We start from the raw sequence: 57,517 nt of genomic DNA, 5'->3' as shown, positions 1-57,517 counted from the left end.
TGTTCCAGGAATAGCGCATGCTGCAGTGGTGCAAATTGCGCCAGTTATTGCAAGTGCTTCATGAGGTCTTTGCATCGATAACATACGTAGATGGATATCCATATCGTGAGTGGAGTAAAGGTTCTTGTTTGTATCAGTATAGGCTTTTGCTTTTCCTATCAATGCAAGTTTTGGTACTGCGGGAGATAGCTTAGTAGCTTTATCTCTAGAGGTAAATCCACAAAGTTCAGCGGCAACTGAACGTATTTCCTCGCACCGTTGTAGGTCGGTTTCTGTGAAGGAATCTGGCAGAATGGTTTCTTCTATTCCAAGTTTTGCAGCTTCTACAAAAACTAAAGGGTTGGCAGCATCAACGATAGAACAGACGATGCTGCCAAAGCTCGTCTCAAGTACATCAGTAACATTTCCGGTAGGTAGTAACTCACCTGTTACGGATCCTTCGGCATGACAAAATGTCAAAGCTATTTCCGAGCCATAACCAGGTACTCCGGGTATGGCTGTCGAACCCGTTATTTGAACGTCACCATCTTTAACAGCTACTTCGGCAAGAATCAACTTTTGAGTATTCGTATTCCATATCCTAACAGTCGTGATTGGCTCGGTGGCAGAGACAAGTCCTTCCTGGATTGCAAAGGGACCAACGGCAGAAGAGATATTGCCGCAGTTTCCGTTCATATCCACCGTTTCATCTGTAATACTTACCTGAGCGAAAGTATAGTAGACATCAAAGTCTTTATCCGACTCTGCTTTTCTTATAATGGCAGCTTTGCTGGTTAGTGAATTGGCGCCTCCCAATCCATCAATTTGCCGTTTGTCGGGGCTGCCCATTAAATCGAGCAGAAAAGGTGTCCAGTTCTCCCTTTCAGCAGGCATGTCTGTTTCATGAAGAAAAACTCCTTTACTGGTGCCGCCGCGCATGTAAACAATACGAATCTTTTCCATCAGCTCACGTCCTTTTGGGGATGAAGTAGTTTATACTGACAGCATAGTCTGGATTGTTGATAAAATAAAATATAATTATTTTTCATAAAGTTAAAATTTATTTTATAACTATGAGAAAGTACCTAGGAGGGTGAGCAATGGATGAGAAAGATTGGATCTTATTAAAGCTATTAGGTGAAGAAAAGAGTGTAACGAAAGCCGCGGAACGGTTATTCACTTCTCAGCCTTCATTGACATACCGAATTCAAAAGATTGAGGAGAATTTTCATGTAAAGCTTTTTACCAAACGTAACAGAGGAATCATGTTGACCGCTGAGGGAGAGTATCTTTCTGAGTATGCAGTGGAAATGTTGCGAAAGCTTAAAGAAACGAAAGATGCATTAGCGAACTTAGGAGAAGAGGTTCAAGGCACGCTTCGGTTAGCAGTTTCTAGTAACTTTGCTCAATATAAGCTGCCAGGATTGCTGGCGAAATTCTCTTCTGTCTATCCGAATGTCCAATACAATGTACAGACTGGTTGGAGTACAAGAGTGATGAAATTACTGGATGAGGGGGATGTGCACTTAGGTATACTGCGCGGAAACCATCGTTGGCAAGGAGTGAAGGAAATTCTGACAAGAGAACAACTTTATGTGATTTCTAAACAGCAAATCAGTATTGGGCAGCTGCCTCTTCTTCCTTTCATTAAATACAATACTGATACGTCCTTGAAAACGATCATTGATGGATGGATACATGAGCATTTACAGCATGCACCGCTTACAGCAATGGAAGTGGATCGGCAGGAAACGTGTAAAGAGATGGTTAAACACGGTTTAGGTTATTCGATAGTTCCTGAAATCTGCCTCCGTGAATCCGATCAGCTATACCGTATCGGTCTGACAAATGAAAAGAAAGAGCCATTGCTTCGTGAAACATGGTTGATGTATGACCCTAAATCTCTCGATCTTCAAGTGGTGAAGGCGTTCATCGGTTTTCTGAAACAAGAACAGCATGTAACAATATAAAAAATACTTATGAGTTTTGCAAAAATAGTTATATTTAACTTATCTCCTGCTATGTAATATGCTATGTCAAATGCTTCTTCACAAAAGTAAATGAAAGCGTATTCAAAGAGAGGGGAATTAACATGCTGACGATATTAGGGTTTTCAATGATGATCGTATTTACTGTACTGATTATGTCTAAAAAGCTGTCTCCCATTGTAGCCTTGACGGTTACACCGATTTTCTTTGCTATAATTGGAGGTTTTGGAGGAAGTCTTGGGGATATGATTTTAGATGGACTCCAAACCGTTGCCAGTTCAGCGGCCTTACTGTTATTCGCTATTCTTTTTTTCGGAATCCTTATTGATGCTGGGCTATTCGATCCTTTGATTAAGAAGATTCTCGCAGTAGTAAAGGGAGACCCAGTCAAAATTGCGATTGGATCAGCTGTACTGGCAATGCTAATTGCATTGGACGGAGACGGGACGACCACTTATATGATTACTGTTTCTGCAATGCTGCCTTTGTATAAACGGATTGGTATGAATCCATTGGTTATGGCAACAGTTGCGATGCTTGCTTTGAGTATTATCAGCGGTATGACTCCTTGGGGAGGTCCAGCAACTAGAGCGATCGCGGTACTAGGATTGGATCCTTCTGAATTCTTTGTTCCGCTTCTACCAACGCTGCTGGGAGGTATCATTTTCGTTATCTTTACAGCCTTTATGCTAGGGATTAAAGAGCGGAAACGTATAGGTGTAACGCAAATCGGGACTAATTCCTATGAATCTGAACCATATATGGCGGCGGCATTAGAAGGAGATTTATTGAAACGGCCAAAGCTGCGCTGGATTAATTTGTTCCTTGTTATAGCTATTTTGGTATTGCTAGTTATGGGGATCATGCATCCTGCTGTACTTTTCCTCATAGGTTTTGTGTTGGCTCTATCAATCAATTACCCAAATATCCAGATACAAAAAGAACGTATTGCTGAACACGCTAGCAATGCAATCACAGTTGTATTACTTGTATTTGCAGCAGGCGTATTCGCCGGAATTCTCTCTGGAACAGAAATGGTCAATGCAATAGCAGGTTCTATTGTTGCAATCGTTCCTCCTTCCATGGGTGAACTTTTCCCGGTGGTTGTCGCTATCACAAGTCTTCCATTAACCTTTGTCCTTTCAAATGATGCTTATTATTTCGGGATGGTACCTATATTTGCTGAGGCTGCTTCTGCTTTTGGGGTTGATCCTATTGAAATTGCCAGGGCCTCCATCTTAGGGCAGCCGGTGCATCTTATGAGTCCGCTTGTAGCTTCTACAATACTTCTTGTCAGCATGTTGAAAATTGATCTTGGTGCATTTCAGCGATATGCAGTCAAGTGGGCTGTTTTAACTTCTTTATTTATTATCCTAGTGGCAATCGTAACAGGGGCAATCACATTTAAATAGATTTGTACGGGTCTTTATACTACTGTTTCATCATCACTCAAAAGTGGAACAAGTATCCATGACATAACTTCAGTAAAGGAGACTTGATCATGGAACCAAAAGATATGCAAACAGACGGTACGCCAAAACAGGAACAGGATCGGCAGCCTGGTATTGAAGCACGGATGGAGCCGCTGCCGCATCAGCCACATAATTACAAAGGAGCAGGTCGGCTGCAGGATAAGGCGGCTCTGATCACGGGTGGTGATTCCGGGATTGGTCGTGCGGTAGCGATTTTGTATGCGAAAGAAGGCGCAGATGTTGCTATCTCCTATTTTGATGAACAAGAGGACGCAGAAGAGACGAAGCGCTTGGTTGAAGCAGAAGGTAGAAAATGCTTGCTGCTGCCCGGTGATATCAAAGATGAAGCGCATTGTGTCGATTTAGTAGAGAAGACAGTTGCGGAGTTTGGCAAGCTTAATATCTTGGTGAGCAATGCTGCTATCCAATATGTAGTTGACGATGTGCTGGATATCTCAAGTGCACAATTTGATGAAGTGTTCCGCACAAACTTCTATCCTTTGTTCTATTTGACGAAGGCGAGTGTCAAACATATGAAGGAAGGTGATTCCATCATAGCGACTTCTTCCATCAATGCTTTTCAGGGCAATGCCATCTTCATGGATTACTCGGCAACGAAAGGTGCAATAACAGCTTGGATTCGCAGTATTGCGCAGAGCCTGGCAAGTAAAGGAATCCGTGCGAATTCTGTTGCACCTGGTCCAGTTTGGACACCGCTTATCCCAGTTTCCATTCCGGCAAATCATATTGAAAACTTCGGACAAAGCAACTTGATGGGACGACCAGGTCAACCTTCTGAACACGCATGGCCTTATGTGATGCTTGCTTCTGATGAGAGCTCCTATATGACAGGGCAGACGATTCATATCAATGGAGGACAGTGGACATCATCCTGATTGTATGAAGATAGCACCAGCTGTTTTGCTGGTGCTTCTTTTTTATGCATTTACTTGAGATCGTTCTGCTGGTGCATAAGCATCCAGATAGTTGGCACTCCAATCGTCAATATGCAGCTTCAGGATTTGGTCGATGGCAAGCAGATTTTCCTTGTTGAGAGTCAAGTCCTCAACACCTGTGACTTCATCCAGCTGATCTGGCGTATATGCACCCCAGATAGCTACATCCACCCCGTCCTGTTCAAGTACCCAGCGCATCGCTAATTGAGCGATTGTCTTATCACGGCTCGCGGCAAAGTTCTTCAATTGCTCGACCGCATCAAGGACTGCTTCGAATTTGCCACTTTCAAATAATGGGTGTGAAGAACGGAAGTCATCTTCTGAAAATGTAGTGGACTTCGTTAGTGCCCCTGCCAGCAAGCCATGTGCCATTGGTCCCCAGGCTAAACCGCCGATATTATGCTGTTTTGCGTAATCAAACCAATCCCATAGGCCGCGCTGCAGCATGTTGAACTGATTTTGCGTGACATGAAGTGGTGCTTCTTGCTGGAAGGCTTCCATTTCCTGTGGTGTAAAATTACTGACTCCGATAGCTCGAATTTTACCTTTTTTGTATAAGTTGTTCATAACGCTGGCGAGCTCTTCCATAGGAATTTCATGGTCAGACCAATGCACTTGATATAGATCCAGATAATCAGTTCCTAAGCGCTTCAGGGTCAGATCCAGTTCCTTTTCCACATTTTCTGGACGCATATCACGGAACAGTTGCTTGTCATCAGTCCAATTGACTCCAGGCTTTCCGGCCAGGACGAGCTTGTCACGAGGTATGCTTGATTCCTGCAGTGCTTTGCCGATAAATTCCTCTGATCTTCCGAGCCCATAATCAGGGGCAGTATCGATTAAATTGATGCCTTGGTCGAGTGCAGCATGGACGGTATGTTTGGCACTGTCCTCATCTGGTTCACGCTGCCACAAATATCCTCCCATGGCCCATGTTCCTAAAGCAATTTGTGTTACTTCCAAATCACTTGTTCCAAGTGTCACTTTCTTCAAGTTAAGTCATTCCTTTCTCATGTGCTTTTGGAAATTGTGTTCCCGTCTTTTGGAAAACAAAACACATGAGCAAGGTTATCATTTAGGGCCAAAACGCCGGAATAGTGAGCGGATACCGAAATAGATAGTACTGCCAATTGCTAAGATTATAATCAAGAGCATGATGGTATTTTCCATAGATTTTCTCCTTTTTAAGGTCCGATTTGGAATAAACGCAAAATGCCGCGGCCGATCCATAGAAGTAAGCGAAAAGGCAAAAATAGTAGCTCTGGTATCCAAAGCAGAATATCGAGAATATCCCATTTGTGATTCGGATCAGCTTCCCTTTTTCGTTTTCTCCGTCGTTCCCGCAGTGTCAACAGTCATCTCTCCCTTTTGGAAAAAATAGGTTATATTCATCTTATCATAATTTACTAACAAAACGTGTTATTCAGAGCATGTTCAAGCTATCTCACCTTGACAAATGTTAAGATCCGGAACACTATAAAAGAAAGCGCTTTCCAACAAGGGTCAAGCAGAGACTTGATAAAGGGGTGTCATGCATTTTGGATACAAAGGGATTGTGCAGGACATTAATTGTCGATGATGAAATTCTTATCCGACAAGGTATCAAACATTATCTGAATTGGGAGAAGGAAGGGTTCACAATAGTAGGGGAGGCTTCAAACGGAAAAGAAGCTTTGGAACTGATCGAATCGCTGAACCCGCACATTGTTATTACAGATGTCGTCATGCCGATTATGGACGGAGAAGCTTTGACGAGGATTGTAAATGAAAAATATCCGCATATCGGACTGATCGTATTGAGCAGCTTCAGTGAATTCGATTATGTAAGAAGTGCTTTTCAGAACGGAGTTATCGACTATATTCTTAAACCAAAGCTGAATGCAGAAGTGTTGCTAAAGGCTCTGCGCCTTGCGGCAGGACAATTGGAAGGGTTTCATCTCAGCAGTGAGGGAGAGCATGAGCAAACATTAAAGGATAAATTAAGATGTCTTTATGAGGGAACAGATGTCTCTTTTGAGGAAGAAGAAACATCTTATTTTCCATATAAGTATTTTCAAGTACTAAGCTATAGTCTTGAAGCTGATAAAACAGGTAACCCGTTCCATGAATATATAGCTAATCAAGATGGAAACCTGACATCAATTTTAACAACTTCAAATCTGCATATTTACTTGTGGAATGGCAACCAAATGTTTAGTGAAGATGTATTTTCACGATTACCTAAATCAAGTTCTGTATGCAGTACGGGAGCTTTCGATGACCTTTTAGAACTGAAAGGAAAGCAAAAGGAAATTGAAAAGTTGGAGAGTTATCGGTTCTTCTTTCCGGAGAAGTTGTATCTGTCTGAAGATATCTTGCCGCTTCCGCCTGGTGAGAGAAAGGTGTTTCAATTAGATCGCTTTATTGAAGAGTGCAAGAGGGACAATTTTCAAGAGGCTTTTTCTTATTTAGAAGAACATATCGGGCAGATGGTGCTTGATTATCAACAAGATATCGTCGAATATAAAGCATTTCTCAATAATATTATGTTCAATTTAATTGTACTGCTTGGCAATATGAATTATCAGACTGAGGAGCTGGAGAAAAAGAAGTATACGTATTTCCAACAAGTCGGCCAGTCAACTGATGTTTATGCAGCCAATCAGACGGTTGAATCATTCTTGAAGGAAGTAAAGCGGATTGTGGAAACAGAAGAAGGACAGGGACATATGCGGAAACTAACAGACTATATCAAGGCGCATTATCATGAATCGTTATCATTATCTGATATTGCGAACCATTTCCATTTCAGCCCTTCTTATTTATCTAATTATTTTTCCGCGAATAGTAAGGAGGGGTTCAGCGAGTATCTTAATCGTGTCCGGATTGAGGCAGCTATTACCTTGCTTAGACAAAACGATATCCCTATCTCAAAGATCAGTGAGCAGGTCGGTTTCTCAGATCATAGTTATTTTTGTCGTGTTTTTAAAAAGCAAACGAGCTATTCTCCTTCGCAATACCGGCGAAAACGGATAATGAGCTGAGGAGGAATAGCTGATGAAGATTAAAGACCAGCTTCAGCCTAATGGCCTGTTTATGAAGATGTTCCTTATAACAGTTGCACTTATTATTTTAGTAGCTATCACCGTAATACTTACGACGATTCGAATGGCTGAACAATTCTTCGTTGAGAAGTTCAGCATCACCAATTCGCAAATAATCGATCAAATTCAATATGATTTCGAGGAGTTGAATTACAGCATTGTAATGGCTGCTACTGATATCGGTCAGAGCAGCACAATTGAGGCTTATTTATCAGAGAAGGAGCCGGATAATGAGCGTATCATGAGTCTTTACCTCGTGATGAGCCAAATTGATCATCTACGGGAACAGCTAGGTGATCAAAACGTAGAAATTGCAATCGCTGATCAGGATGCAATCTCATACAGGACGAACTTTACGTATTGGCCTACTAATCCAACAGATATTCGTAACCATGACATTACGGAAACGATTATCAAGGAGCCGAACAAGCTGCTTTATTTTCAGGATTCACGAGAAGCATCTGATAATTACGTGATCGCGGCGAAGGCTCTACTTGATCGGGAAACAGATCAATCCTATGGTGCGGTGTACTTTCCGATTAAAGAGGGGCAGTTGCGTTCCTTTTACACAGACTATGTAAAGCCGGGGAATGATTTTTATGTGCTGGATCAAAACGGCAAAGTGGTCTCAAGCAGTTTAACGAATGTAATTGGACAATCGCTTCCAGAGCTTAGTCAGGAAGCGGAGAATATGCAAACTGACGGAGAAACATACCGGGAGGTCAAGTTTCAGGATACAAATCAAATTATACTGGCAGAATATCTGCCTTATTTTGATATGTACCTTATAAATATGGTGGATAAGCAGACCGCTGTAGGCAATCTGATTGATACAAAGCAAATTGCATTATTGCTTATAGGTGTTGTTGTTCTTGCGCTAATCATTGTTTTCCTTGTTACGAAGCGGCTGACCAACTCCCTATCGAAACTTGTTAAAGACATTGAAGCAGTACCACAGAAAGGACTCAAGCGGCGCCTCGTATATGAAGGTACATACGAAACAAACCAAATTGGTCTTGCTTTCAACAGCATGATGGATGAACTACAAGTGTATGTAGAAAAACTCATCGAAGCGCAAAAACAGCAGCGCCATGCTGAGCTGGCTGCATTGCAGCAGCAAATTAATCCGCATTTCCTCTATAATACAATGGCTTCCATCAAGTTCCTGGTCATGATGGGGGAAAGAGAAGAAGCTGAAAAAACGATTGATGCATTCATTACGCTTTTGCAAAATACAATCGGCAACGTTGATGAATCAGTTACCGTAGAGTTGGAACTACAGAATTTAAAAAACTATGTGCTAATCAATCAAAAAAGATACGGGGAGAGGATTCAGGTACAGTTCATGGTGTCTCCGGATTGTTTGGACTATCTTATTCCGAAGCTGATATTGCAGCCTTTTATCGAGAACTCATTTTTCCATGCTTTCAATAAAAAGGCTAAAGGTACAATTTCGGTGCTTGTATGGAAAGAAGCAGACGATCTTGTATGTGAAATAGCCGATGATGGCGATGGGATGGCAGCTTGTAAAGATCTGCCCAATACGAACCGCAATCGACAACTGTTTTCCGGTATCGGAGTTAAAAATGTGCATGAACGAATGCAGCTTCTATATGGGACAGATTATGGTGTGTCCATCACCAGTGAGACAGGGCAGGGTACGAAAGTGAGCTTAAGACTGCCTGCAGTAAAAGAAGATGAAAGAGATGTAATTTAATACCATAGCTGGCCGTCTACACTGTCGACTTTAGGGAGCGGTATAAGAAAAAACAAGAGAGAAAATACAAATAACAAAAAATAATCCTAATCCATCATAATGAAAGCGTTATCAATATAGAGATTAAATCCTAGTATGACTCAATAAATTCCTAACAGAAGATAGCGGACGCATGCTAAGATTTAATCAGAAAGACAGCGCTTACAAAAATAAGGGGGTAAACACGATGAAGAAGTTTTTAGCACTTTTATTTATTAGTTTGCTCGTTCTGTCTGCGTGTTCTTCGGGTTCCGGCTCGGAAGCAGATGCAGATACGAACGATATCAAAGTTTGGGCATGGGATCCAAACTTCAATATAAAAGCAGCGGAGCTCGCGAAAACAGCTTATCAAGAAGAAAACAGTGAGCTGAATGTGGAAATTATCGAGTACGCACAGGATGATATCATCCAAAAGCTGAACACAAGTCTCAGCTCTGGGACAACGAAAGGTCTTCCGAACGTCGTTTTGATTGAGGACTATCGTGCACAAAGCTTCTTGCAGTCTTATCCGGATATGTTTTACGCGGTAGACGATGCAATCTCAATCGATGACTTTGCAAAGTACAAACAGCCGCCAACTAGCTTCGAAGGCAAGCAGTATGGAGTTCCTTTCGATTCTGGTGTAGCTGGTTTGTATGTACGAACTGACTACTTGGAAGAAGCAGGCTACAGCATCGATGATCTACAGGATGCTGATTGGGAGAAAGTGATTGAAATTGGTACAGCAGTCAAGGATGCTACAGGCAAGCAAATGATCACGCAGGATCCAAAAGATCTTGGTCTATTGCGTATGATGATCCAGACAAGTGGTGCGTGGTATTTGGAGGAAGATGGTGTAACACCGAATATCGCTAATAATGATGCGCTGAAAGAAGCATTCCGTCTATATAAGGAAATGATCGATGCAGACTTGGTAAAACCGCATGCAGACTGGAGTCAGTATATTGCCACGATTAATAATGGAGACATTTCCATGCTGCCAAGCGGAAACTGGATCACACCTTCCGTTAAAGCGGAAGCATCCCAATCAGGTAAATGGGCCGTAGCACCGTTTCCTAAGCTCCCTGGCATGGAATCAGTAAATGCATCAAACTTGGGCGGTAGCTCCTGGTATGTACTGAACATCCCAGGTAAAGAAAAAGCAGCTGAATTCTTAGGGCAGACATTCGGTGCCGATGGTGATTTCCATCAGCAGTTTGTTGAAGAAGTAGGCGGTGTCGGAACCTATCAGCCTGCAGCAGAAGGAGATGCTTACCAAGCAGAAGATGAATTCTTTGGCGGTCAGAAGATAATGTCTGATTTCGCAGCTTGGACAGAAGAAATTCCACAGGTCAATTACGGTCTTCATACGTATGTGATCGAGGATATCCTTGCGAATGAAATCCAGAAATATTTGCAGGGCGAAGATTTAGATACGGTGATGGAAAACGCACAATCGCTGGCAGAACAGCAAGCGAAGTAATCCAAGTGCCCTGGGATGCCGCGAACACATGCTGCCTCCCGGGGCTTCTTTAGAAAGGAGTCCAAATTTATGAACATCCCTGAAAAACTCGGACCGGAAAAACTTGCAAAAAAACCAGCACCGCGTCCAGCTCGTTCTCTCCGACTAAAAAATACATTGATCGGCTGGTCATTCGTTGCCGTAGCCTCACTGTTAATTGGAATCTTCTATTTCTACCCGATGGTGCAAGCATTGATAATGTCGTTCCAATCTGGAACAGGCGTAAATCTGTCATTCGTCGGATTCGAGAATTATATCCGACTATTCCAGGATCCTGTGTTTCTTACAACGGTAAAGAATACGGTCATCTATTTGATCATTCAAGTACCAGTCATGATTCTACTGGCATTATTCCTCTCTGTTGTGCTGAACAATAAGACACTGAAATGGAAAGGGTTTTTTCGTACCGCCATTTTCTTACCTTGTGTAACGTCTCTTGTTGCTTACTCAGTTGTGTTCAAGTACTTGTTTGCACCAGATGGCATCGTGAATATGACGCTGATGAAAATCAATCTTGTCTCTGAGCCTGTCCAGTGGCTGACCGATCCGTTTTGGGCGAAAATCACTATTATATTGGCAATCACATGGAGATGGACTGGCTACAATATGATCTTTTATCTATCTGCTCTTCAAAACGTGGATCAATCCATTTATGAAGCAGCAAAAATTGATGGAGCTTCCGCTATTCAGCAGTTCTTCAAAATAACCATTCCGATGCTAAAACCAATCATATTATTTACATCCATCACATCGACTATCGGAACCCTGCAATTGTTCGATGAGGTCATGAACATAACAGCCGGCGGACCAGGGAATTCGACTATGACCATTTCCCAATATATTTATAACTTGTCCTTTAAATATACGCCTGACTTTGGTTACGCTGCTACTGTATCTTATGCCATCGTAATCCTGATCGTTATCTTCTCGATCATCCAATTTAAAGCGGGAGGCGAAAAGAAATGAAACTATCCAACAAAGTAATTGGTTATCTGTTCCTTAGCATCTGTGCGATCATTTCTATCTTCCCGTTTTACTGGATGGTTGTCAGCATGACAAACACATCTTCTGACGTAACAAGGGGGAAATTGCTGCCGGGTGGACATTTTATTGAGAACCTTAAGAACCTGCTCCAAACAGTTGATTTGGTACCCGCATTAACGAACTCTGCCATTATTGCAGTTGCTACAACAGTTCTTAGCTTGTTGATTGCGTCTTTGGCGGGGTACGGATTTGAAATTTACCGCAGCAAAGCAAAAGATATCGTATTCAATATCTTGCTGCTGTCCATGATGATTCCATTTGCTGCCTTGATGGTGCCCTTGTTCCGTATGTTCGGTAGCATCACACCGGTATTGCCGTTTATCGGAATTGATACTTTATCGGCGGTTGTTTTGCCGACTATCACCACGGCATTTCTGATTTTCTTCTTCCGACAAAGTACAAAGATGTTTCCAAAAGAAATTTTGGAAGCGGGCCGGATTGATGGATTGAAGGAGATTGGCATCTTTTTCCGAATATATGTACCGACGATGAAGACGACATATGCAGCTGCAGCCATTATTACATTTATGGCTAGCTGGAATAACTACCTCTGGCCACTAGTTGTCTTGCAATCTCCTGAAAACCAAACGATACCATTGCTCATTTCTAATCTTGGTTCCAGCTACTCGCCGGATTACGGCATGATCATGATGGCAATCGTTATTGCTACAATGCCGACAGCGATTATATTCTTCTTTATGCAGAAGCATTTCGTAGCAGGAATGATGGGTTCCGTGAAGTAACAGATAAAGAGGGAGGAAGAGAATATGACAATCAATACAAATGTAACTCCAAGTTTGGATTGGCTTTCGGATACGAGTGTGTTCGCGGTGAATCGTGTGCCTGCTCATTCCGATCATGTGTATTTTGAATCGTTGGAACAGGCTAAGGTAAAGAAGGATATGCCTTGGCGCCAGAGCTTGAATGGGAAATGGAAATTCCATTACGCTCAGAATCCTAGTGCTCGGCCTGCGGATTTCTACAATGCATCATACGACTGCAGCCGTTGGGATTCCATTACGGTCCCAGCTCATATCCAATTGGAGGGCTATGGAACACCGCAATATGTGAACACAATGTATCCATGGGATGGAATTCATGATATCCGGCCGCCTCAAGTGCCGATGGAGGATAATGCTGTCGGCAGCTATGTGAAACAATTTACCGTACCGAAGCATATGGAGAACATGCCACTGTATATCTCGTTCCAAGGTGTGGAGTCTGCATTCTACGTTTGGCTGAATGGTCAATTTGTCGGCTATAGCGAGGATAGTTTTACACCGGCTGCGTTCGACCTGACAGCTTATCTCCAGTCTGGCGAGAACAAATTGGCGGTAGAAGTGTATCAGCGCAGCACAGGCAGCTGGCTAGAAGACCAGGATTTCTGGCGATTTTCTGGTATTTTCCGTGATGTGTATCTTTATACAACACCAGAGCTTCATGTTTTTGATCTGTCTGTACAAGCGAGGTTGGATGATACGTATTCAAATGGATCCCTAAAGGCAGCTATGCTATTCCAGGATACGATCCCTGCGGGTGCGAGGATAACAGGAAGTCTATATGACAAACATGGCAGCTTGGTGCAGGAAGCAGAAGGATTGTTCCAAGACCAGACGGCTGTCGTTGCGTTCAATGTTGAAACACCGCAACTATGGAGTGCGGAAGATCCTAATTTATATTCTCTTTACCTGCAAGTTTTCAATGAGGAAGAACAGCTTGTCGAAGTCATTCCGCAGACCGTCGGCTTCCGCCGTTTCGAGATGATTGACAAAGTAATGTGCTTGAACGGTAAGCGCGTTGTTTTCAAAGGTGTCAATCGACATGAATTCAATGCACGATCAGGAAGGGTCGTTACCGAAGAGGATATGCTGTGGGATATCAAAACGATGAAGCAGCACAATATCAATGCTGTTCGGACTTCTCATTATCCAAACCAGACTAGATGGTATGAGTTATGTGATGAGTATGGTCTATACGTTATTGATGAAATGAACCTGGAATCGCACGGTTCTTGGCAGAAGCTTGGACAGGTGGAGCCTTCCTGGAACGTCCCAGGCAATTTGCCTGAGTGGCAAGATATCGTTATGGACCGTGCTGTATCTATGTTGGAACGGGATAAAAACCACCCATCAATTCTAATCTGGTCCTGCGGTAATGAATCATATGCTGGAGAAGTCATCGTCAATGTGGCGAACTACTTCAGAGAAAAGGATCCGAGCAGGCTTGTACATTATGAGGGTGTGTTCCACGCGCGGGAGTATGACGAAGCAAGTGACATGGAAAGCCGGATGTATGCCAAAGTTGATGACATTATAGAGTATCTGGAAAATGATCCGGAGAAACCATTTATCAGCTGTGAATATTCCCATGCCATGAACAACTCGTTAGGCGGGATGTACAAATATACGAATTTGGAAAATGTCTATCCGATGTACCAAGGCGGTTTTATCTGGGATTACATGGATCAGGCATTACTGAAAAAGAATCGTTACGGGCAGGAATTCTTAGCTTACGGCGGTGACTTCCATGACCGACCGTCGGATTATATTTTCTGTACAAATGGCATTGTCTTTGCCGATCGTAAACTTTCTCCGAAAATGCAGGAAGTGAAATATCTTTATCAGAATATCAAGCTGGATATAGATGATAAGAAAATAGTGTTGCACAATGAAAATCTCTTTGCTGATACAAGTGCTTATGAGTTGGTATTAACAGTGCGAAGAGAAGGGGAAAGCTCTTATGAACAGAGCATTGAACAGAGTGTTCCGGCTGGTCAACAAGCAGAATACGAGATAGATATTCCAGCGAGCGTTCTAGCAGAACCTGGGACATATACAATCGATGCCAGCATGAGACTGCGTGAAGCAGCATTATGGGCAGATGCAGGATACGAGATTGCATTCGGGCAATATGTTTGGGAAAGTAAAACAAAAACCCCTAAAGTTACGGGTAAACTCCGCGTCGTCGAAGGTGATGTGAACATCGGTGTACATGCTGATGACTTCAGCGTTCAGTTCTCTAAAGCTGCTGGCAGTTTGACGTCGCTTCGTTATGACGGAGAGGAACTAATTGAGACACCACCTCATCCGACATTCTGGCGTGCAAGCACGGATAATGATAATGGATATCAGCAGAGCTATACAGCCGGAATCTGGCTGGCAGCCAGTGTAGCAAGGAAGTGTACGGATGTAGCTTTGGATATCGGAACAGAACAAGTGGATGTGACATTCACCTATACTTTTTCAATAGCAGAAAAGCTGCAAGTACAGACTATCTATTCTGTGTTCCCAGATGGCGCTATCCGTGTGAAAGCAGTGTACCAAGGGGCAGAAGGTCTACCAGATCTGCCGACATTTGCCCTCACTTTCCGTACGTCTGCAGCATATAGCAATCTGGACTGGTTTGCACAGGGTCCGGAAGAGAACTATGCAGATAGAAATCACGGAGCGAGGCTCAGCCGCTTTCAGAATACTGTTCAAACGAATGGTACTGCATATGTCCGACCACAGGAATCGGGCACAAGGACGGGAGTTCGCTGGCTTAAGCTTACGAATGAAAAAGGCAGCGGGATAGAACTGGATGCTGATAATATGCCGATTACATGCAATGCATCTCCTCATACAGCATTGGAGATTGAGCAAGCGAACCATGCTTATGAACTTCCGCCGGTACACTATACTGTGCTGACTGTTTCCGGTAAACAGATGGGTGTAGGGGGAGACGATAGCTGGGGAGCTCCGGTACATCCTGAACATACGCTAACCTCTGATGGAGATCACAGCTTCACTTTTACCATCAAAAGAGCATAAAGAAACCCCCTCTGCTCAGGCAGAGGGGGTTTTGTATTATGCGAAGCTTGCTTCTTCATATTGCAGTAATGTTTTCGTCATGACTGGTGCTGGATCTTTGTCTTGTTTCTCTTTACGCATAGCACGGTGCTCTGCGACATGAGACTCACGAGAAATCCATGCTACGAAATCAGCTTTTTTATCCCATTTCGTAACGATAGCATAAGCGACTGTATCACTTTTTTTTGTATCTTTGTTCCAGCATTCGGCTGAATACAAGCCAGCTACATCAGTCAGCTCCTCCATCGTATGCTTTACTTTATTTATAATTTTATCTTGGGCGTCGACTGCACCTTCGAAAATAACTTGATTGACAAACATAGGAATTCCTCCTCATTAAAACTCGTTCTTCTTTAAAGTTACCAGAAAGCAAGGTGACAGTCAATGAGAATGATTATCAGTAATGGGGAGGGCTCTGTTTGCATGGAATTGAGATTATATAGAAGCTGAAGCATTGGCTCAGAAAGCTGATTGACGCGTCAACTGTATGGCCCCATGAAATGAAAAAGGGCTGTCGGATTAACTCGACAGCCCACATTATCAATATACTTTATCACCATTGAAGATGCTATTTTTTACAACAACATAATCAACGTTACGAATTGCTTCTAATTTCGTACCGCCAGCATAAGAGATGGAAGACTGAAGATCCTGTTCCATTTCTGTCAAGGTATCCTGAAGAGATCCTTTGTGCTCAACGAACATTTTCTTGCCTTCGACGTTGCGCTTTTCACCTTTTTGGAATTCAGATGCAGAACCGAAGTATTCTTTGTAAAGCTTGCCGTCTTTTTCAACCGTCTCACCAGGAGATTCCTCATGGCCGGCGAACAAGGAGCCGATCATGACCATAGATGCTCCGAACCGTACTGATTTTGCAATGTCACCGTGTGTACGGATACCGCCATCAGCGATGATTGGTTTGCTTGCTGCTTTCGCACACCAGCGCAGTGCTGCCAGCTGCCAGCCGCCAGTTCCAAAGCCTGTTTTGATTTTTGTAATACAAACTTTACCTGGCCCGATTCCTACTTTTGTTGCGTCCGCACCAGCGTTCTCAAGCTCTCGAACGGCTTCTGGTGTACCGACGTTTCCAGCAATAACAAAGCTCTCAGGCAAATGCTTCTTAATATGTTGAATCATACGGATAACAGCATTGGAATGACCGTGTGCGATATCAATCGTAATAAATTCAGGTATCAAAGCTTTGCTTGCAAGTCCTTCAACGAAAGCATATTCTTCTTCTTTAACGCCGACACTAATGGAGGCAATCAGATTCTGTTCCTGCATCTTTTTGATGAATGCTTCTCTTGTCTCAGGTTCAAATCGATGCATTACATAGAAGTAATTATTTTCAGCCAAATAAGTGGCAATATTTTCGTCAATGATAGTCTGCATATTTGCCGGTACGACTGGCAGACGGAATGTATGGTTTCCAAGTGTAGCAGTCGTATCACATTCTGAACGGCTGTCTACTACGCATTTTGCGGGAATTAATTGAATATCTTCGTAATCAAATACATTTTCCATGTTTATACCCCTCTAAAGACGAATTATTTTTGGTGGTTACTTTTATTTCGTTCGCCCTTTGGTACTATACAATAATTCAGAAAACAAAGCAAAGGTTTTTATTCAAAAAATAAAAATATAAAGAAATGGGGTAGAATAGAAGAGAGGGGTGACAAAGTGAAACTACGTATGAAGATGACATATCGCACACCTAAAGGGACGGAAGCGGAATTCTTATCTGATTATTTGCCACCAGGTGCTGCGCTGTTACTGATGGAAGATATGCAGCAAAGCGGGAGAGTACCTCAAATAGAACTCTTAGATCAATATGAGACAGAATGGACTATAAAAGAATTACGCAGCTATATGAAAGAACTGGAAACGGAGCCGCATAATGTCCGCATGTATGTGGATGGCGGTTTTGATAAAGAAACGGGCAGAGGTGGTCTTGGCTGTGTTATTCATTACGAACAAAATCAGAAGAAGTACCGTTTGCGTCGCAATCAAGAGATGGAACAACTTATCTCAAATAACGAAGCAGAATATGCAGCACTGCATTTTGCTATAGGTGTTTTGTCGGAACTAGGAGTGAAAGCCCAGGATATCGAGGTATATACAGATTCCCGCACCGTCGTCAATCAGATGTCGGATGAGTGGCCTGTTTATGAAAAAGAACTAAAATATTGGGCAGACAAAGTGGACGATGTGGTGAAGAAAATTGGATTAACGGTGCAATATGTCCATGTGGATAGAAAGCAAAACAAGGAAGCGGATCAGCTCGCGAGCCAGGCTTTGAAAAGTATTCAAATAGACAGCACAATACAAAAATAACCGCCCAAGCAAAAGCTTGAGCGGTCATTTTTATTTGGAAGTCTGTTGATCTAGAGCTTCAATCAAACTAGTCTTGGTTGAACCAGATGCTGCTTCCACTAATGTCTGGAAACGTTCTGTCAGCAATTCTTTGTTTTTATACTCCTCAGGATGGTTCTGATTGTAATAGAAACGGAAGATAGCTTCCTCAGAGAAATGCTGTTTTCCGATCTTAATCATGAATCCTACAGGAAGCTTATCATAAGCATATGCTGCTTTTGTCTCGACTAGCGGCGTTTCCGCTACAGCTGTTTCGTTTTCAGTTGCCAGCTGTTGAATTGCCTGCTTGATGAATTTCTTACGAGCACGCTTCTTCTTAGAACGCATGTTCATCTCAGCAAGAACTTTATCCAGACTTTCGGTTTTCGTAAGTACTGTCACGACTAAAAACTCCTCTATTATTGTCTGCAACCTCTATCATATGATATTTTCGCAGATTTTAGAAGTCTAGCAGTAGAATTGTTAACATTCTGACAAGTTCTCAATAATAGTATGTGTCGGAATACGTTGGATCTGATTCAAATAGTGCAACACCGAGAATCATGAAAATCATGAAGACAATGAAATAAATTACGATAACTGCGGCCATTACGATAAATGTGGCAATGGCAAAGTTCCTTCTTGGATTGGCACGATCAGCTGCCCAGATGATCAGCATGATGATGTTGACAATCGGAATACCTGTCAATACTAATGTCCATACCCATTGCATGATTCTCATTTGACCATTGCTTTGATGGTCTCTTTGTTGTGGTTCCATTAAAAAATCGCTCCTGACTAAGGTAAAATAATGTCAGAAATAACTATAATGGATAGTTTCTGTTAATTCAACCAGTGTCAGTAAGTCCTTAAAAGCTGGTTTAGAGCCGTTTTAGGGACTTTTCTCCTGATTTATTGCTCGTTCCAGCCTTTGTTTGGTTTCCAGCATTTCTTGTCGTGACATCGGGTCAAAAAGACCTTCCGCAAGGACTTTATCAATATATTGAATAGCTTTGTCCAATTGGGAATCCATTTTGTCCATACTCCTTCTCCATAGGTTTTCTCTACTACCTTGTATTGTTAACACTTCCAGTATAATGGCACATAATCACATCCTTTATACTAGGTAAATTGCTGCCTGTTTTTCCGGAACTAATATCTTTCTAGAGGTTGTCCGCCAACTCCTCTTTCGATATGCTTAATTTATTTAAAAGATGAGGTGATAAGCATGCTATATGACATCATCATTCTCGGAGCTGGATCAATGGGGATGAGTGCAGGTTACCAGCTGGCAAAGCAAGGTCAGAAAGTATTGATGGTGGACAGCTACCATCCTCCTCATATCCACGGGAGCCACCATGGGGAAACAAGGATTATCCGTCATGCATATGGCGAAGGCGAGGCTTATGTGCCATTTGCTCTCCGATCTAGAGAATTATGGAAGGATTTAGAGCAGGAGCTCGGAAAGGACATATTTTTTGAAACAGGAGTTTTGAATTGCGGTCCGGAATCGAGCCCATTTATACAAAATGTTCTTAAGAGCGGGGAAAGATATGATCTTCACGTGGAAGAACTTAGTTCAGATTTAATGAAAAAACGTTGGTCAGGTTTGACTATACCTGCCGATTATATTGGGGCTTATGAAAAAAATGCTGGTTATTTGCGTACGTATCCAATTTTGGCTGGATACGCAGAGCTCGCTGCTTCATATGGAGCCGTTCTTGCAGGAGGTCAGCGAGTGGAAGAGTTACAAATAAAAGAAGGCAGTATTGAAGTGAAGACTAAGAATGAGATACATAGAGGAAAGAAGCTGATTGTAACAGCTGGAGCATGGGGGGGAGATGTATTGTCGCAGCTCGGGCTGCAGCTGCCGATTACAGTAACTCGGAAAACATTCGCTTGGCTACATGCCGATGCTCCTTTTCAAGAAGACAAATTCCCTTGTTTTAGCTTTGATACGGATATGGGTACTTATTATGGATTTCCGGATATCAGCGGGACAGGATTAAAAATCGGTCGCCATGACACTGGCTTGGCGATACATCCAGATCAGAAGGGACCGGATTTCCATGATGGCGACGCAGAAGAACTGCTGGGCTTCTTAACTCGATTTATGGGTGGCGGTTCATTTCAGCTGAGAGAGGGCAAAACATGCATGTACAGCATCACACCTGACGAAGATTTTATTATTGATTATCATCCGGACTACCCTGAAGTCATGTTCGCACTCGGTTTTTCCGGCCATGGATTCAAATTCGCCAGTGCAGTAGGTGAGGTTCTGAGTGAGATGGCAATGGAGAAAGAACTAACGGTGGATATGGGGCCTTTTCGTTTAAATAGATTCATATAGATATAAGATAGAAGGAGTTATTCTTACTATTATAGGGTCACATTTGTTAAAGAATGGACATAAATCAAAGCAGTGTGCCTTTCTAGCATGTTATAATAAAGGAATATATTTTATTTTTTTGTAAGGAGATGCTGTATCATGCCACCAAGCGTGCGTTTGATTCTGATCTTGGCGGTGGCCTTGCTTACTGTCGGTCTCTTGATATATGGGGCTGTAAAGAGTAAGCAGATGAGGGTGCCTTTCTTGATTTTGGGGTTATTATTAGCATTCATTTATATCGTGTCATTTATCGTATTATTTGTTTTATGACAGAGCATGCACAATTATCGTGCATGCTTTTTTACTTTCTGCAGGAAAGCGTACCAATTAGCGGTGAAAATTTGAAATAATATTGTAATGTTTTGTCACACTTTCGTATAGTATACTATTTCCGGAGATTACTTTATTTTCTATTTCATGACAGATTAATCATACTAGGCGATGAAAAACCAATAAATAGATTCACAGGGGGAAAGGATTTGAAAAAAAAATGGCTGCATATCGGTTTGGCTGCAGTGATCGGAACTGCTGCACTAGTCTTGCCGGTATCTAGTAATGTTGCTTATGCCTATGAAGATTTAGATGAACAAAGAGATGAAGTCGAACGGAAAAAATCGGAGAATGAAGAGCAGCAATCAGAAAAGACAGAGAAGCAGGATGACCTGCAAGCAGCTGCTGAAAAACTCCGTACTGAGTTGGAGAAAATCGATGGCAAAATCGGTGAAACAAATACAAAGCTAGTAGATACAGAGTCTGAAATTTCCAGTTTGGAAACAGATATCGATACATTGAAAAAAGAAATTGCTGACCTGGAGGTTCGGATTGAAGAGCGTCACGGTTTGCTGAAGGATCGGATTCATTCTTTACAGAAAAGCGGCGGTCAGGTGAAATACTTGGATGTTATTATGGAATCCAAGAGTTTTTCAGATTTCCTTAACCGTGTCGATGCGGTAAGCACTATCATGGGAGCCGATCAGGAATTGATGGAAGCCCAGCAGCAGGATCTGAAAGATGTTGAATCTAAGAAATCAGAACGTCAAACAAAGCTTGTTCGTGTGGAGAAACAGGCGGATGTCTTAGAAGAGACAAAGCAAACTTTGACGGACCAGCAAGAAGAGAAGGACAAGCTTATTGCAGATGTAATGAAGGAATATGAGCTGACTTCTGAGGAGCTTGTTAGTCTTAGTGAGGAATCTGCATTGCTTGCAGCCCAGGAAGATGCTATTGCTGCAGAGGTTGCTTACCGTGATAAGCAGAAGGCAGAGGAAGAAGCACGTAAGGAAGAAGAGCGTCAGCGTGCTGAGCAAGCGAAACAGGAAGAAGCTGCTAGAGTAGCAGCGGCTGAGAAAGAAGCGGCTGCCAAAGCGGAACAAGAAAAAGCTTCTGCGTCTGCTGATAGCGAGCCGACAGTAAAACAAGAGCCAAAGAAAGAAATAGCTGAGAAAAAGCAAACAGTTGAAACGGAGTCAACGTCTTCTAAGTCTGCATCATCAGCTAAGCCAAAACAGCAGGCAAATCCTGCACCAAAACAGAAGCAGCAAACAACCAAAGCGCCTGTGTCCAGTGGTGATTTCATCACTCCAGCACCAGGCAGCATTACTTCTGGTTTTGGACCAAGATGGGGTACATTCCATTACGGAATCGATATTGCTAAACGCGGATCAAATGTGCCGATTTGGGCAGCTGCTTCTGGTACGGTGTCACAAGCCTACTATTCTTCTAGCTACGGAAATGTAATCTTTGTGAGCCATTCTATTGATGGAAAAACATACACGACTGTATATGCTCACTTGACGTCTATGCAAGTAAGTGCAGGTCAACGTGTGTCCCAAGGACAGCAGATCGGAACAATGGGGAATACAGGCATGTCTCAAGGACAGCATCTACACTTCGAGTTGCATACAGGTACATGGAATGGCAGTAAATCAAATGCAGTGAACCCAATACCATATTTGAACTAAAAAGAAACTCCAACACTCCTAAAGGGTGTTGGAGTTTCTTTTAGTTTAGTGTAAAGTGGGAGGAATAAATGGTAAAAGGAGGGATCTGATGCACGAAGCAGCACTTAATAGACTAGTAGATATTCTTGCAAATCAAAAGGAAGTTAAAGCAGTATTTGTGAAGGGATCTTTTGGGAGAGGGGAACAGGACGCATATTCTGATATAGATTTATATTGTCTCGTAGAAGAGTATGATTTGGATAACTTCATGAAAAAAAGATTGGCCTTGCTGTCCAAATACAAAGATGTTCTTTATAACGAAGATATATTTATTATCGCGCCACAGTTAATTGTTGTTTATGATGACTTCCTTCATGTGGATTTGTTCACCGTAACGGAAAAGACGTTCAAACAAAGCGATCATTTTAGAGTTCTTTATGATCCAGATCACTTGCTGGATCAATTCAAAGGAACACAAAAACTTACGATGTCAGATGAAGAATACGGAAACCAGGTAATAGATCTGATATGGTTCCTATTCCAGTATCGGAAAGCTGCTCTGAGAGAAAATGGTACATGGGCAGCAGCCATGCTTCAGCAAGTTACTGATCCGCTGTCCAGGATGCTTTTGCATCATTATGCGCCTGATCGTGCACAACTTGGTCTTAAACGAGCAGAGCAGCTGCTGCCTTCCTCTATATTCAGCGAGTTTAAAATAATCCTGGAAAATGTCACTCCAGCAAATCATCAGAAAGCGGCAGCAGCTATCCTTCAGCTGCTCGCAAAAGAACAATCCTTTATAAAAAATCATTTAAAAGGAAAAGAAAGGCAGATAATTGATCCTCTTTTTCAAAAAATAGTTACAGAAGGATTTAGTGTAAATACATAAAAGAAAAAGCCATATCCACTTAGGATATGGCTTTTAATCTATACTAGCTTGAACCGACCACCGGACATCGCTATTTGTCTGTGAATTAAGCTTCAGCATCAGATCTTTTGCGTCCGTTTCACTGCGGAACAGCATTTCTGAAGTTGAACTGGAATGTTTTAGGTAGGTTTTCGTTCCGTTCGCTTCTCGGACAATTTTGTAGAGCATCGAACCCACTTCCTAACCTAGCATATTTATGTTTCTAAATATATTGTCTCATAGGAAATAGTGAAAGTATATGAATTAAATAGAATATACCGTTAAAATTTTGTGGCAATTTAGTATAATCTGCATTTTATTAGCTGACATCTAAGGGGAATTAGGTAAAAAGTAGTTGCTTTAAGGACTCGTTAAAATGAATTTCATTTTTATAACCTAACTTCAATTTGTGTATAAATTGTAAATTATTTACGTTTAACTTAGCGATGTACTCGATAAACGTTGTTCTGATAGAGATTAAGCCTTCCGAAACAATTTTCTATCTTTTACAACAATTAAACATATCTTCACAATACTTTAAACACTAGCTTCACAATCAGCTTGTACAGTTAACAATATAGGCACAAATGAAAGGAGTAATGCTGTGAAAGATATTTATTTTTCGTTAATGCTTTCCTGGAATGAACCTTTTAAAAAGGTTGTGCATGATACAGCTGACAGTTATTTGGTTGGCTATGGGGAAGTAAAGGAGGGAGTCACATGAAAATAATGGTTACCAATGACGATGGTATTTTCTCTCCTGGTGTAGAGGCAATGGTTGAGACACTGCAGCATTTTGGTGAGGTGTATGTTGTTTGTCCGGATCAGGAGTTTAACACTGTCAGTCAATCTATTACCTTGCGTCAGCCTGTTCGAGTCAAAGAGATGTACCATTTTCCAGGAGTTGCTGGCGCCTGGAGCCTGAACGGGACACCAGCTGATTGTGTGAAGCTTGGTGTGGAAGTGCTGCTGCCTGAAAAACCGGATTTCCTTTTTTCGGGGATTAATATCGGTCCTAATTTAGGGCGCGACATCTATTATTCAGGCACGATGGCAGCAGCGATTGAAGCTTCCCTCTATGATATACCGTCCGCTTCTGTCAGCTTGAACAGTAGTTCGCCTCGTCTTGTAAACTATTCTAAGGTCAAGACACTGTTTTATCAGGTTGCCGAAGTACTGCTTCAGCATAGATCGAAATCCGTCGGTTTACTGAATGTCAATCTGCCAAATATTGATAAGCGGGAATTCAAAGGGATACAAGTTATCCCTATGGACATGAGTGTATCGAGGTATCGCTTTGTTGGCCTGCATGATCCACATGGAGAAGTATATTATTGGCTGAAGGATCAGCTGCTAGAGCTTACGGATTTCCATCCGGCAAGCGATTATCTTTTGCTGAAAGAAGGATACATAACCGTCTCACCAATTGAATTGCGTACGCACTATAAACGAAAACAAGAGCAAGTAGAACGCTGGTTCAAATCTATGGAGACAAATACATCAGAGTAAAGGGAGAGATTGGGATGAAAAGAAAATGGATGGCAGGTATCGTAGGTACTGCATTGTTTGCACTTACAGCATGCGGACAAGAGGACACTGAAACCAGTGCAAGTGCTTCAGACGGAGAAATCGCCGGTACGCTCAGCTTCTATACATCCCAGCCGGATGCTGATGCTCAGAAATTGGTAGAGGGCTTTGAAAAGCGCTACCCGGAAGTGGAAGTGGAAACCTACCGTTCCGGTACTGAAGAAGTAATATCCAAGCTAAATGCGGAGAAAATGGCGGGTGATGTGCAAGCAGACGTCCTGCTCGTGGCGGACAGTGTTACATTTGAGGATCTGAAAGAACAGGATATGCTGCAGGCCTATGAGTCGGGGGAATTGGATGCCGTCCCGGATGAATTTCAAGATACGGATCATTATTATACAGGTACGAAAATCATGGCGACAGGAATCGTTGCCAATAGCGATTCAGGTGATGTACCAACTAGTTGGAGTACATTGACAGAAGCTGATGCAAAGGCTCAGACAGTCATGCCTAGTCCGCTGTACTCTGGTGCTGCAGCATATAATCTTGGGGTATTGACCAGACAAGATGATTTTGGGTGGGAATTCTATGAAAAGCTCAAGAATCAGGAAACTGCAGTCGTAAAAGGAAATGGTGATGTACTGAAATCTGTTGCTTCAGGTGACAAGCAGTATGGTGTAATTGTCGACTATCTTGCTGCCAGGGCAAAAGCGGATGGGTCTCCAGTTGAACTCGTTTATCCAGAGGAAGGTGTACCAGTCATCACTGAGCCGATAGGCATCACGAAGGATACCGATAATACGGCAGCTGCAGAAGCATTCGTAGATTATGTTTTATCTGACGAGGGACAAAAGCTTGCAGCAGAGCTGGGATATACTCCAATCCGAGATGGAATAGATGCGCCAGAAGGGCTTAAGACATACGATGAGATGAAGGTATTACAGGCCGATACAGAAGCATTGTATACATCTCGTAATAAAGACAAACAGCAGTTCGAGGACTTGTTCGGTAAATAAACAAAAGGAGGGCAACCCATGCAACTAACCATGAAATCAAGGCAGCTGAATAAAGGCAGACATACCGCCCTCCGTAAGCTTCCTATTTTAATCGGGATGCTGATCCTTTTCTTCTTTTTCTTATTGCCGATTGTCAGACTGATAGTAATGAGTTTCACCTCTGGAGAGAACATCTCTTTTGGCGCTTATTCAGAGGTGCTCATGGAGTCTGTTACGTGGAAAACACTTTGGAATACAATTTATATCGTCCTCGGCAGTACTGTCTTGTCCATGATTCTTGGCATAACGATGGCTGCCATTATGGCTTACACGGATGTTCGCGGTAAGGCTGTAATGCAGCTGTTCATTTATTTGCCTTTTATCATCCCGTCGTATATTACGACACTCGCTTGGGTGCAGTTCTTCAGCAGTTCAGGGCCGCTGGGAGGGTTGCCTGATTGGCTCATTCCTAATTTATATAGTGTTGGCGGTATTATATTCGTACTCGGTATCTCGCATTACCCGCTTGTTTATTTGATGTCAGTACAAGTATTCCGCAGGATTCCTCGTGATGCAGAACTTGCTGCTTTTGTTTCGGGAGCATCACGGTTCACCTGCTGGAGAAAAGTTATTCTGCCGATGGCTTTGCCGGGTATATGCAGCGGTGGTCTGCTTGCGTTCTTATCCAATCTGGATAATTTCGGTGTGCCAGCTTTTCTAGGGATACCGGCAAATATCCGTGTATTGAGTACATACATCTACGAACAAGTTATTGGATATGGGCCGAGTGCTTTCAGTCGGGCAGCAGTTCTTTCTGTATTGCTTGGTATCGTTGCTATAGCCGCTACGCTGATACAAGTATGGCTTTTAAGAAGAAGCAAGGTTACAGAAACGACTGTCCCAGATAATGAGCCACGCATCCAACTGCCATCAAGCAAGCGGAGAATTCTGCAGACAGTTCTTTGGATTTTTCTGCTTGGTACAAGTCTTGTGCCTTTCTTGGCAATGGGTACAGTCAGTCTCGTTCAAGCATATGGCATCGATTTAACATGGGAGAATTTTTCCCTTGAAAATTATCGCTATCTATTATTTGAGGATGAAAAAGTGATTAGATCCTTAAGTAACAGCCTATTACTAGGGCTTATCACTGCGATTGTATGTCTTATATTCGGCACTTTATTTGCTTATTACTGTTCTCATAAGCAAGGAAAATTGCCGAAGGTATTGGAAGCGATAATTACAATGCCTTACGCACTTCCGGGAACAGTACTGGCTCTTTGCATCATTTTGATGTGGATGCAGCCATTACCGGGCTGGTATCCAGGTGTATACGGCACACCAGCTATTCTTTTAATTGCTTATATCACGCGGTTCTTTGTTCTGCAATTTCGGGGCAGTTATACTGCTTTCTCGCAGCTGGACGTTCGAATGGAGGAGGCTGCACGGACAAATGGTGCTAATCTGTTTACGAGATGGAGACAAATTCTCCTGCCGCTTATTCTGCCGGGAGTTCTAAGTGGTGCGTTACTTGTTTTTCTAACTTCGCTGACAGAGTTGACTGTCTCCAGCATGCTTTGGTCCAGCGGTGCTGAGACAGTCGGTGTAATCATTTTCAGTTTCGAACAAGCTGGTTACAGCACATACTCGACAGCTTTCTCATCACTAATTGTCCTGGCAATTCTTCTCGGAGGCATTGCATATCTCATTGTGCAGCGTAAATGGAGACGAAGGGGGAGAAAAGCATGATCACACTGCAGGGATTGAAAAAACATTATGGGAAAACTGCTGCATTGAGTCAGGTAGATTTAACGATCCAAGAAGGGGAATTCCTTGCTATTCTTGGTCCGTCTGGCTGCGGAAAAACAACATTGCTGCGTTTGATGGCTGGTTTCATGAAGCCTACGGCTGGAACAATACGATTTGGTGATACGGAAGTAGCCAATTCTAAACATAGCAACAAGCCGGAAAATCGAAATATAGGCATGGTTTTTCAATCTTTCGCCCTTTGGCCTCACATGACGGTAGAGGAACATATCCTCTTTGCATTGAAAAATCATCGTTTTTCACAAAAACGAACGGCTGAAGAACAAGCAGCAAGAGTAACGGAGGTGCTACAGCTTGTCGGAATGGAACCTTTCCGGAAGAGGTATCCCGCAGCACTATCAGGCGGGCAGCAGCAGCGTGTTGCATTAGCTAGGGCAATAGCTCCTGAACCGGATATTCTGCTCATGGATGAACCTCTAAGTGCTTTAGATGCAGAATTACGTATCAGTATGCGAAAGGAAATCAAGCAGATCCACAAGAAGCTGGGTGCTACTATCATTTATGTCACACATGATCAAGGAGAGGCGCTGGCAATGGCTGATCGAGTGCTGGTCATGCAGCATGGTCAGATTGAACAAGCAGATACTCCAGAAACAATCTATCAGAGTCCGGAAACCCCTTTTGTGGCGACATTTGTCGGGAAGGCAAATTTAGTAGAAGGCACGTGGAATGGCAGTCATTTTACTCCTGCAGGCACTCAGTTAAGCTGGCTGGATAATGGTGTGTCAGAACAGCTGAAACAAAAGCAGCTCTTCCCTGTAAGACCGGAGGAATGGCAGCTGTTACCGGCAGAGGCTGATGGGTTGAAAGGAGAAGTCATCATAAGCCAGTTCCAGGGGACAGAAAGGCATTATGTGATTCGGACGGACGGCCATGATTATCAAGTGTCTCTTCCAATTGCTGCTCCAGCATGGCATGAAGGGGAGTTAGTAAGATTGCAGGTAAGGAGAAGAAAGACACAATATGCAACTGAAGAAGTACTTTTAGAGCTAAGGTAATAGTGAAACTGGACTCCCGCGTAAAGGGAGTCTTTTTTTCTTGAAGGAAAATGGACTTAAAGACAGAAATAATGGATGGAGGTGATGCGGTTGAAACGGGATATGTCTCTTATAAGAAGTCTCTTATTGGATATTGAAGCAGAATTCACAGAAGGAGGTTTCGCGCTGGAAGTAACGGAGGAAGATGAGTATTCCGAGGAAGAAATGAATTATCACCTGCAGCTGATGAAAGAAGCAAAGTTAATCAAGCTGGACATTGTTCTGGATGAGGAAGAGGAAGAAGAGGAACTGCTCATTTATGGCCTGACATGGGAAGGACATGAACTGCTGGACAGTATCAGGGAAGAAGAAGTATGGCAGCAGTTACTCGTAAAACTGAAGAGGGAGAAAGGCAGTATGCCGTTTTCTGTATTACGTAAACAGGCAGCGAAAGCAGCAGAAGCATTTTATTCCTCTGAATAATTTACTCAAACAAGTGGGAGCCAAAGATAAAGTGAAAGCTAGCAGCTCTTCTGGCACAACGTTGAATTTGTAATAGCTATCATTGCAACAAGGCTGGCAAATAAAAAAACAGTCTTTATAAGAAATTTTTGTAAAAAAGAAGTTTTAAAGTGCAGCCAACTTGGCAAAACAGAAGTATCAAGAATATGGGAGGGTTGGGTATGCTCTGCATCTTTTCCGCTGCAAGGGACAAGTTCCGGGAAGACTACCAAAAACAGCAGCAGACGGCTAAGCAAGGCGCTAAGACTGATACTGTCGCTAAGAAATAAGAAAGAACTGCGCACTTATAAAAAGCGGATGCTAAGTAAAGACTATTGGTAAAAAGCAAAAGAGGTGCAGGCAGGTGCGCAGTCGGTCTACCTTTATCAAAGGGTTCATGCTAGGTATTGTTATTGCTCTGGCAGTATGGTTCGTCGTGACTTATATAGCTTCCAAATTTATCTGATTTAGAAAAACACAGCTTTTAAAGCTGTGTTTTCTTTTGCTTGTGGGCGTTGTTTTCATATTCTGTTTCCGGATGACCGTAATCACCATTCATTACTTGCTCATCTTGATCCAAACCAATCGCTTCTGCTGATTCATCACGCTGATTCGATTTATTCTGTTTCTGCTGCATCTATCCCACCTCCTGCCGATAGTGTGGCACTCCTGGCGGTAATTATGTAAGGACAGTCAAGCTGTCCCTCTATTTCAACGCTGTGGAGCGGAATAGTAATAGTTGTTGTAAGGATAAGGTGTCGGATATGGATAAGGAACAGGATAAGGCACCGGGTAAGGAGCGTTATATCCATATTTATAACCATAACCTGGTCCGCTTATTAAAGCACTGCCAAGAAGGCCTCCGGCAAGCCCGCCGATGAATGGTATAAAAGCGAAACCGAAGCGCTGATCCTCTTGATTCGTTCTATAGTCTGTCGTATACGTTGTTTGTCCATATGGATGTGAATAGTGTGTATAGCTCATAAACATTCCTCCTGTCCCTTTACTGTATGCACAGCAGTCTAGGGAAGGGTGGGCAAGTATCCTGGCGAAAGAGAAAAGATTTCCAAGCTAGAAACTCATTGGCAGGACTAGTTTGCAGACAGGAACATACACTAGTAGAGACATCTTCATGTTTGTTAAACAAGGTGACTGGGTAATAAGCGTTATGGACTGATTATGAACATACATAACGAAGAAAAGGACTTGATTATGCAGAAACTTCTTACGCTTTTTTTATTGACTTTCTTTTTTGTCAGTAACCTATGTCTGGTTTTATACCTGCCAATAAAGGATCTGAAACAGAATGTCTATCCTGCAAGAGTTTATGCGGATGAAAGAACCCAGCCTATGTTATCAGATAAGGATACACATTCCGTAAACGGACCAGCCGCTATAGTTTTAACCGATAGAGATGACCAAACAATAGAGTTGGCAGAAACAACGATTGAACAAAAACAATATACAACAAAAGAAATAGAGCTGCTCCAAAGATTGGTACAAGCTGAGACGAGCGGAGAAGACTATCTAGGCAAGGTGGCAGTGGCTACTGTTGTACTTAACCGTATCGAAAGTGATGAGTTCCCTGATTCTATCCATGATGTAATCATGCAGAAGGGCCAGTTTCAGCCAGTAGGCTCAGGTGTCATCTGGAAAAGTGAACCAACAGATGAAACGGTACAAGCAGTGGCGGACGCATTGGTTCAAAAAGACGATATGCAGAATATCGTATGGTTTATGAATCCGGAAACAGCTACTACAAACTGGATAGCGGAAACACAAGAGCAAGTGGAGCAGATTGGCAATCATGTATTTTACCGTTAATAGGGACAAATAGATTAATTAATACTGATAAATTTAATCGTGATTTTAACTGTGCGTGACCTAGCGTCTTTAAGCAATAAGCACTAATAGAAAATTTGAACCTGAAGATTATCAAAACTCACAATGGTGGCACTAAAAGTATGTTTTATCTCTCCTATGACCGGTAAAACAGTAGGGAAGCATACTTGAAGGAGTTGTTAGCATTGGGGAAATTAGATAATCGTATTGCAGTCGTAACTGGAGGCGCTACTGGTATTGGACGAGCGACTGCTTCTTTATTTGCAGAAGAAGGAGCTACAGTACTAGTAGCGGATATCAAAAAAGATGCGATGACAGATTTGATAGAATCCATTCAATCAGCTGGAGGAAAAGCAGAAGCTTATGAGATAGATGTTTCTGATGAAAATAGTGTGAAGCTATTTGCTGATCAGGTGAAGGATTCATATGGAAAATTAGATGTACTCTTTAATAACGCCGGAATCGATCAGGAAGGCGGTAAAGTACATGAATATCCAATTGAATTGTTCGATAGCATTCAAAAGACGGATTTGCGGGGAACCTTCTTGATGAGCAAATTCCTTATCCCGCTTATGCTGGAAAATGGGAAGGGCACTATCGTGAATAATGCTTCTATGAGCGGCAGTTTCGCAGATCTTGATAGATCCGGGTATAATGCAGCTAAAGGCGGTATCATTAACTTTACAAAAGCAACTGCCATTGATTATGGCAGACAAGGAATCCGGGCAAACTCTGTTTCGCCAGGTACAATAGAAACACCCCTAATTGATGAGTTGTCAGGTTCGAAAGAGGAAGAACAGGGGAAAGCATTCCGTGAATCAAATAAATGGCTTGCTCCGATGGGCAGGCTTGGTGCGCCAGATGAAATTGCCAAGGCTGTTTTGTTCCTCGTGTCAGATGATAGCTCCTATATCACTGGCCAGGACTTGATTGTTGATGGAGGACTAACAGCTTATACATGGCCGGGTAAAATGGTAATGGACGACAGCTGGAAACAAACGACGCAATAAGAGTGGGGAAAGCACCCGCTCTTTTTTTATTTGAGCAATAGGATTGACATAGATATTAGTTCGAGATATGATTGACCCATCAACTATTGATGCATCAACTATTTAGAAAGAGGTTATGCCGATGACTGCTTGTTCCGTCCACCTGCAGATTTTCTTGCAGCTGCAAGCTGTAAATAAGGAGCTATGCTCAAAGTATGAGGCTTGCTTAGGAGCCAGTCCTTCACGTGTGGAAATTCTTCATTATTTGCTGCAGCACGAGGATGTAACCCAATCAGCATTGCAAAGGGAAGTCAATATCGATGCCGCTGCTGTTACCAGGCATTTGAAGCAGCTTGAGGCTGCCGGCACTATCGTACGCTTCAAGAAAGCCGATGACCAGCGTGCTACATGGGTGAAGCTGGAGGAGGAAGCGAAGCGTCATATCGAGCAATCCTATCAGGAAAAAAGCCAGTTCGTGAATGAGACTCTGGCTGGCTTTTCCGAAGCAGAGCTAGAACAATTCCTGCAAATGCTGAGTAAAGTCAGTGAAAATGTTTCCCGTGTCACGAAGGATCAGCTAGGAGGAGAAAATAAATGAACGAAACACCAATATACAACAAAGAGGCTTTCCTGCAAATCGTGCAGGAGCGCCGTTCCATCCGTACGTACGATGAAAACGTGAAAATCACCAAGGAAGAAATGTCCGAAATCCTTACTGTTGCAACGAAGGCGCCATCTTCCGTTAACCTGCAGCCTTGGCGTTTTGTAGTCATTGAGAGTCCGGAAGCAAAAGCGAAGCTTGCACCGCTTGCCAGATTCAATCAACAGCAAGTGAAAACTTCATCTGCAGTAATCGCCGTTTTTGCTGATATGAATAATCTTGACTACTTGGAAGAAATCTATGGAAAAGCAGTAGAGAATGGTCTGATGCCCCTAGAAGTTAAAGATCAGCAAGTTGTTTCGATCCGTAATCTGCTTTCTGGTATTACGGAAAAGCAAAATAGGGAAACAATCCTTATCGATAGCGGTTTAGTATCTATGCAGCTAATGTTGACTGCAAAGGCATATGGATACGATACAAATCCGATTGGCGGGTTTGAGAAAGATCAAATCGCTGAAGCATTCGATTTGGATAAGGATCGTTATGTTCCTGTCATGCTGCTTTCTATCGGGAAAGCAGCAGATGCAGGCTACAAATCCTACCGCATGCCGGTAGAACAAATTACAGAATGGAAATAAGGAGAGAGAAACTATGATAATCATCCACGCTAGAATGTCAGTTAAACCAGAGAAAAAAGAAGAATTCCTTCAAGAAATCGAAGCAGTTATGGAAGAAAGCCGTGCCGAAGCTGGCAATAACAGCTACGACCTATTCCAAGATCCAAAAGATGCTAACAGCTTTGTTATGGTGGAAAATTGGAAGGACATGGAGGCTGTTCAAGCACATAATACGAGCAGCCACTTCCAGAAATTCAGTGCAGCTGCCAAAGAAATGCTTAGTGCACCATTGGCAGCAGATGTTTATCAAGGTGAGAAATTGAATTAATTGAAAGGGATGACCGTCATGGTCATCCCTTTTCTTTTGTGTGCAGTTTTAGTGGAAGTACTCGTTCATAGAATTCAATTGGTCCTGCTTCGGAAATGAGAAGTTCACGGAAACCGTTTTCGGTTGCATCATGAAGAGCAGCTAGAACGAGTGAACGTCCATAACCAAAAATTCTGTAGTCCTTGCTTACACCCACAAAAAAAAGACCGCATTTATTGCAGCCCTTTCATTTCAAATTTAGTTTGTAGAAACATTCTATATTCTTCTTCGCCAATTGTTTGTTTCACAGGGACACCGTTGTGCCACTGTGTAAAAGAAGAGGGCGTTAAAATGTAAAGACCATCTGTCGTCCTTTTTGTAAGCAACGGTGATTTATTGAATGGGGAAGCAGGATGTGTCTCGATAATCTGCTGCATTTGTTCCAGTTCGGTCATGTCAGTTATCCGGTTATCTTCTATAAAGCTATATCCTACACGCCAATCGTTGTCTCGACCTTCTAATTTTAAATCCAGTGTATAACCTTCGACAGTGGGCTTAATACGGAATTGGCCATTAGCAGTTGTCATAACTTCTCCTGTTAAAGGTAGTGGGGCAAGTGGTATATTAGCTCCAAATCCGGCATCGACAATATATTTTTCACTATTATGCTTCAAAAGGATAGTAACATGGGTATTGCCAGTAGTACTCCAGTCATTCGATTTCTGGTCGTAAATACAGGCAGATACTAAGGTGACATCGAATCCACATTCTTCTAAATAATAATAAAGGAGCGTATTTAATTCATAACAGACGCCGCCTTCTTTACGGATTAGGATTTTTTTCTGCAGACCTTCTTTTGATAGAAGGCTTTTATTATTATTGATAATTCGCAAGTTCTCAAATGGAAGGGCCTGAGCGAAATGTTGTAATAGAATTGGCAGAGTTTCGAAGGTCACTTCGACATTCATATTAGTCCGCTGCTGAAATAGGGTTTTAAATGTTTGCATCGTAATTCCTCCTGACATATTTAGTATAAATACTTCGTAACATAATTGCTTGCATCGTGCTTTTGTATCCCTTATAATGACCAAATGAATATGGCAGATAGTTTTCTAGGGTTCCGCAGCGAAAGCCTGGCCTGGTCCGAGAGAAAACGCACAGCAATGCTGTGACACGGAAGGATAAAAGCCTGGGAGATTTCTATCTCCCAGGCTTTTTTTGATTGGAGGAAATGAGTATGACAAAACAGTGGCTTAGCGTCATTCTGGCAGGAATAATCGAAGTTTTATGGGTTATCGGGCTAAAGCACGCAAATAACACACTTGAATGGGCAGGTACGATTATATGTATCTTACTTAGCTTTTATTTGATGCTGCAGGCGAGCAAGCATATGCCTGTCGGAACCGTATATGCGGTCTTCGTCGGTATTGGATCAACGGGTACCGTTATTGTGGACATGTTATTTTTCGGCGAACCTTTCAAACTAGCAAAGGTCGCATTGATCGCCGTCCTTTTATTGGGGGTTATTGGTCTTAAGCTCGTAACTGGAGACAAACAGACGACAGAGGAGGATGCCTGATGGCTTGGATTGTGCTTATTATAGCAGGTATGTTTGAAGTGCTTGGTGTGACAATGATCAACAAACTCAATGAAAAGCCTAGCTTCAAGAACATTAGCATATTCATTCTTGGGTTCGCGGGAAGCTTTGGCTGCTTATCCTATAGCATGTCGTACCTGCCAATGGGGACTGCTTATGCTATTTGGACTGGGATAGGAACTGCCGGAGGAGCGATAGTCGGAATGCTTTTCTTCCAGGAATCAAAGGATTGGAAAAGACTTGTCTGTATTGCGATGATATTGGCTTCGGCTGTAGGATTGAAATTGATCGCTTAAAAGGAGGAGCATGTGGAGACACATGCTCTTTTTGCTAATTAATTCTGATGTGAAGTGCGGTCATATTAGTGTTAAATAATTGTAAAAACTCTTTTTCAATACAATTCGTCCCAATTTTGCAAAAAACCTCAAATTACCAGTTTATAAGACTTTTATAATGGTACTAAATTATTTCTTTTCATAAACCGGGATATATGCCTAGTCGATTTCGGGACTTACCTCTTAATTTCTGGAAATCGTTTCATACTTCGTTGACTTTAATTTTTCCTTTCTTTAGGATTTATTTTAGAAGGTATTGGGTATACATTTATTGGAATCACTACAACCTTCTGTAAAATATTAAATAAGGAGCTGAGTAAATGGCTGGACAAATTCGCATGACCCCAGAGCAGTTACAAAACCATGCAAAGAGATATGGCAATGGATCTCAAACAATCAATGACGTTCTTACAGATCTAAATAACCTTCAGGTACAACTTCGTTCAGAGTGGGAAGGTAGAGCTTTCGATCGCTTTGATGATCAATTCATACAGCTGAAACCTAAAGTTCAAGAGTTCTCCCAGCTTATGCTTGATATCCAACTACAGCTCGAGAAAACAGCTCAAGCAGTACAAGATCAGGACGAAGCACTATCACAAAACTTCGGCTTCAGATAAGCATCCATCCGGCTGCTGTTTGACCGTCGCATGAAACGACAGGGTGGGCTGCATGACGCATGCGTTATGTAGCCCAATTACTGTAAAAATCTAAGTTTTTCTGTTCATGTACTTTTGTTTTAAACCCTACTTTATAAAATATACTTTGGAAACTGGAGACACCAGGAGTTGATAATACATTGAAGATGTTTGATAAAAGATGGATTTTATTTTTAGTACTTATCGTACTGCTAGCATCAGGTTTATCTTACTTAACCTTGCACCAGGAAACGACGAAGACAGCAGAACAGCCGCAAACACAGAATATGTCGGTTGCACTTGTCAATGAAGACCAAGGTTCTACGTTTAATGGTACCGAGCTTGCCTTTGGAGATGCCTTTGTCAATTCGGTTAGTGAGAATGAGAATCATGAGTGGTTCGTCGTAAGTCGGGGAGTTGCGGAAAGCGGCTTGAAGAATAATACATACGATATGATGATCGTAATTCCCAATGACTTTTCGGAGAAATCACTCAATATTACTGCTGAAGCACCCGAACAAGTAGTGCTGCAGTATAAAATCAATGCATCTGAAAATCCGCGTATGAAGGAAGAAGCGGAGAAAACAGCAAGTGATATCCTGAATGATTTTAACAGAAGAGTTATTGATGTGTATTTTGCCAGCATCATCGGGAATCTGCAGAATGCACAGGATAGCATCGGTCAGATGGTCAACCGTCAAGCGGCATATACGAATTCCTATAACTCAAATGTGTTCCAGCCATTGTCTGGTTACACCGATCAATTTGGCATGGTAAGAGACAATACAGAAGTTTCAAAAGAAAGCTTCACAAGTTTCGGTGAGCTGCTGGCTTCTTATGAAGATCAGCTGGTTGACGAAACGCAGCTCGGAGAAGACTTCGTCAGCAACCTGGACGAAGTGATGAATTTAAAAGAAACGAATAATACGGAACTAGTAAACTTCCAGGATCTAATCAATCAATTCAGTCAAGGATTGACGGCTGGAGAAGTCGACCAGCGACTGGATCAGCTTGTTGCTGCGAATGAAGCAATCAACCGTCAATTCGCAGCAAGTCAGCAGAATGCTGTAGATTCAGTTATGAACCGTCCAGTTACATCTTTAAATACGACTAATATCTATTCGAGTTCCGTCTCCTTACAGCAGCAGCTGCAGGATTCTTCTGAAAGAGTTGCAGCTCTCCAACAGGATATTGACGCGTATCTGACGGAAAGTAATGAGCAATTCAGGGCTAAAATCGAAGAGAGAATCAAGAGTACGATTGCAGAAGAACTGGATGACGAAGAAAATCTAAACATCAACTTACTGTTTGAAAATCCGGATCAGGTTGCCTTAAACAGAATCAACAACATTATCGATAGATTGCCTTCCTTGGATCCTGAAGAATTTCAGGGTGTAGGGTTACCGGATGAAACAGTGAACGAGATCACGAATGTTATAAAAACGACGAAAAAATATGGTTCTGATTTTAATGTGCCGATTTACGATAATTCTTCTCCTACATTAAAAGATGAGTTTGATAGGTTGAACGAAAAGCTCATGAATGGCGTAGAAGTGGAAGATACTGTACAAATTCCGGCAAACAAAAAAGAGGGCCAGATTTTCCGACTTAATGAACCAGAAGGATTCCGTTTAAAAGAATTAAAGCTTCAGTTACCGAATGGTCAAGAAGAACAATATACAGAGGCGATTAGAGACGGCCAAATTGAGTTACCTTCAAACGAACCAGGTGAATTCACAGTAAAGGCTATCTTTGTTAAAAAGGAAAGCGAAAGTGGCTTTAATGTTCTCAAGCCTATTAAATGGAGCTGGACCCTCGATCAGAAGGATGTTGAAAATGTTGAAAAGCCAGATGAAATGGCTTATGCGCCAACAACTGGCAATCTGATTGCGACCACTCAGGTAAAGAATGAAGAAGAGCAAGAAGCCGAGGATGGAACAACAGAAGAAGAGCTTCCTGTTGAAGAACTTCCGTCTGAAAGTGGGGAAACGCCGCCTGAAAATGGAACAAACCCTGATGAAAATGAGGAGATACCAACTGTTCCGCCCGCAGATGATGAGGAAGTAAATCAGGGAGGCGGTGATACAAATAATCCTGTAGAACCAACTGACCCAGTTACGCCAGATGAACCAGGCAATCAGCCAGGCGAGGATAAACCGGAGGATGAGGAAAAACCTGAACCTGAGAAACTGATCATCAAAGACAATAGTATTCAGCGTATTGTAACTTCTAACGTAGAAGATATGGATAAGTCAGCAAGGGATTTAATTGAGGCAGTAACGAATACTATTTCTCCTTATCAAGAATTAGAATCACAATATCAAAGCTATCTCGGGCTATACTTAGAAAAAGGACTTCCAGATGATTTTTATTCTAAGAGTTTAAAGGAGTTAGCTAGCAAGGATTCACTATATTACCTATTTAACGAAAAAGACATCAAGGATCTACTCACAGATTATATGACTGGCCAAATCACTGGCAGCGTCACAGAACAGCTTCAAACACCAGCAGAGGCTTTCCGGCAGCAAGTCAGCAACTACCAGTCAGAGGTGCAGCAAGCTATTGCAGGTGCGGATACATTAACAGGCCAAGTTGCTGCAACAACAGAGCAAGCAGCTGTCTTGAATGACAATGTGAATCAGACATTGGAGGATGTCACCGCTTGGCGTGATCAAGTTATGGCGCTTCTCGACGGTCAGACAGAAATCCAAACGAATGCACAGGGTGAACAGGAAGCTGTCCTGACATTGGGCAGTGAATTCCAGCCACTTCTGATGTCGAGTCAATCACTAGCTGAGCAAGCACAAAGCAATACGAATACAGCTGATCAAGTTTATGAGACATTTGACAACATTGATACGCAAGCGAAAGAGATTGAACAAAGCGGTACTGGACTCGTGAGCGATGCGGAGACGCTTGCTTCCAATCTGACAGACAAGCTGTCTGATGATCAGAACTTCACGGAGAACTTCACGGAAGTGCTGGCAAATAGCCGAGTCGGGGACAGACAGAACGAGAATCTTTATGATTTCCTTTCCAATCCTGTCCAAACAAGCAATGAAGGTACGATTGCAGCTCAAAGCGAGACAATCTTCACGCCATATTATCTTGTGTTGATTAGTTTCATTGTCGTTCTCTTTACGGCTTATGTCATCTCAACTTTGCATATGAGACGAAAACAGGATGACCAATTCGCATCTGATACATCACTGATGGTACAGCATGCACCAATTACAATCATTACAGCTGGTATTGGGCTGCTGGAAGGTATCGTTATTGGTATCGTATCCAGTTACTATTTGCCAATTGACGATCTGAATAAGCTTCAATTGACAGCTGTCATGGCTCTGCTTATTACGGCAATGCTGTTGATAGCGACATATTTGTTAAGACAAATGAAAATGATTGGGATGTTCATCTTGCTGGCGATATTCAGTCTGTATCTATTCTTTACAGATGCCATCGGTACAGCAAGCACAGCATTCCCGACAATTGAGAAGTTTTCTCCTCTACAGTACATGGAAACATTCATGCTTCGTATTGTAGAAGGCTCGGTTAACTACGTTGTTGCGATCTTTGCACTGGTCATCGCAGCAGCTATTGGTGCCCTTGCCAACCTATTGGTCATTAACCAATCGGATAAAGGAGTAGATAATGCCGATGAAAACCAAACGGAAGCTGGTTGATTTGGCGTTCATATTCACCATTTTTCTGCTGATACTTCTACCTATAGAGGTATCAGCAGAAAGTCATTCTGAGGAAAATGAACGCGGAAGTCTCCAGATGCAAATCGACCGTATACAAAAGGATAAAGATGTTGGGGCAGATACCCGGGAAACAGAGAAGGAAAAAGTATTCCCTGGACTGTTCAATGACGAAACAACAGACGATATTCAGCAAAAAGCTGACATTAAGAGGGAAGATGTAGAAGCATTGCGAGATAGTGTTTTTACACTTGATATCAACAAGCAAGCACCATTAGAGGAAGTGCAGGATACCTTGTTTACCGCAGATTATACCTCGGAAGCAGCCAGTGGTCAAAAGGCAGAAGATCAAACGGAGACGGATTCCGGAAACGGAGTACTTTACTTCCTGATCGGGATAGCGCTCGCGTTATGCATCGGCTTGTATATGATGATGCGAAAATTATTAGACTAGGAGAAAGACGATGGCAAACACGAAACATATTAACGTCACTATGGATCTACAATCTGTCAGCGGAGCAGGATCTGTCTATGACTTACGTATTCCCACTCAATTGACAGTGAAGCAGCTGCTTCATCATGTGATGGATACATTGCATATCGAATCAAATAACATCCATTCCACGATCAAGATCGTGACCAAGCATCTTGTCCTGGCGGATGATGACTATCTAAGAGACTATCCAGTCACAGACGGCGATGTACTAGTAGTCTTGTAATATAAAGAGCCATCTGTGCTAATTGTGAAGGAGCCAGCCAAACATGAATGAGAGAAAAATAGAATTGGATAACGCTACATATACTCTGCAGCAGGATAAACAAGAAATTCGGATAACATTGCCCAAATCACAAACCTCGGTAAAAGATATCCGGCAGCTGCATTTGATGCACCAACCTTTCGATCAGTTTGTGCCAATGGAGGTACAAGAAGAGGAAGATACTTTAGTTTTCATCTACAACACCAATCCCAATCATAAAAAATGGTCTGACGTCCAAAAGCTGCGTCAGGATGATAAACTGCGCATTCTGAGCAATATTGGCAAGCTTGAACGTTTCCTTACCAGTCGGATCACGTTTTTCCTTCATCCTGACAATCTCGTCTTCGATGAGAATTTAATGCCGCAAGTGATCCACCGCGGTGTCCGTGATATCGTACCCCCATTCGATATGCAGTCAGAGACATTCCTTAAACAGTATAAATGCATGAGCATCGCCATGTTTTCTAAAAAATATTCTTTTGACCAGCTTTATCATGGTTCCCTTGAGAACGCAAATGAATCAGATTTTGAGAAGAAGATCCAAAAGCTTGAAACAATCGAAGACATAAAACAATTCTTGCAAGAGAGCTATGCAAAAGAACAGAAAAAAACAGATAAGACGATGAGCTTCTTACCAACGAAACGTTTTAGATTATATAAACGTTTATCCATCATCATGATCATCCTTAGTGTTTTGCTGGCTGCACCCCTTATTTACTTAGCGCTGATTAAGGACCCTTTTCAAGATAAGCAATTGGAAGCGCATGGCGAGTTCCTGGCGAATAATTACAATGACGTTATTTCAACTCTGGCAGATGAAGATCCGGAAAAGATGCCGAGCCAGACAAAATATACACTGGCGTACTCCTATATTCAGGTAGAAGCTTTATCTGACGAAGAAAAAGAATCGATTTTAAAGAATGTGACACTGAAAAGTGACCAGGATTACCTGCTTTATTGGATATACAATGGCCGTGGTGAATTGGATACTTCCTTGGAAAAGGCCAAATATATCGATGATCCACAGCTGATTATCTACGGATTGATCAAGAAGATCGAACAAGTGAAAAACAACCCAGATATATCTGGAACAGAACGAGATAGACAAGTTGAAGATCTCCAAAATCAGCTTGATAAATTGCTGGAAGAATATAATTTAGATCCTCTTGGTGAGGATTCTGGTAATGAAGCTGCACCTGATCAGGAAGCTGCATCAGAGGAACAGCAGAACGCACAAGAAGAAAATAATGATGAGAATAAGCAAGAAGAAGAGAAATGATGTCTATCAGCGATGGATGGAGTGCATAGAGAGGGAGAAGAATAGATGGCACATAAAACACTGCTCGTAGCATATAAAGATAAACTGCATAAATGCCATTTGCCGGAACAATCCGGTCAGACCGTAATCATCGGGAATAGACGCAAGAATCAGGTGACGATAGCCGGACTGGCAACTGAACTAGAACTGGAATGGGACGGACAGAAACTATTCTTTCAGCAGGAAGAGATTCGCGCTGCTAAACAAATAGGGGAACTGCATCTCAATTTAATTGATGCAAAAAAGTACAACGTGTTTGATATTGCTGGTCAACAATCTGTCACATTTGGTGCAGCGGATTACAATGATATTAATAAACAGCATTGGCAAGTCGATTTTGTACTTTTGCGTGAAGCAGGTGAGTCAGACTTTTGTTTAGATTTACGAAGCGGAAATGTCTACCATAATTACCGCTTGCTCAAAGGTGATGCGCAGGTGGAAGATGGAGATATATTATTCGCAGATGGCGTCTTGCTGACAGTGTATGGCGACACTATTGAAATTCAGACAAATGGAGATCTCGAATCCTCCTTGATAGAACTGATTGGTCAAGAAAAACCCTACGGCGGGGAGTACCCAGACTACCATCGTTCTCCGCGTATCATTTACCGGGAACCAGAAGAGAAAAGAACGATTGCCAAACCAGCCAGTAAGCCAAGTAAGCCGAGTGAGCAGCTAGCGAGGAATATTGTACCTCCGCTTGTTATGATAGCTGCTTTGATTGTTATATCACTGATTCAACCACGTGGAATATTCATAATCGTAATGGTAGTCGCTACTCTAGTTACGGTCATCTTCTCCATCACGTCTTATGTAAAAAATGTACGCAAATACAAAGCGGATATGAAACACAGGGAAGAAACATATAAGCGCTATCTGAAGCGAAAAACGAAGGAACTTTATCATGCAAGTGAAGAACAGAGACATGCACTGCATTACCACTATCCTGATGTGGAGAAGATATCTGAAATGGCAGCTGCAACCGAGGCTCGTATTTATGAGAAAACAGCTTACCATCATGATTTTTTGAACTTCCGTACAGGATTAGGAAGAGTGGATACAAGCTTCGAAATTTCTTACAACGAGGAAGAATTCACGCAGGAACAAGATGATTTGGTAGATGAAGCAAGACATTTACTCGACCAGTTCAAAGAATTGCATGATGTCCCAGTAATTACATCACTGACGAAAGGGCCGGTTGGTTATATCGGGCAGAGAAAGCTTGTACTGGAACAGCTTCAGCTGTTAGTGATGCAACTTTCCTTATTCCACAGCTATCATGATCTTCAATTCGTTACAATCTTTCCAGAAGAAGAAAAGAAAGAATGGGATTGGATGCGGTGGCTGCCGCATGCAAGTGTGCGAGACATTAACGTTCGCGGCTTTATCTACCATGATCGTTCCCGTGATCAGGTCCTGCACAGCTTGTATCAAGTACTGAAAGAGCGCAAGCTGCAAGTTGATGAAAAAAGCAATTCAAATGAGAAGCTCTATTTCTCACCAAATTATGTTGTGCTAATTACTGATGAGAAGCTGATACTGGATCATACGATTATGGAATTCTTTAATGAAGATCCAAGTCAATACGGTGTATCACTTGTCTTCGTTCAAGATGTGATGCGAGCATTGCCAGAGCATGTGAAAACAGTCATCGATATCCGTGATAGCAATGATGGCAAAATCATTCTGGAAGAAGCTGAGCTCGTCAACAAGACGTTCAAACCAGATCATTTTCCAAAGAATTTCAATAAAGAAGCTGTCTCACGAGCATTAGCTCCGTTAAACCATCTGCAAAACTTGAAGAATTCTATTCCAGAACAAGTAACCTTCTTGGAGATGTATGGTGTAGAAAAGGTAGAAGAATTAGCGATTCAAGCACGCTGGCGTACGAATGAGACATACAAGACACTCGCTGTACCGCTTGGACTGCGAGGAAAAGAAGATATTGTCCAGTTGAACCTTCATGAGAAAGCACACGGTCCGCACGGTTTGGTGGCGGGTACGACAGGATCTGGTAAATCAGAAATCATCCAGTCTTATATCCTTTCGCTAGCTGTAAATTTCCACCCTTATGAAGTCGCATTCCTTCTGATTGATTACAAAGGAGGAGGAATGGCGAATCTATTTCGTAAACTGCCGCATTTGATGGGAACGATCACCAACCTGGATCGTGCACAATCGATGCGTGCTTTGGCTTCCATTAAAGCAGAATTGCAGAAAAGACAGCGCCTCTTCGGAGAGTATAATGTGAATCATATTAACCAATATCAAAAGCTGTTTAAACAAGGAAAAGCAGCTGAACCGATGCCGCATTTATTCCTTATATCGGATGAGTTCGCCGAATTGAAATCCGAACAGCCTGATTTCATGAAGGAACTCGTTTCTACAGCACGTATCGGACGTTCCTTAGGGATCCACTTGATTCTTGCGACACAGAAACCAAGTGGTGTAGTTGATGATCAAATTTGGTCCAACTCCAAGTTCAAGTTGGCATTGAAGGTACAGAATGCAAGCGATTCGAATGAAATTATCAAAACACCTGATGCAGCGGAAATTACACTGCCGGGTCGCTCTTATTTGCAGGTCGGTAACAATGAAATCTATGAACTGTTCCAAAGTGCATGGAGCGGAGCAGACTATATTCCAGATAAAAATGATGAAGACCATGTAGATCTTACAATTTATAGCATCAATGACCTTGGTCAATACGATATTCTGACGGACGATTTAAGCGGACTGGAGCAGAAAGAGTCTATCGAAAAAATTCCATCAGAGCTCGATGCTGTCATTGATCATATAGCTGATTACACGGAGCAGCAGCAGATAGAGCCATTAGCACGCCCATGGCTACCGCCTCTTCCAGAGAAAATTTTCGGACCGGAACTTCACCCAGTGGTATTCCGCGACGCATGGAAAGAACCCAAAAAACCTTTGGAGCTGGTGATTGGTTTACTCGATCAGCCGGAAATGCAGCAGCAGGTTCCTCTTACACTGAACTTATCGAAAGATGGGCATATCGCTGTATTTGCAAGTCCTGGATACGGGAAGTCTACATTCCTGCAGACAGTTGTCATGGATTTGGTTAGACAGCATAATCCGGAACATCTGCATGTGTACTTGCTTGACTTTGGTACGAATGGATTGCTGCCACTGAAGAATCTGCCGCATGTTGCGGATACGTTCCTCGTCGATCAAGTCGAGAAAGTAGGCAAATTAATCCGGATGCTTACTGGAGTAATGAAGCTGCGTAAACAAAAGCTGAGCCAGTACAGCGTGGCGAACATAGGCTTATTTGAAAAGGCAAGCGGAGAGACTGTGCCGAATATTTGTATTGTGATCGATAACTATGAGTCTGTCAGAGACAGTGATTTTGGTGACGATTTCGAGAAAGTCATCACACAGATTGCCCGAGAAGGTGCCAGCATCGGTATTCATCTGATTATCAGTGCCGGTCGCCAAAGTGCTATGCGCATGCCTTTACTGTCGAATATCAAGACACAAATTGCTTTATACCTGATCGAGTCCAACGAAGCAAGATCAATTGTAGGTCGCACTGACATTGAAATCGAAGAAATCGCAGGTCGAGGACTTGTGAAAATGGAAGAACCAGCATTATTTCAGACCATGCTGCCTGAACATGGGGAAGAAGCATTGGAAATCCTTGATCGGATCCAGGATTTAGCCAAAGATATGAACGAAGTATGGGATGGAGATTATCCTGATGCAATTCCGATGATGCCAGAAGGTGTTGTGAACTTCTTAGAATTTAAGGAACAGCGCCGCACCAAACGGATATTGGAAGAGAAGAAAGTGCCGCTTGGGCTTGATTTTGAAGAGGTATTGCCTGTTGCCTATAATCCAGCGCAATATGATCACATGACAGTTGTCAGCGACCGGAAAGATGGATTGGATCGTATGATCAGATCTGTCGCTAAGAACGTCACCTTACTGAAAGATGTTTATCAAACGATTCTAATAGATACAGCTGATAAGGATCTGGAAAACATCGGGAAAGATATGCAGGCTTATGTTTCCGAAAGTATTGGAATAGCCGCAATCAAAAATGAAATTATCAATGAAATCAAACAGCGAAATGCAGAAGGAATAGTGGAATCTAAATGGATTGTCGTAATTACAGACCTGCAGGACTTCACCGAACGCGCCGGATTAACGCTTGAAGAAGCGACCCTCATGATGGAACGAGGCGGCAAAACCGGCATTCACTTTATTATCTGCAGTGACTACAACTATCTTGGCATGAGCTATGAACAAGTACCAAAGTATCTTCGCAGCCAAGCTATCTTCGGTCTCGTTGGTATGCGCTTAGGCGATCAGGATATCTTCAAACAGCCTTTTATCCGCCAGGAGAAATACCCTGAACCGTACGAATGCTATGTAGCCATGGATCATCAGCATGTGAAAGTGAAAATCACGGAATGAGATTTAACTTCAACTTCCTTATGCTAAGAAAGGAGTAGAAACATGTCGTTTTTATGGTTTAAAACAGATACGGAAGCGAAAAGGGATGAGTACTTAAAGCTGTACCATAAGCTCGAGGATGCAAAGACGGAACATGACAAATTGGTCAGTGAAGCGGAGTCCTATTTTTCATCTTATAAAGGAAGCACACCATGTATGACGGAAGATGCTATTCCAAGTAGTGACTTCATTCCAGCACAAGAACGACTTAACAAAAAGCTGACAGATTACTTGGATGACGAAAAAGAACACCGCAGTAAGCTTGTTACGGCTAGTGACAGGGCATACGAACGGTATCTTCATTACAAACGAAAAGCAATGGACGAGGCGAAGGAGGCCTAAAGCGTGGCGAAGGATGTGATTATTGATCAAGCTGAATTGGACACAGCCAAATCATCAGCAGCAAAGCTGAAAGAATCTCTGGATAATACCTATTCTCAAGGGGAAGCTCTGCTTTCCCTTGTACAGGGTTCAAAGTGGGAAGGGAAGTCGCGTGACAGCTTCCTTGCCTACTTGGAGCTGCTTCTTCAGTATCATGCTGATCTTAAGGATGCAGCTTCCCTGCAAAAGAAGGCACTAGACAATATCGCTGATTATCAGGCAGACTTCCAAAACGACAAATTGGTGAAGGAAGTGAAAAGTCTATGACCCAGACGGATAAGGATACTTTTGATGTTACCGAACTGTATTTGCTAGCTGCAGCGTTTGATGCAGAAGCTCTATTTGGCTTGCCCGATAAAAAACTTTATCAGCTTCAGGGAGAAGAACCGTGGAGTCAGGCATATGCAAAGCTTAAAAATAAAGGCGTTTTTGATAAGGAAGGTTCTCTTACAAAATCTGGCGGTGTCATTATTAAGACCTTGTATACATACTTTTTTAGCCAGAAATATGTCCGGATCAACAACCTGATGTTTGCTTTCAAGGAAAAAGAAGCGGAAGAAGTCATCATCCTTGCTGAAACAGCTGATAAGACCTACAAACTTTACGTCATGGACAAACCACTTGTCCTGAAACTGCTTGGAGAGAAAATACCACTGCTGAATCGTGAACCAGTTGAAGCGGAAAAGAATTTCCTGCAACGAGAGCTGTCGGCTGAGGATAGGGAAGCTATTAAAGAACTGGATGTGACGAACGATATCGTCAATATAGAGCTATTCCATCCTCGTGTGAAACCGCAAATCAGCACGAACCCAAATCATTATCAGCAATGGCTTGTGCTTTCAAAAGAGGACAGACTGATCATGATTGATACGACGCAGAAGCAGTATTACCAAGCGAGCCAATACTGGTTCTTGAAAGTCTTGTTCGATGCGCTGGACTTCCCGTATCGGCAGAAAGTGGGGTTAAGGTAAATGGCAGGCAGTGGAGCAATCACGGTCGATCCGATAGAGATCACTGATATTTATAAGCAGCTCATCGCTATTATGGAAGATTTACAGTCTAATGCTGTACCAGCGATTGAGAACATAAAAAATACAAAATTCTATCAAGAAGGAAAGGCAATGGAGGCTATCGAGGCTTATCCGGAAGCGAATGATAAGTTCTTGGAGCTACAGGATCATTATGCACGTATTTCCTCCTTGGTAATTGATACTCTGAACACGATGATCGAAACAGACGAAGCGATCGCTTTGAAAATCATTGATGCATTGGAGGTGTAAAGCTTGGACGTTAAATATCGGAGCAGTCAATGGGAAAAAACAAGGGACAGCCTGCGCAACCTGATCGGACTTGGTGCTTGGGGCAAGGGCATGATCGATACGATGAAGGATATTACGGACAACTTGGACGAAGCAAGCGAGAAGGTAGCGAAGTATGATTCTGACGGTGTTGTCTCGTTCTCTTATACAAGCGATAAAGATAAGTATCAGCGCTTGTTTGAGGACTTCAAAGTATTAGAAGATTATAGTGGAAGTGTTGGAGATATCGTGGAGGACAAAATAGATCAGCCTTTTTATGAAGACATAGATGAATTTGTCCAGAAAGTTCGTGATTCTTCCATATCCAACTATACGACCAAGAACCATATCGGTGCAACCGAAACAATTCCAATCTCTTATTACGGATCCTATCAGGAATACACGACAGAGAAAACAGAAATCACCATGGATGATATACTAAGCGGGGATAACTATTACGCTGAGCAGATCAAAGCATCATTTGAGGAATGGAAGGTACAGAATCCGGATGAAGATATAAGCTATGAGGATTACCGCACTGCTGCCGTTAATACGCGAGCCTTTGAATATGAATCAATCGAGGATGGACAGTTTACAAAAGAGTTTTGGGTAAACATAGCAGCCCTCGTCGTCATCGTTGGCGTAACAGTTGTATGTCCGCCTGCTGGTGCAGTATTAGGAGCAGCTTATGCGACGGTGGAAATGGGTAGTGCGATCTCAGGAAAAGACTGGGCTTCCGGCCGAGAGCTGGATACCACGGAACGCTGGACGCGAGGTATACTCGCACCTATTGACATACTGCCAGTTGGAAAAGCTGTCACAACCTTTACCGGGACTGCTCGTACGACCAGTAAGGTAATTGATGTGGGGCAATCTGCAAGCAAAATAAATAAAACGAACTCAGCGGTGAAACAAGTCGATAACGTAATCGAGTTGAAAATTCCAGCAGAAAGACTGCATGCGAAAACACCTAGTACGGGAAGTGCAGCAGGACAAGCAGATAATGTTGTCAGTCTGACAGAACATGCAAATAAGCAGACGGCTAATAGACTTCGTAATAGTCAATGGGCTGTGAAGGAACAGGATAAGGTTCAGGAGCTACAGAAAGTAGCTGGAGGTGAAAATCTCTCATTTACAAATAATTTGGCTAGCAATGTAAGTCCTATTATGATGAAGAATGGGGATTCTAGTGTAAGTAATGTAGGACCTGTAAAAGGTTCTGCGGAAGTGAATCCAGTGAGTGCTGATAAAGTAGGAAGGGTTAATTCGAATAGCACGAAAGTTTCTAGTGAGGTTAGTAAACAACTAGATGATGTTAAGATTCCTGAAAATATGAATAAATGGGATTATCCACCAAGTAAAGAATTATACAGGAAATATGAGAGTGTATACAGGAATCCCAAATATTATGATCAAGAAACGGGAGCAATTCATTGGCCGCCAGAAGATGGATTCGTTTCGGGGACTCAAAAAACTGAAACATTGCATGCTGGAATGAGGTTGGATAGATACGGAAACCCAGCAGGTTCCTTCTTAGCTCCTGAAAGTGATTCATTCCCAAGTAGAGCATTAGCCCCGCATAGTGAACTAGCACCTTATTATGTTTATGAGGTTATTGATGATTTAGAAGTAACTTTAGGGAAAATTGCTCCTTGGTTTGATCAGCCAGGTGGAGGTACTCAAATAATTAAATATAAACCTAATGGTCGTCCTTACTCGATAGAAGAATTAATAGAGCTTAAAGTTATTAAACAAATAAATCCATAAAGGAGTATAAAATATGGACTTAAGTAGTGTATATAAATTGATCGAAAGTGAATTTAAAGTGATTCAAAGAGATAAAGATATTATTTGTGTTGCACCATTGAATGGAGAGAATTATCCTGAAACTACTATTAAGTTAACCTTAAATAAAGTAAGTAATTTTTATGAACTATTTGAAGTTGTTAGAGGAAATGAATACAAAGTAGATGAATTTACAGATGAATATAAATCAATATTGGCATTATATATCTTTTCAAAGAGTAAGTTGGAAGTAAGAAAATATGATGTAAATGTTCATAATGAGATTGAGAATGCATCATCATTAAATTATATTCAAAAGATATTCAAAAACAATTTAGATGAGCAATATTATTCTTTTTTAGTACTAAAGCCAGATAGAATAATTTTAGAAAAAAGCTCAAATGATAGGTATAATGTATTGTATCTTGGAAAGAGTGACTCAAAAGTTTATATAGATAAATCAAGAAAATTAAATAGTGCTACGGGCGTTCAATTTAATTTTTCTTTAAAATTAAAGCTATTTTATGATCTTATAGATGTAATTGAGGTGAAAACGGATTCTGATTTTATAGAAACTCTAAAGACATTATATCTTTTAGGTTGAAGATTTCTTTGAAAAGAATTTAGGGACTTTAGAATTGAGTATGGGGTGAACATGAGAAATAATATCTTTGCATTATATAACGGAACAGAATATGCTGCAGGTATTAAAGCAGATGGACGGATTATTTTACGTTCAGAAAGATTCACGGATGAATTATTTGAATTTGATAAGAAAACGATTGCCGATAATACTATATATATAAGTATGTCCATCAAAATGAAATCGAACAAATTTATAAGAAACGGATAGAAGCTTATAAGGGTAATAAATTTGAAGTAGTTGAAACAAAAGGTGATATGATATCCATTGTTACTATGACTGGTGATTATAAGATTTGGGAAAAATTAAGCATGAATCTTATAGATAAAGGTATCTATCAGAAGTGGATAAATAAAGATGATGCGATTATCAATGAAATAAAAAACATTATTTTAATGTAATTCTAAATGAGAAATAAACCTTGATTGTTCTTTAACTTTCAAGGTTTATTTTTATATTAACCAAGTACGATAATTTGTCGATGGACTTGGGTGATATTTTTCTTTGTTCCTTTATAGAAGGAAATCAAATAATGCTTTATACAAGGGATGTACCTCTTGGCCAAAAGTATATGATGAATTTGAGGGATAAGGATGAATTTTATCTTCGTGTATATCTGGAAGAGTAGATGAGATAATTCAAACTTGGAAGTCATTTTCTAATATCAGTTATAGTAATTTGTGAGGTTCACTTTCATTAGTTCATGTAAAACAAAAACTTTTAAGGTATCTGAATATCTTACATTCTTTATTTGGGATATCGGTGTAGATAATAGTTCTTGATTATTGTATGTAACTTTTTTAAAGACTTAAAACAAACTTATGAGGTGATTTATGATTAAGGCTGATTTTAAAAGGAAAATTCAAGATAACGATCTAAATTTAGGTGAGTATCAGATTGAGTTGGACTTTATTACAGATGCACCTTATGTGATGGGGTGTTGTTTTGATGGAGGAGTATGGAAAGTGTATAAAACTCGTGAACGGCTAGGACACTATATTATTAAGGAATATAAGAATGAGTCGGACGCTTTTCATTGTTTATATGAACTTGTGTTAGAACAGCATAGAAGAACAATTAGTATCGAAACCTAAATGTAGGATGCATAAAATAATAGAATGAAAACGAAAAGGTGTTACTACGGGAAATTAAACTATACAGAGTACAAATTAACTAAAGATATGGATGGCAACTTAAAGATACTAACTCAGGATAAAAGTAAGATTGATGATACTTTTGTAGATAAGTATCAGAGTGGCGTTTACACAAAAGTAGTAGAACCAAATGAATTAAAAGATTGTGTAAAGATACAAGTCTACGGAGATATTCAAGGTAAAAAAGTTGAAGTTTTAAAGGAAAGAAATGATAAATACCAGGTTAGCACTGGTTCATTACTAATAGGAGAGGAATTGAAGCTGCCTAGAATAGATAGAGATACATGGCTTGGATGGGTACCTAAATCTGAAGTTAAACTAATTTTAGAGGAAACTCCATTTGATCCAAAAAGATTCTAGGCCAAAATATTGAGTATGCAATTTACTGTAAAAAAAAGCATGCCCCCGGCATGCTCCTTTCACAATGGATTGATCAATTCCTCACTATTATTCCTCGGCGAATTCACCAGCGTCGAGACAGGGTAAGCAGTCAATTCCTCGGAATAAGGTTTCAGCAATGGCAGCAGTTTGTCAGGGTCTTGCAGTTCCCGATCAAGCCAGATGTCCTGAGAAGCAGCGGAGAGAATAACCGGCATACGGTTATGGATCTGCTGCATGAAGCTGTTTGCTTCGGTTGTGATGATGGTGCAGGTGAAGATGTTGCTGCCATCTTCATCCTGCCATTTCTCCCATAGCCCAGCGAATGTGAGAGGGGTTTTATCTTTGCGCTGGATGCGCATGGGCTGCTTTTTACCGTCTTTTGTTTTCCATTCGTAGAAGCTGTCGGCGGGAATAAGGCAGCGCTGTTTCTGAAATCCTTTCTTGAAGCTGCGTTTTTCCAGAAGAGTTTCGGCTCTGGCGTTGATCATTTTGCTGCCTATTTTTTTATCTGGTGCCCATGGCGGGATGAGACCCCAGCGCAGTGTTCCGAGCCGTCGTTTGTTACCGTCATGAATGACGGCTGCAATTTGCTGCGTTGGTGCGATATTGTAGCTTGGTTCTAATGCTTCCATCTCTGAGACAGCATCATAGGTTCTCAGGAGCTCTTCCCAGGGAGTGAGTAAGGTAAATCTGCCGCACATCTTCATCTCTCCTTTTTTCTCCATTATAACCCTTCTGCCGTTTACTGAAACGACTTGGAAACAATGATACATAGCGCAATGGCGCCAAGCATGACGGCTGCAAATATCCAATCTGTCCAACTTGTATTATACGTACGGTAAAATGTGCGGTCTCTTTCTCCTGTGAAGCCTTTGGATTCCATGGCTATGGCAGTTCGTTCAGCTTTGCGGATCGCACTTGCTAGCAGGGGAATCGTGTATTGTTTATATCTGCTGAATCTGCTTGTTTTCGTTTTGGCTCCCCGAATAAGATGTGCAGAGCGGATCGTTGTTAACTCATCTTTTAATAAAGGCAAAAAGCGATAGCCAGCTAAAATACCGTACGCCAGCTTTGGTGAAACACGGCACTGTTGAATCAGACTTAAAATAAACGCCACTTTATCTGTCGTCAGGACAAATAGCAAGGACAGCGTGCTATAGCTGAATACACGGATAGCCAAGGCTAGTGCATCTTGCACGGTTTCTCTCGGTAGCTCCCAAAGGAGGAACTGCTGCGTGATGGAGGGATTCTCCGGTGTCTTTGCAAACAGCAGTGTTGACACAAGCATGCCGACTGCGAAAAGGGTGAAAGGGAGCAGATATAGAAGATACTTCTTGATTTGCACCTTTCCAAACAGCAATGTAACGGCAATCGTCCAGCCAATGTATAAAAGCAGTGCCAATGGATCAAAGAGGAAAGCAATGACGATCGCAGCTATCGTCACTGTCCCTGCTTTGATGCTAGGATTAATATGATGCATAGAGACTGTTCTCCTGTGTCCGCTTATTATAAGCTTCTTTTGCGGGAAGGGAGAGTCCATAGTCTGACAGATCTTTTCTCTTCCAAATTCCTGCAGGCTGGTCATCTGCTACTATACGCCCTTGATCCACAATCAACACGCGCGAAGCAAAACGATCGACCAGTTCCATATCATGTGTAATCATGACAATGGTGCACCCGCGTTGATGATGTCTCCAGATTAAATCCATCAGTACTTCAGTAGTATGGCTGTCTTGACCGAATGTTGGTTCATCAAGCACGAGCAGTTGAGGCTTTTGAACAAGCATGGTCGATACACTGAGCCGTCGTTTTTGACCTTGGCTCAAGGTGAATGGATGCTTATCGGCTTGTGCAGCTAACTGGATATCCTCCAAGACCCTCTGAATTTCATCCGCGTTTACTGCCTGTCCGAAGGCGATTTCATTCCAAACAGAGTCTGTAAGAAACTGATGCTCAGGATTTTGAAATACATAACCGATTTGCTGGTAGAGTTCATTTGTTTTCCAACGACGTAACTTCTTTCCGAGAACTTCGATATCTCCGGCTGTGGGCTTCAGCAATCCAGTAATTTGCCGGGAAAGAAGCGTCTTTCCGCTGCCGTTTTTCCCTGTAATAGCCAGGAATTCTCCGTGCTTAATAGTAAGAGCAGGGATATCCAGCAAGACCTTTTCTTTATTGCGAAAAACAGCATTCTCCACTTGAATGATTTGCTCTTTCTTCTGCAAAACCTCTGAAGTTTTCGTCTGAAACTGCAAATCAGGAGGGAGAAGGTCAATTGTAAGCGGCCAGGGCTTTGGAAGCTGTGCTTGCTTGGCAAGAAGAGCTGCTTCTGGCAGCCAAATGCCGCGCTGCTGTAGCTCCTCGTCATACATGTTTACTGCCTCACTCAAGTCTCCGTCAAAGAATAATGATCCATCTTGGTCCAGCAGCATCGTCCGGTTAATAATAGGCAGCCAGTAGTCAATGTTGTGCTCAATAATCAGAAGTGTGATCTCCTGCTCTTCTTTTAGGTGACGGATTGTTTCAACAAGGTCCTTGCTCGCAGCCGGATCCAGATTAGCTGTCGGTTCATCTAAAATGAGCAACCGAGGCTCCAGTGCCAGAACTGCTGCAAGTGCCAGCTTCTGTTTCTGCCCGCCGGAAAGGGTATGGATTTGATCTTTTCTCCGATGCTGCAAACCGACAAGGGAGAGGACTCGATCGATTTCTGACTCCATCAAATCCGGAGATATTTTCTTATTTTCTAAGCCGAAGGCAATTTCATCCTCTACTGTCAGCATACAGAATTGCGTTTCTGGATCCTGAAATACAGTTCCAACCTCTAAATTGATTTTTCCGCTTTTGAAATCCTCGATCATGGATCCTGCGAAGCAGATACTACCGCTCATCTTCCCATCCAGTTCTTTTGGATACAACCCGTTTAAACAGTATGTGAGGGTGCTCTTTCCAGACCCGCTTGGTCCCAGCAGGAGTATGCTGTCTCCTTCTTGAACCGTAAAACTCAAATCATCTAAGGTAGGGGTGCTCTCTTCCTCAAATGTGACGGTCAGTTGGTCAACTTCCAGTAGGTGCTGTGTCATCCTGCTTTTCGCTGGCGATATGTTTTACCGAGCGGGAAGCTCGTCAATGTGCCAGTTTTCGCCAGCGCCTCACTGATTGCTTTGCCGATCAAACCACTTATAACAGCTCCACTGATGATTCGTACAACAAGCATAAGCACAACGTAAGAAGGGTCAAGAGCTACAAAACCACCTCGGAAATAACCCCAGATGAAACTTGTAATGGCAGCCCCAATACCAGCACCCATTAATACAAGAACATGATAAGAACGATAGCGTGTCAGGGCAAATGCTGCTTCAGCTCCAAGACCTTGTACGACAGCAGAGAGAATAACGATAGGTCCGACACTGCTGCCAATCAGCACTTCGACAACGCCGGCAATCGTTTCCGAGACAAGAGCAACACCGGGTTTTTGGATGATATAAGCAGCTACGATCGAGACAAGGAACCATACCCCGAAGATTATATCAGTTCCGATCGGTCCGATTAGTCCCATCATGACGACGTTGACTGGCAGGAATAGGAGATAAACAATGCCGAACACGACAGCGAGCGCTGCCATGACGACTATATCTTTCATTCTCCAGTTTTTCATTTGATTCCACCCTTTGCAGATGGACTGTTAGCTGACATTGTCACTGTCATAACTGTATGGGATGAACCTGAGTTTTCAGTTTCAGTAAAGACATGCTCCAAACCTTCAAAAACATCAATACTATTGCCATCAAGGCGAGTGGAATAATGAGACTTGGAAACAGTTATTCCGTGGGAACGCATGTTTTCAATTTGACTGTAGATGGTATCCATATAATTTCCGCCGCCCAAAGGATATAGCGAGAATTTGGAAGCTGTCTCAAGCTTTATATCTTTTACATTCGGAAGGTTCAGCTTTGTTTCGTCCTCGGCCATATAGACATCCCCAGTAGAATCACCGGGACATCCAATGGAATATGTACCATTGAACACAACATGATCACCATCTTTAGCTGCTGCTAAGAAAATAGCAGAGGTGACATCAAATACGTGCGGAATTCTCCCACGCACTAATGTTGTGACATCGTCGGTCTCAATCCAAACTTTTGACGTATCTACGGTTCTCAGCGCCTCTAGAATGATTTCTTTGAATCTGTCTGCCATCGGATAAACCGAAAAACTGCAGCCGGCAATCCGGCTAGTTCCGCAATAATTTTGTATTTCCATAATGATTCCTCCTATTTTTTTGCATATAAAAAGCGACGGCACCATAGGGCGCAGTCGCAGAATATACAAAAAGAATAGGACAATTCTGGCTGCACTTCCCCACGCTGGTATTATCCAGATCGAGTTCAAAGGGTCAGAATCACATGATTCCTCTCAGCCGTTACCAGCTCCCCCAGTGCGTCGCTTATGCAATTGATAGCTCTATAGTAAAAAAGATAGCTGGATTTGTAAAGGGTTTCCTACTGAAAGATTCTGATTTCTTACTTCTCAAGGATTAGAAACGAGTCTTTAATCGGCGAGAGTGCAAAGGATTATCCTGCAAGACTTAAGGGAAATAGTACAAGAATGAAAAGATGGAGGGGATAACATGGAGAAGCACGCTTTTTCGGGTAATGCGTGGGAGTGGCTTCAGCTAGATGAGAAAGTGGATAAAGAAAGAAAAGACGAGTTAAACGCCTACACAATGCACATACCATGGGTACAACATATACATACTTCTGATACGAATAGTTTGCAAATGGAGACGACTAATGAGTACTCTCTCGCTCTTTGGGGCTCGCTCATATATGTACAAGAAGCAGACAAGAAAGAAGAAAAACATCTGTTTCACTTCTTTGTGAGAGAGAATATGTTATTAACAACAGCACTTGATTTTAAACTATTGCCGACAACGTCAAAAAATGAAATTCTAGCTAAAATGCAAAATGCGAACAATGCGATTGAGGGGTTTATGATCCTCATGGGGGAAATAATTTCAGCTTTTCTACATAAAATTGATCAATACGAAGTCAGATTAAAGGATTTACTTTGGCAGGTAAAAGAGAATAATGATACAAAGCTGCTTAATAAAATTGCTGAAAACCGACATGAGATATTAGTATGGAAGAACTTTCTGATACCTTTCATAGAGGTTAAGACAGGCGTTATTGAAGCATTTGGGGAGAAATATACGCAGAATGTACATTTTAAGCGGACAAACTATCGTTTTGAACGCTGTCAGAATCTTGTTCGAGCTTATGAAGAAGAAATCAGAGGCTTGATTGATTTTGAAGATGTTGTATCTTCTTTTAGAGGCAATGAAATTATGAAGACACTTACTGTCATGACTGTGCTTTTTACTCCTGTCATGGCGCTTGGTGCATTATGGGGCATGAACTTTGATAATATGCCGGAATTAAAATGGAAATTCGGGTATGCCGGAGCTCTGATTTTAATCCTCATTTCCACTCTTCTAGTATATTGGTTCTTGAAGGCAAAAGGCTGGACGGGAGATATGCTTAAGTCGAAGAAGAAGCAGAAGTATGTGGATTAAAAAAAGCGAAGCGATGTAACGGGACTGACCCCCTAGGCTGAGACAAATAAAAAACACCTTCAAGCTTGAAAACGGATCGTTG

The 57,517-nt window shown here is 42.1% G+C and carries 59 protein-coding genes, 1 pseudogene and 2 riboswitches (1 of these 62 cut by a window edge); of the genes and pseudogenes, 42 read left to right on the top strand and 18 right to left on the bottom strand.

Annotated elements, in window-relative coordinates; all coding sequences use genetic code 11:
• Positions 1-942, bottom strand: the 5' portion of a protein-coding gene (locus AE2B122_RS17785) for a 2-methylaconitate cis-trans isomerase PrpF family protein (protein ID WP_175074935.1). It extends 189 nt beyond the left edge of the window; only the first 942 of its 1,131 coding nucleotides appear in the window; the start codon lies at positions 940-942; its stop codon lies beyond the left edge, outside the window.
• A gap of 137 nt (positions 943-1,079) precedes the next feature.
• Between AE2B122_RS17785 and AE2B122_RS17780 the strand changes: the two genes are divergently transcribed.
• The 3 genes from AE2B122_RS17780 (at position 1,080) to AE2B122_RS17770 (ending at position 4,335) form a co-directional block, all read left to right on the top strand.
• Positions 1,080-1,949, top strand: a complete 870-nt coding sequence (locus AE2B122_RS17780) for a LysR family transcriptional regulator (RefSeq protein ID WP_175074934.1) — start codon at positions 1,080-1,082, stop codon at positions 1,947-1,949.
• A gap of 122 nt (positions 1,950-2,071) precedes the next feature.
• The gene (locus AE2B122_RS17775; protein WP_175074933.1) at positions 2,072-3,379 is read left to right on the top strand and encodes a CitMHS family transporter; all 1,308 of its coding nucleotides are present in this window, start codon (positions 2,072-2,074) and stop codon (positions 3,377-3,379) included.
• Between the two features lie 89 nt (positions 3,380-3,468).
• On the top strand, positions 3,469-4,335 hold the full coding sequence (locus tag AE2B122_RS17770; RefSeq protein ID WP_175074932.1) for an SDR family oxidoreductase: 867 nt from the start codon (positions 3,469-3,471) through the stop codon (positions 4,333-4,335).
• Between the two features lie 42 nt (positions 4,336-4,377).
• On the opposite strand, the gene AE2B122_RS17765 is transcribed toward AE2B122_RS17770, so the two are convergent.
• Together AE2B122_RS17765 and AE2B122_RS17760 are read right to left on the bottom strand one after the other, a co-directional pair.
• Positions 4,378-5,379 carry an aldo/keto reductase gene (locus AE2B122_RS17765; RefSeq protein ID WP_254593550.1) on the bottom strand — a complete coding sequence of 334 codons (1,002 nt, stop codon included), beginning with the start codon at positions 5,377-5,379 and terminating at the stop codon, positions 4,378-4,380.
• A 200-nt stretch (positions 5,380-5,579) separates the two neighbouring features.
• Positions 5,580-5,747 (bottom strand): hypothetical protein, encoded by a 168-nt coding sequence (locus tag AE2B122_RS17760; RefSeq protein WP_175074930.1) that lies wholly within the window; start codon positions 5,745-5,747, stop codon positions 5,580-5,582.
• A gap of 186 nt (positions 5,748-5,933) precedes the next feature.
• Between AE2B122_RS17760 and AE2B122_RS17755 the strand changes: the two genes are divergently transcribed.
• The 6 genes from AE2B122_RS17755 to AE2B122_RS17730 all read left to right on the top strand — a co-directional run bounded on the left by AE2B122_RS17755 (position 5,934) and on the right by AE2B122_RS17730 (position 15,588).
• Positions 5,934-7,418, top strand: a complete 1,485-nt coding sequence (locus AE2B122_RS17755; protein WP_175074929.1) for a response regulator transcription factor — start codon at positions 5,934-5,936, stop codon at positions 7,416-7,418.
• 13 nt (positions 7,419-7,431) lie between these two features.
• Complete coding sequence (locus AE2B122_RS17750; RefSeq protein ID WP_175074928.1) at positions 7,432-9,195, top strand: sensor histidine kinase; 1,764 nt, start codon at positions 7,432-7,434, stop codon at positions 9,193-9,195.
• A gap of 226 nt (positions 9,196-9,421) precedes the next feature.
• On the top strand, positions 9,422-10,696 hold the full coding sequence (locus tag AE2B122_RS17745) for an ABC transporter substrate-binding protein (protein ID WP_175074927.1): 1,275 nt from the start codon (positions 9,422-9,424) through the stop codon (positions 10,694-10,696).
• A gap of 69 nt (positions 10,697-10,765) precedes the next feature.
• The gene (locus AE2B122_RS17740) at positions 10,766-11,701 is read left to right on the top strand and encodes a carbohydrate ABC transporter permease (protein ID WP_095217372.1); all 936 of its coding nucleotides are present in this window, start codon (positions 10,766-10,768) and stop codon (positions 11,699-11,701) included.
• Positions 11,698-12,522, top strand: coding sequence for a carbohydrate ABC transporter permease (locus tag AE2B122_RS17735; protein WP_095217373.1), 825 nt, complete (start codon positions 11,698-11,700; stop codon positions 12,520-12,522). The genes AE2B122_RS17740 and AE2B122_RS17735 overlap by 4 nt, the downstream gene beginning before the upstream one ends.
• A 24-nt stretch (positions 12,523-12,546) precedes the next feature.
• Positions 12,547-15,588 (top strand): glycoside hydrolase family 2 TIM barrel-domain containing protein, encoded by a 3,042-nt coding sequence (locus tag AE2B122_RS17730; RefSeq protein ID WP_175074926.1) that lies wholly within the window; start codon positions 12,547-12,549, stop codon positions 15,586-15,588.
• A 36-nt stretch (positions 15,589-15,624) separates the two neighbouring features.
• On the opposite strand, the gene AE2B122_RS17725 is transcribed toward AE2B122_RS17730, so the two are convergent.
• Entirely contained in the window at positions 15,625-15,948 is a 324-nt protein-coding gene (locus tag AE2B122_RS17725; protein ID WP_095217375.1) for an antibiotic biosynthesis monooxygenase, read from the bottom strand.
• Between the two features lie 219 nt (positions 15,949-16,167).
• Complete coding sequence (guaC, locus tag AE2B122_RS17720; RefSeq protein ID WP_095217376.1) at positions 16,168-17,151, bottom strand: GMP reductase; 984 nt, start codon at positions 17,149-17,151, stop codon at positions 16,168-16,170.
• A gap of 156 nt (positions 17,152-17,307) precedes the next feature.
• Between guaC and AE2B122_RS17715 the strand changes: the two genes are divergently transcribed.
• Positions 17,308-17,961: a reverse transcriptase-like protein gene (locus tag AE2B122_RS17715; protein ID WP_095217377.1), complete on the top strand. Its 654-nt coding sequence runs from the start codon at positions 17,308-17,310 to the stop codon at positions 17,959-17,961.
• 30 nt (positions 17,962-17,991) lie between these two features.
• On the opposite strand, the gene AE2B122_RS17710 is transcribed toward AE2B122_RS17715, so the two are convergent.
• The 3 genes from AE2B122_RS17710 to AE2B122_RS17700 all read right to left on the bottom strand — a co-directional run bounded on the left by AE2B122_RS17710 (position 17,992) and on the right by AE2B122_RS17700 (position 19,021).
• Positions 17,992-18,381, bottom strand: coding sequence for a hypothetical protein (locus tag AE2B122_RS17710; RefSeq protein WP_095217378.1), 390 nt, complete (start codon positions 18,379-18,381; stop codon positions 17,992-17,994).
• A 100-nt stretch (positions 18,382-18,481) separates the two neighbouring features.
• Complete coding sequence (locus AE2B122_RS17705) at positions 18,482-18,760, bottom strand: hypothetical protein (RefSeq protein WP_095217379.1); 279 nt, start codon at positions 18,758-18,760, stop codon at positions 18,482-18,484.
• A gap of 111 nt (positions 18,761-18,871) precedes the next feature.
• A complete protein-coding gene (locus AE2B122_RS17700) occupies positions 18,872-19,021 on the bottom strand; it encodes a hypothetical protein (RefSeq protein WP_175074925.1) in 150 nt (49 codons plus the stop codon).
• Between the two features lie 186 nt (positions 19,022-19,207).
• Between AE2B122_RS17700 and solA the strand changes: the two genes are divergently transcribed.
• From solA to AE2B122_RS17680, 4 genes are all read left to right on the top strand, one after another.
• Positions 19,208-20,329, top strand: coding sequence for an N-methyl-L-tryptophan oxidase (gene solA / locus AE2B122_RS17695; protein WP_175074924.1), 1,122 nt, complete (start codon positions 19,208-19,210; stop codon positions 20,327-20,329).
• Positions 20,330-20,467: 138 nt separating this feature from the next.
• On the top strand, positions 20,468-20,638 hold the full coding sequence (locus AE2B122_RS17690) for a hypothetical protein (protein ID WP_175074923.1): 171 nt from the start codon (positions 20,468-20,470) through the stop codon (positions 20,636-20,638).
• Between the two features lie 209 nt (positions 20,639-20,847).
• A complete protein-coding gene (locus AE2B122_RS17685; protein ID WP_175074922.1) occupies positions 20,848-22,329 on the top strand; it encodes a murein hydrolase activator EnvC in 1,482 nt (493 codons plus the stop codon).
• An 88-nt stretch (positions 22,330-22,417) separates the two neighbouring features.
• Positions 22,418-23,197, top strand: a complete 780-nt coding sequence (locus AE2B122_RS17680; RefSeq protein ID WP_175074921.1) for a nucleotidyltransferase domain-containing protein — start codon at positions 22,418-22,420, stop codon at positions 23,195-23,197.
• Between the two features lie 33 nt (positions 23,198-23,230).
• Here the strand turns inward: AE2B122_RS17680 and AE2B122_RS17675 are convergent, their stop codons facing one another.
• Positions 23,231-23,404 carry a hypothetical protein gene (locus AE2B122_RS17675; RefSeq protein WP_175074920.1) on the bottom strand — a complete coding sequence of 58 codons (174 nt, stop codon included), beginning with the start codon at positions 23,402-23,404 and terminating at the stop codon, positions 23,231-23,233.
• 531 nt (positions 23,405-23,935) lie between these two features.
• On the opposite strand from AE2B122_RS17675, the gene surE reads away from it, so the two are divergent.
• The 5 genes from surE to AE2B122_RS17650 all read left to right on the top strand — a co-directional run bounded on the left by surE (position 23,936) and on the right by AE2B122_RS17650 (position 29,021).
• Positions 23,936-24,724 carry a 5'/3'-nucleotidase SurE gene (gene surE / locus AE2B122_RS17670; RefSeq protein WP_095217382.1) on the top strand — a complete coding sequence of 263 codons (789 nt, stop codon included), beginning with the start codon at positions 23,936-23,938 and terminating at the stop codon, positions 24,722-24,724.
• Positions 24,725-24,738: 14 nt separating this feature from the next.
• A complete protein-coding gene (locus AE2B122_RS17665; RefSeq protein ID WP_175074919.1) occupies positions 24,739-25,758 on the top strand; it encodes an ABC transporter substrate-binding protein in 1,020 nt (339 codons plus the stop codon).
• An 18-nt stretch (positions 25,759-25,776) separates the two neighbouring features.
• The gene (locus tag AE2B122_RS17660) at positions 25,777-27,483 is read left to right on the top strand and encodes an iron ABC transporter permease (protein WP_175074918.1); all 1,707 of its coding nucleotides are present in this window, start codon (positions 25,777-25,779) and stop codon (positions 27,481-27,483) included.
• Positions 27,480-28,559, top strand: coding sequence for an ABC transporter ATP-binding protein (locus tag AE2B122_RS17655; protein WP_175074917.1), 1,080 nt, complete (start codon positions 27,480-27,482; stop codon positions 28,557-28,559). The genes AE2B122_RS17660 and AE2B122_RS17655 overlap by 4 nt, the downstream gene beginning before the upstream one ends.
• A 90-nt stretch (positions 28,560-28,649) precedes the next feature.
• A complete protein-coding gene (locus tag AE2B122_RS17650; protein ID WP_175074916.1) occupies positions 28,650-29,021 on the top strand; it encodes a DUF2513 domain-containing protein in 372 nt (123 codons plus the stop codon).
• Between the two features lie 502 nt (positions 29,022-29,523).
• Here AE2B122_RS17650 and AE2B122_RS17645 read toward each other — a convergent pair.
• Together AE2B122_RS17645 and AE2B122_RS17640 are read right to left on the bottom strand one after the other, a co-directional pair.
• Positions 29,524-29,676: a DUF4021 domain-containing protein gene (locus tag AE2B122_RS17645; RefSeq protein ID WP_141230034.1), complete on the bottom strand. Its 153-nt coding sequence runs from the start codon at positions 29,674-29,676 to the stop codon at positions 29,524-29,526.
• Positions 29,677-29,750: 74 nt separating this feature from the next.
• Positions 29,751-30,023 carry a hypothetical protein gene (locus tag AE2B122_RS17640; RefSeq protein ID WP_175074915.1) on the bottom strand — a complete coding sequence of 91 codons (273 nt, stop codon included), beginning with the start codon at positions 30,021-30,023 and terminating at the stop codon, positions 29,751-29,753.
• A gap of 366 nt (positions 30,024-30,389) precedes the next feature.
• Between AE2B122_RS17640 and AE2B122_RS17635 the strand changes: the two genes are divergently transcribed.
• From AE2B122_RS17635 to AE2B122_RS17615, 5 genes are all read left to right on the top strand, one after another.
• Complete coding sequence (locus AE2B122_RS17635; RefSeq protein WP_175074914.1) at positions 30,390-30,863, top strand: cell wall hydrolase; 474 nt, start codon at positions 30,390-30,392, stop codon at positions 30,861-30,863.
• 203 nt (positions 30,864-31,066) lie between these two features.
• The gene (locus tag AE2B122_RS17630) at positions 31,067-31,891 is read left to right on the top strand and encodes an SDR family oxidoreductase (protein ID WP_175074913.1); all 825 of its coding nucleotides are present in this window, start codon (positions 31,067-31,069) and stop codon (positions 31,889-31,891) included.
• A 121-nt stretch (positions 31,892-32,012) separates the two neighbouring features.
• The gene (locus tag AE2B122_RS17625) at positions 32,013-32,468 is read left to right on the top strand and encodes a MarR family winged helix-turn-helix transcriptional regulator (RefSeq protein WP_175074912.1); all 456 of its coding nucleotides are present in this window, start codon (positions 32,013-32,015) and stop codon (positions 32,466-32,468) included.
• A complete protein-coding gene (locus AE2B122_RS17620; protein ID WP_175074911.1) occupies positions 32,465-33,109 on the top strand; it encodes a nitroreductase family protein in 645 nt (214 codons plus the stop codon). The genes AE2B122_RS17625 and AE2B122_RS17620 overlap by 4 nt, the downstream gene beginning before the upstream one ends.
• 13 nt (positions 33,110-33,122) lie before the next feature.
• Positions 33,123-33,416 (top strand): putative quinol monooxygenase, encoded by a 294-nt coding sequence (locus AE2B122_RS17615; RefSeq protein WP_095217391.1) that lies wholly within the window; start codon positions 33,123-33,125, stop codon positions 33,414-33,416.
• Between the two features lie 22 nt (positions 33,417-33,438).
• Here AE2B122_RS17615 and AE2B122_RS17610 read toward each other — a convergent pair.
• Positions 33,439-33,615, bottom strand: a pseudogene (locus tag AE2B122_RS17610) (GNAT family N-acetyltransferase); the annotation flags it as partial.
• Positions 33,616-33,628: 13 nt separating this feature from the next.
• On the bottom strand, positions 33,629-34,402 hold the full coding sequence (locus tag AE2B122_RS17605; protein ID WP_175074909.1) for an arylamine N-acetyltransferase: 774 nt from the start codon (positions 34,400-34,402) through the stop codon (positions 33,629-33,631).
• Positions 34,403-34,496: 94 nt separating this feature from the next.
• Positions 34,497-34,593: riboswitch (guanidine-I (ykkC/yxkD leader) on the top strand.
• Positions 34,594-34,632: 39 nt separating this feature from the next.
• On the opposite strand from AE2B122_RS17605, the gene AE2B122_RS17600 reads away from it, so the two are divergent.
• From AE2B122_RS17600 to AE2B122_RS17520, 17 genes are all read left to right on the top strand, one after another.
• Complete coding sequence (locus AE2B122_RS17600) at positions 34,633-34,974, top strand: multidrug efflux SMR transporter (protein WP_095271610.1); 342 nt, start codon at positions 34,633-34,635, stop codon at positions 34,972-34,974.
• Entirely contained in the window at positions 34,974-35,288 is a 315-nt protein-coding gene (locus AE2B122_RS17595) for a multidrug efflux SMR transporter (RefSeq protein WP_038559616.1), read from the top strand. The genes AE2B122_RS17600 and AE2B122_RS17595 overlap by 1 nt, the downstream gene beginning before the upstream one ends.
• Before the next feature lie 359 nt (positions 35,289-35,647).
• Positions 35,648-35,944 carry a WXG100 family type VII secretion target gene (locus AE2B122_RS17590; protein WP_175074908.1) on the top strand — a complete coding sequence of 99 codons (297 nt, stop codon included), beginning with the start codon at positions 35,648-35,650 and terminating at the stop codon, positions 35,942-35,944.
• Between the two features lie 185 nt (positions 35,945-36,129).
• Positions 36,130-39,648 (top strand): type VII secretion protein EsaA, encoded by a 3,519-nt coding sequence (gene esaA, locus AE2B122_RS17585; protein WP_254593549.1) that lies wholly within the window; start codon positions 36,130-36,132, stop codon positions 39,646-39,648.
• Positions 39,623-40,120, top strand: a complete 498-nt coding sequence (gene essA, locus AE2B122_RS17580; RefSeq protein WP_175074906.1) for a type VII secretion protein EssA — start codon at positions 39,623-39,625, stop codon at positions 40,118-40,120. Before esaA ends, essA begins: the two co-directional genes overlap by 26 nt.
• Positions 40,121-40,130: 10 nt before the next feature.
• Positions 40,131-40,385: an EsaB/YukD family protein gene (locus tag AE2B122_RS17575; RefSeq protein WP_175074905.1), complete on the top strand. Its 255-nt coding sequence runs from the start codon at positions 40,131-40,133 to the stop codon at positions 40,383-40,385.
• Positions 40,386-40,428: 43 nt separating this feature from the next.
• Positions 40,429-41,703 carry a type VII secretion protein EssB gene (essB, locus tag AE2B122_RS17570; protein ID WP_175074904.1) on the top strand — a complete coding sequence of 425 codons (1,275 nt, stop codon included), beginning with the start codon at positions 40,429-40,431 and terminating at the stop codon, positions 41,701-41,703.
• A gap of 45 nt (positions 41,704-41,748) precedes the next feature.
• On the top strand, positions 41,749-46,182 hold the full coding sequence (essC, locus tag AE2B122_RS17565) for a type VII secretion protein EssC (RefSeq protein ID WP_175074903.1): 4,434 nt from the start codon (positions 41,749-41,751) through the stop codon (positions 46,180-46,182).
• Between the two features lie 42 nt (positions 46,183-46,224).
• Positions 46,225-46,563: a chorismate synthase gene (locus AE2B122_RS17560; protein ID WP_175074902.1), complete on the top strand. Its 339-nt coding sequence runs from the start codon at positions 46,225-46,227 to the stop codon at positions 46,561-46,563.
• Positions 46,564-46,566: 3 nt separating this feature from the next.
• Positions 46,567-46,869, top strand: coding sequence for a WXG100 family type VII secretion target (locus tag AE2B122_RS17555; protein ID WP_095217402.1), 303 nt, complete (start codon positions 46,567-46,569; stop codon positions 46,867-46,869).
• Positions 46,866-47,573 (top strand): DUF5081 family protein, encoded by a 708-nt coding sequence (locus AE2B122_RS17550; RefSeq protein WP_095217403.1) that lies wholly within the window; start codon positions 46,866-46,868, stop codon positions 47,571-47,573. The genes AE2B122_RS17555 and AE2B122_RS17550 overlap by 4 nt, the downstream gene beginning before the upstream one ends.
• Positions 47,574-47,882 (top strand): hypothetical protein, encoded by a 309-nt coding sequence (locus AE2B122_RS17545; RefSeq protein ID WP_095217404.1) that lies wholly within the window; start codon positions 47,574-47,576, stop codon positions 47,880-47,882.
• A 3-nt stretch (positions 47,883-47,885) separates the two neighbouring features.
• Positions 47,886-49,667, top strand: coding sequence for a glycohydrolase toxin TNT-related protein (locus tag AE2B122_RS19310; protein WP_254593548.1), 1,782 nt, complete (start codon positions 47,886-47,888; stop codon positions 49,665-49,667).
• Positions 49,668-49,680: 13 nt separating this feature from the next.
• The gene (locus tag AE2B122_RS17535) at positions 49,681-50,289 is read left to right on the top strand and encodes a hypothetical protein (RefSeq protein ID WP_175074901.1); all 609 of its coding nucleotides are present in this window, start codon (positions 49,681-49,683) and stop codon (positions 50,287-50,289) included.
• Positions 50,290-50,340: 51 nt separating this feature from the next.
• Complete coding sequence (locus tag AE2B122_RS17530; protein ID WP_095217411.1) at positions 50,341-50,538, top strand: hypothetical protein; 198 nt, start codon at positions 50,341-50,343, stop codon at positions 50,536-50,538.
• Between the two features lie 623 nt (positions 50,539-51,161).
• Positions 51,162-51,422 carry a hypothetical protein gene (locus AE2B122_RS17525; RefSeq protein ID WP_095217412.1) on the top strand — a complete coding sequence of 87 codons (261 nt, stop codon included), beginning with the start codon at positions 51,162-51,164 and terminating at the stop codon, positions 51,420-51,422.
• Positions 51,423-51,446: 24 nt separating this feature from the next.
• Positions 51,447-51,842 carry a hypothetical protein gene (locus AE2B122_RS17520; protein WP_175074900.1) on the top strand — a complete coding sequence of 132 codons (396 nt, stop codon included), beginning with the start codon at positions 51,447-51,449 and terminating at the stop codon, positions 51,840-51,842.
• Between the two features lie 59 nt (positions 51,843-51,901).
• On the opposite strand, the gene AE2B122_RS17515 is transcribed toward AE2B122_RS17520, so the two are convergent.
• Genes AE2B122_RS17515 through AE2B122_RS17495 form a run of 5 tightly spaced genes read right to left on the bottom strand, consistent with a single transcriptional unit; the run spans position 51,902 to position 56,123 of the window.
• Positions 51,902-52,564: an SOS response-associated peptidase gene (locus AE2B122_RS17515; RefSeq protein ID WP_095217448.1), complete on the bottom strand. Its 663-nt coding sequence runs from the start codon at positions 52,562-52,564 to the stop codon at positions 51,902-51,904.
• A 41-nt stretch (positions 52,565-52,605) separates the two neighbouring features.
• Positions 52,606-53,343, bottom strand: coding sequence for an energy-coupling factor transporter transmembrane protein EcfT (locus tag AE2B122_RS17510; RefSeq protein WP_175074899.1), 738 nt, complete (start codon positions 53,341-53,343; stop codon positions 52,606-52,608).
• Positions 53,330-54,943, bottom strand: a complete 1,614-nt coding sequence (locus tag AE2B122_RS17505; RefSeq protein WP_175074898.1) for an ABC transporter ATP-binding protein — start codon at positions 54,941-54,943, stop codon at positions 53,330-53,332. The genes AE2B122_RS17510 and AE2B122_RS17505 overlap by 14 nt, the downstream gene beginning before the upstream one ends.
• A complete protein-coding gene (locus AE2B122_RS17500) occupies positions 54,940-55,518 on the bottom strand; it encodes an ECF transporter S component (RefSeq protein WP_095217415.1) in 579 nt (192 codons plus the stop codon). Before AE2B122_RS17500 ends, AE2B122_RS17505 begins: the two co-directional genes overlap by 4 nt.
• Positions 55,515-56,123 (bottom strand): YkoF family thiamine/hydroxymethylpyrimidine-binding protein, encoded by a 609-nt coding sequence (locus AE2B122_RS17495; protein ID WP_095271663.1) that lies wholly within the window; start codon positions 56,121-56,123, stop codon positions 55,515-55,517. Before AE2B122_RS17495 ends, AE2B122_RS17500 begins: the two co-directional genes overlap by 4 nt.
• Positions 56,124-56,202: 79 nt before the next feature.
• A riboswitch (TPP riboswitch) is annotated at positions 56,203-56,307 on the bottom strand.
• 183 nt (positions 56,308-56,490) lie between these two features.
• Here AE2B122_RS17495 and AE2B122_RS17490 point away from each other — a divergent pair.
• Positions 56,491-57,435 (top strand): magnesium transporter CorA family protein, encoded by a 945-nt coding sequence (locus tag AE2B122_RS17490; RefSeq protein WP_095271666.1) that lies wholly within the window; start codon positions 56,491-56,493, stop codon positions 57,433-57,435.
• Positions 57,436-57,517: the final 82 nt, after the last annotated feature.

Source organism: Terribacillus sp. AE2B 122, from assembly GCF_902497585.1.
Classification (GTDB): domain Bacteria; phylum Bacillota; class Bacilli; order Bacillales; family Amphibacillaceae; genus Terribacillus; species Terribacillus saccharophilus_A.
Note: the sequence above shows the minus strand (reverse complement) of the source record. Positions and strands in the feature narration are given on the sequence as shown.

What these genes read in the sequence shown, in the direction of transcription:
- AE2B122_RS17780 (WP_175074934.1), top strand. Translation starts at nt 1,080, where the DNA reads ATGGATGAGAAAGATTGGATCTTATTAAAGCTATTAGGTGAAGAAAAG.
- AE2B122_RS17775 (WP_175074933.1), top strand. Translation starts at nt 2,072, where the DNA reads ATGCTGACGATATTAGGGTTTTCAATGATGATCGTATTTACTGTACTG.
- AE2B122_RS17770 (WP_175074932.1), top strand. Translation starts at nt 3,469, where the DNA reads ATGGAACCAAAAGATATGCAAACAGACGGTACGCCAAAACAGGAACAG.
- AE2B122_RS17750 (WP_175074928.1), top strand. Translation starts at nt 7,432, where the DNA reads ATGAAGATTAAAGACCAGCTTCAGCCTAATGGCCTGTTTATGAAGATG.
- AE2B122_RS17745 (WP_175074927.1), top strand. Translation starts at nt 9,422, where the DNA reads ATGAAGAAGTTTTTAGCACTTTTATTTATTAGTTTGCTCGTTCTGTCT.
- AE2B122_RS17740 (WP_095217372.1), top strand. Translation starts at nt 10,766, where the DNA reads ATGAACATCCCTGAAAAACTCGGACCGGAAAAACTTGCAAAAAAACCA.
- AE2B122_RS17735 (WP_095217373.1), top strand. Translation starts at nt 11,698, where the DNA reads ATGAAACTATCCAACAAAGTAATTGGTTATCTGTTCCTTAGCATCTGT.
- AE2B122_RS17730 (WP_175074926.1), top strand. Translation starts at nt 12,547, where the DNA reads ATGACAATCAATACAAATGTAACTCCAAGTTTGGATTGGCTTTCGGAT.
- AE2B122_RS17725 (WP_095217375.1), bottom strand. Translation starts at nt 15,948, where the DNA reads ATGTTTGTCAATCAAGTTATTTTCGAAGGTGCAGTCGACGCCCAAGAT.
- guaC (WP_095217376.1), bottom strand. Translation starts at nt 17,151, where the DNA reads ATGGAAAATGTATTTGATTACGAAGATATTCAATTAATTCCCGCAAAA.
- AE2B122_RS17705 (WP_095217379.1), bottom strand. Translation starts at nt 18,760, where the DNA reads ATGGAACCACAACAAAGAGACCATCAAAGCAATGGTCAAATGAGAATC.
- AE2B122_RS17700 (WP_175074925.1), bottom strand. Translation starts at nt 19,021, where the DNA reads ATGGACAAAATGGATTCCCAATTGGACAAAGCTATTCAATATATTGAT.
- solA (WP_175074924.1), top strand. Translation starts at nt 19,208, where the DNA reads ATGCTATATGACATCATCATTCTCGGAGCTGGATCAATGGGGATGAGT.
- AE2B122_RS17690 (WP_175074923.1), top strand. Translation starts at nt 20,468, where the DNA reads ATGCCACCAAGCGTGCGTTTGATTCTGATCTTGGCGGTGGCCTTGCTT.
- AE2B122_RS17680 (WP_175074921.1), top strand. Translation starts at nt 22,418, where the DNA reads ATGCACGAAGCAGCACTTAATAGACTAGTAGATATTCTTGCAAATCAA.
- AE2B122_RS17675 (WP_175074920.1), bottom strand. Translation starts at nt 23,404, where the DNA reads ATGCTCTACAAAATTGTCCGAGAAGCGAACGGAACGAAAACCTACCTA.
- surE (WP_095217382.1), top strand. Translation starts at nt 23,936, where the DNA reads ATGAAAATAATGGTTACCAATGACGATGGTATTTTCTCTCCTGGTGTA.
- AE2B122_RS17665 (WP_175074919.1), top strand. Translation starts at nt 24,739, where the DNA reads ATGAAAAGAAAATGGATGGCAGGTATCGTAGGTACTGCATTGTTTGCA.
- AE2B122_RS17660 (WP_175074918.1), top strand. Translation starts at nt 25,777, where the DNA reads ATGCAACTAACCATGAAATCAAGGCAGCTGAATAAAGGCAGACATACC.
- AE2B122_RS17655 (WP_175074917.1), top strand. Translation starts at nt 27,480, where the DNA reads ATGATCACACTGCAGGGATTGAAAAAACATTATGGGAAAACTGCTGCA.
- AE2B122_RS17645 (WP_141230034.1), bottom strand. Translation starts at nt 29,676, where the DNA reads ATGCAGCAGAAACAGAATAAATCGAATCAGCGTGATGAATCAGCAGAA.
- AE2B122_RS17640 (WP_175074915.1), bottom strand. Translation starts at nt 30,023, where the DNA reads ATGAGCTATACACACTATTCACATCCATATGGACAAACAACGTATACG.
- AE2B122_RS17635 (WP_175074914.1), top strand. Translation starts at nt 30,390, where the DNA reads ATGTTATCAGATAAGGATACACATTCCGTAAACGGACCAGCCGCTATA.
- AE2B122_RS17625 (WP_175074912.1), top strand. Translation starts at nt 32,013, where the DNA reads ATGACTGCTTGTTCCGTCCACCTGCAGATTTTCTTGCAGCTGCAAGCT.
- AE2B122_RS17620 (WP_175074911.1), top strand. Translation starts at nt 32,465, where the DNA reads ATGAACGAAACACCAATATACAACAAAGAGGCTTTCCTGCAAATCGTG.
- AE2B122_RS17615 (WP_095217391.1), top strand. Translation starts at nt 33,123, where the DNA reads ATGATAATCATCCACGCTAGAATGTCAGTTAAACCAGAGAAAAAAGAA.
- AE2B122_RS17605 (WP_175074909.1), bottom strand. Translation starts at nt 34,402, where the DNA reads ATGCAAACATTTAAAACCCTATTTCAGCAGCGGACTAATATGAATGTC.
- AE2B122_RS17600 (WP_095271610.1), top strand. Translation starts at nt 34,633, where the DNA reads ATGACAAAACAGTGGCTTAGCGTCATTCTGGCAGGAATAATCGAAGTT.
- AE2B122_RS17595 (WP_038559616.1), top strand. Translation starts at nt 34,974, where the DNA reads ATGGCTTGGATTGTGCTTATTATAGCAGGTATGTTTGAAGTGCTTGGT.
- AE2B122_RS17590 (WP_175074908.1), top strand. Translation starts at nt 35,648, where the DNA reads ATGGCTGGACAAATTCGCATGACCCCAGAGCAGTTACAAAACCATGCA.
- esaA (WP_254593549.1), top strand. Translation starts at nt 36,130, where the DNA reads ATGTTTGATAAAAGATGGATTTTATTTTTAGTACTTATCGTACTGCTA.
- essA (WP_175074906.1), top strand. Translation starts at nt 39,623, where the DNA reads ATGAAAACCAAACGGAAGCTGGTTGATTTGGCGTTCATATTCACCATT.
- AE2B122_RS17575 (WP_175074905.1), top strand. Translation starts at nt 40,131, where the DNA reads ATGGCAAACACGAAACATATTAACGTCACTATGGATCTACAATCTGTC.
- essB (WP_175074904.1), top strand. Translation starts at nt 40,429, where the DNA reads ATGAATGAGAGAAAAATAGAATTGGATAACGCTACATATACTCTGCAG.
- essC (WP_175074903.1), top strand. Translation starts at nt 41,749, where the DNA reads ATGGCACATAAAACACTGCTCGTAGCATATAAAGATAAACTGCATAAA.
- AE2B122_RS17560 (WP_175074902.1), top strand. Translation starts at nt 46,225, where the DNA reads ATGTCGTTTTTATGGTTTAAAACAGATACGGAAGCGAAAAGGGATGAG.
- AE2B122_RS17550 (WP_095217403.1), top strand. Translation starts at nt 46,866, where the DNA reads ATGACCCAGACGGATAAGGATACTTTTGATGTTACCGAACTGTATTTG.
- AE2B122_RS17545 (WP_095217404.1), top strand. Translation starts at nt 47,574, where the DNA reads ATGGCAGGCAGTGGAGCAATCACGGTCGATCCGATAGAGATCACTGAT.
- AE2B122_RS17535 (WP_175074901.1), top strand. Translation starts at nt 49,681, where the DNA reads ATGGACTTAAGTAGTGTATATAAATTGATCGAAAGTGAATTTAAAGTG.
- AE2B122_RS17530 (WP_095217411.1), top strand. Translation starts at nt 50,341, where the DNA reads ATGAGAAATAATATCTTTGCATTATATAACGGAACAGAATATGCTGCA.
- AE2B122_RS17525 (WP_095217412.1), top strand. Translation starts at nt 51,162, where the DNA reads ATGATTAAGGCTGATTTTAAAAGGAAAATTCAAGATAACGATCTAAAT.
- AE2B122_RS17520 (WP_175074900.1), top strand. Translation starts at nt 51,447, where the DNA reads ATGAAAACGAAAAGGTGTTACTACGGGAAATTAAACTATACAGAGTAC.
- AE2B122_RS17515 (WP_095217448.1), bottom strand. Translation starts at nt 52,564, where the DNA reads ATGTGCGGCAGATTTACCTTACTCACTCCCTGGGAAGAGCTCCTGAGA.
- AE2B122_RS17510 (WP_175074899.1), bottom strand. Translation starts at nt 53,343, where the DNA reads ATGCATCATATTAATCCTAGCATCAAAGCAGGGACAGTGACGATAGCT.
- AE2B122_RS17505 (WP_175074898.1), bottom strand. Translation starts at nt 54,943, where the DNA reads ATGACACAGCACCTACTGGAAGTTGACCAACTGACCGTCACATTTGAG.
- AE2B122_RS17500 (WP_095217415.1), bottom strand. Translation starts at nt 55,518, where the DNA reads ATGAAAAACTGGAGAATGAAAGATATAGTCGTCATGGCAGCGCTCGCT.
- AE2B122_RS17495 (WP_095271663.1), bottom strand. Translation starts at nt 56,123, where the DNA reads ATGGAAATACAAAATTATTGCGGAACTAGCCGGATTGCCGGCTGCAGT.
- AE2B122_RS17490 (WP_095271666.1), top strand. Translation starts at nt 56,491, where the DNA reads ATGGAGAAGCACGCTTTTTCGGGTAATGCGTGGGAGTGGCTTCAGCTA.